Source organism: Yinghuangia sp. YIM S09857 (assembly GCF_051388915.1).
In the GTDB taxonomy this organism is placed as follows: Bacteria; Actinomycetota; Actinomycetes; order Streptomycetales; family Streptomycetaceae; genus Yinghuangia.
In genome coordinates this window covers 363,280-407,087 of sequence record NZ_JBPKBH010000007.1, presented here as the reverse complement: position 1 = coordinate 407,087, position 43,808 = coordinate 363,280, and the positions used below count along the sequence as shown (strand labels likewise).

The window sequence follows — 43,808 nt, the reverse complement described above, 5'->3', positions numbered from 1 at the left end:
TGGGGCCCCCCCCCCGCGTCGTTGTATGCCCCGAATGGGGGTATTAACGATCCATTTTGAGCAATTCAGGTGAGACTTGATCGGAAAGTGCCCCCTGATCCAGGAGGTTCCGGGTGCGTGCCATCACGGTTTCCCGCGGCCCCCAGCGCTTGCTGCGGCCGATAGCCCTGACGACGGCGGCGATGCTGGCCCTCGGGGGCTGTTCGACGTTCGGATCCGACGACGACAAGCCGGCGCCGAAGCCCACGGTCAGCACCGCCCGATTCACCATGACCCCGATGGACGGCAGCGACGCGGTTCCCCCGGAGAGCGTGGTCACCGTCGGCTCCGGCGGCGGCGTGCTGTCCGGCGTCACCCTGACGGCCGCGGACGGTACGGCGGTTCCCGGCGCCATGAGCCCCGGCGGCGCCTCGTGGCACAGCGAGAAGCCCCTCCTGTACGGCACCAAGTACACCGTCCAGGCCACCGCCGTGGACGTCCACGGCCTGACCTCGACCGGCAGCTCCACCTTCACCACCGCCACCCCCACGGCCATCGTGTCGGCCAAGGAGGTGCTGCCGGAGAAGGGCAGCACGGTCGGCATCGGCATGCCGATCAGCATCGAGTTCGACCGGAAGATCGAGGACCCGGCCGCGCGCGCCGCGGTCGAGAAGCGCCTCGTCGTCACCGCCAGCACCCCCGTCGAAGGCGCCTGGGGCTGGGTCGACGAGAAGACGGTCCGCTTCCGCCCCAAGGACTACTGGCCCACCGGCACCAAGGTGACCGTGTCCAGCGACCTGCTCGGCGTGCCCCTGGGCGACGGGGCGTACGGCGGGCCGGGCAGCGTCACCGACTTCACCATCGGCGACGCGGTCGTCGCGACGGTCGACTCGGGCGCCCACCAGATGACGGTGACGCGCAACGGCGAGGTGCTGCGCACCGTCCCGGTGACCACCGGCAAGCCCGGCTTCACCACGCGCGCCGGGACGAAGGTGATCCTCGGCAAGGAGGAGCACGTCCTGATGGACGGCACCACCGTCGGTATCGCGGAGGGGAGTTCGGAGAGTTACCGGCTCGACGTCTACTGGGCCACCCGGGTGACGTGGAGCGGTGAGTACCTGCACGCCGCGCCCTGGTCGGTGGGCTCTCAGGGCAGCGCCAACGTCAGCCACGGCTGCGTCGGCATGAGCACCGACAACGCCCGCTGGTTCTTCGGCGTGGCCTCGGTCGGCGACGTGGTCAACGTGGTGAACACCGGCAGCAGCAAGACGATGGAGTTGTCCGGCAACGGCTACGGCGAATGGAACATGTCGTTCGACCAGTGGCTCGGGCAGAGCGCCGCGGGTACGACGACGGCCGAGCCCGCGGCCGCCTGACGCGGCGCCGCATCCGGCACGCGGTCGACCCCTGCACCCACCGTGGGTGCAGGGGTCGACCGCGTGCCGGCGGACGGCGGGGCGGACCGGCGGGATGCCGGGCCGCCGCGTACGGGGCCGGCCGGCGGCGGTCAGCTCGTGGCGCGGTCGATCGCGGTTTCCAGGATCTGCGGCGTGAACTCGGGGGCGGAGGCCACGCCTTGCAGGTGACCGAGCACGACGATCGTGTTGCCGGAGCGGATGTAACCTTCGTAGCCCCGGTACGAGTCGGGGGCGTGGTCCCACTTCCACATCTTGCCCTCGGTGGCGCCCAGTTGGGTCAGTGAGGACTGCGGGTAACGGGACCGGCAGGACGCGGCGTCCGCGGCGAACTGCGCCTCCGCGGCCTGGGCCTCCGCCTCGGTGGCGAACGTCGCGATGAACTCGTTGAAGTGCCCCGAGGGCGACGCGGCGTCCCCGAACCGGTAGCTGGTGACGACGAGATCGGCGGCGGGCGCGTCGCCGGTAGCCGGCCACCGGCTCAGGCAGAAGACGCCGGGGGAGAGCCTGGTCTCCTCGACGGTGCCCGTCCAGGACCCGGTGCTTCCCCGGGTCTCCTGGATCCAGGCGCTCGGCGCGGCGGGCAGGTCCTCGGCGCGCAGCGCCGCGGGGGACAGCGGCCCGACGGTGCCCGCGGGCGGGTCGCAGTCGAGGGTCGGGAAGCGGGTGTCGAACGGGACGCCGGGACGGCCGCCCGCGGGCGGGGCCACCGCGGCGGGACTGCCCGAGGACGCCGTTGCGCCGGCGTGGGTCGGTGCTTTCGAGGAAGGCGTGGCGGTCTGCGGTAGGGCACCGGGGGCGGCGTTCTCCTGTGCCGTCCAGTGGCACGCGCCCCCGGCCTTGGACCCGGGCGTCGCGGCCGCCTCTCCGGAGGCCCTGCCGTCGGATCCGCCCAGCGCGGCCAATCCGGTGGCGATCACCCCGACGGCGGCCGCGGCCGCGACGCCGGCCGCCGTCCGGTGGCGCAACTTGCGCCGGGTCCCGCGGACGCGGGTGTCGCTCGCCGGTGCGATGAGCACCGCGGGCTCGATGTCGTCGACCAGGCCGCGGAGGCGGCGGTCGAGTTCGTCGGTCATGGTCGTGGTCTCCCTGTCTGCGTGCCGATGCGCGGGCCTGCGGGGCCGTGCGGCCCGGCTGCGTGCGTGCGGTGTGGGCGTGCGTGTGCGGGTGTGACGGGGCGTCAGCGGGCGCCGGAGGCGGTCGGTTCGGCCGCGGCGCCGGTCTCCTCGCCGAGGAGTTCGGCAAGTGCCTGCCTGGCCCGGAACAGCCGGGTCCGCACCGCCCCCGCCGAGCACCCGATCTCGCGGGCGACGGTGTCGGCGGGCAGGTCGTACAGGTGGAACAGGACGATCACGCGCCGCTGGTCCTTCGGCAGCTTCTGGAGCGCCGCGACCAGGGCCACGTGGTCCGGCCCCAACTCCGGTACGGAGGCCGGGGTCCCGACCCGTACGTGGGCGCGCAGCCGGTTCCGCGCCTTGCGCCACGAACTGACCGCGAGGCGTTGCGCGACGACCCGGACCCAGCCGCCGGGGTCGCCCTCGGCGCGGAGCCGGGCCCACTTGGCCCACGCCCGGGCGTACGCCTCCTGGACCGCGTCCTCGGCATCGGCCAGGTTGCCGGTCAGGGCGTACACCGCCGCGACCATGCGGCGGGCCGTCGCGGCGTAGAACGCGTCGAACTCCGCACGGGCGGTGGCCGCGGCGGCGGTCGCCCCGACCGCGACCCCGGCCGTGCCGCGGTGGTCCCGGGTCATCCCGGCGTCCCCGACGGTCCCGGCGTCCCCGGCGGCCGGTCGTGCGCCGGTGCCGGGGGGCGCGCTGTGCCCCGTCCCCTCGTCCCTCAATTCCTGCCGCATCCTGTGACCCGTCCCCTTGGCGCCTGCTGACGTCCTATGCACGCGGGAGGGAGCACGGATGTTACGCGGCGGCCGGAAAGTCGCTCACCGGGCCGCCCGGGGGCGCGTACGGGCACGCAAAAGGCCGAGGGCCCCACCGGGAGTTCCGGTGGGGCCCTCGGCCCGCTGATGTGGCGTCAGCAGATGGATCAGTGGTGGCCGTGGCCGCTGGTGATCTCTTCGTACTCCTCCGCGGTCGGCTTCTCGATCTGCTCGGCGAAGTACCAGCGCGACAGGCGCACCCGCAGCTTCTCGCCGGGCTTGAGCTTGCGTGCGACGCCGTTCTCGTCGACCGCGGGCGGCAGTTCGGCCGGGGCCGGCTGCTCGTGCGCGGTGAGGAAGTGGCGCTTCTCGGCGTCGAGGGGCTCGTGCACCTCGATGAACTCGCCGTGCGGCAGCTTCTTGATGATGCCGGTCTCGCGGCCGTGCAGGACCTTGTCGCGGTCGCGGCGCTGCAACGCCATCGCGATCCGGCGGGCCACCACGAAGGCGACGACCGGGGCGACGAAGAACAGCACGCGCATGGTCCACGTGATCGCGTTGATCGACAGATGGAAGTGCGTGGCGATGATGTCGTTGCCGCCACCGATCCACAGCACCAGGTACATCGCGATCCACGCGGCGCCGAGGCCGGTGCGGACCGGCACGTTGCGCGGGCGGTCGAGCAGGTGGTGCTCGCGCTTGTCACCGGTGACCCAGGCCTCCAGCCACGGGTACGCGGCGATGAAGGTGAACATCACGCCCGGCACGACCAGCGACGGGATCAGCACGTTCCAACTGATCGTGTGTCCCCAGAGGTTGGTCTCCCAGTTGGGCATGATGCGCAGGGAGCCTTCGAGGAAGCCGATGTACCAGTCCGGTTGGGAGCCGGCGGTGATCTGTCCTGGGTTGTACGGGCCGTACGACCAGATCGGGTTGATCTGCACCAGCCCGCCCAGCAGCGCGGTGATGCCGAAGACGATGAAGAAGAACCCGCCCGCCTTCGCGGTGTAGACCGGCAGCAGCGGCAGGCCGACCACGTTCTTCTCGGTCTTCCCGGCACCCGGGAACTGCGTGTGCTTGTGGTAGAAGACCAGGATCAGGTGGACGGTCAGCAGGCCGACCATGATCGCCGGGACCAGCAGCACGTGGATCGTGAAGAGTCTCGGCACGATGTCGTGGCCGGGGAACTCCCCGCCGAACAGGAAGAACTGGAGGTACGTGCCGACCAGCGGGATCGCCAGGACCACGCCTTCCGCGATGCGCAGACCCGTACCGGACAGCAGGTCGTCCGGGAGCGAGTAGCCGGTGAAGCCGTTCACCATCGCGAGCACCAGCAGGATGAACCCGAACAGCCAGTTCATCTCACGCGGCTTGCGGAACGCGCCGGTGAAGAAGATGCGGAACATGTGGACGAACAGCGAGGCCACGAAGATCAGCGCGGCCCAGTGGTGGATCTGCCTTATCGCCAGGCCACCGCGGATGTCGAAGCTGATGTCCAGCGTCGACGCGTAGGCCTCGGACATGTGGATGCCCTGGAGCGGGACGTACGAGCCGTCGTAGACGACCTCGTTCATGCTCGGCTTGAAGAACAGCGTCAGCCACACGCCGGTCAGCAGGATGATGATGAAGCTGTAGAGCGCGATTTCGCCGAGCATGAAGGACCAGTGGTCCGGGAAGACCTTGCGCAGGTTCTTCTTGGCGGCGCCGTAGATGCCCAGGCGCTCGTCGAAGTAGTCCGCGGTCTTGGTCGCGGCGTTGTCCGGGACCGGAGCCTCCGCCGCCTTGGTGCCGTGCGTCGATGCCATCAGCCACGCTCCCAGAAGCTCGGGCCGACCGGTTCGTGGAAGTCGCCGATGGCCTCCAGGAAGCCCTCCGCGTTGACCGTGATCTGCAACTGCGGCAGCGAGCGGGCGGCCGGGCCGAACACCACGGCGCCGTCGTCCGCGAGGTCGAACGTGGACTGGTGGCACGGGCAGAGCAGGTGGTGCGTCTGCTGCTCGTACAGGCCGATCGGGCAGCCCACATGGGTGCAGATCTTGGAGTACGCCACGATGCCCTCGTGGGACCAGTCCAACTGCTTCTGGGACTTGATCTCGTCCGGCTCCAGGCGCACCAGCAGGATGGCGGCCTTGCCCATCTCCGACAGGTAGTCCTCGTTGATGACGGTCCGGCCGTCGATCTCGACCTCCTGGTCGAGGCCCTTCGGCTTACCCATCGTCAGCGAGCCCTTGATGATGTGCTCGGGGCGCAGCGGCTCGTGGGTGTTCTCGTTGATGATGACCGTGTTGCCGTTGTTGACGCCGTGCCGCTTGTTCTCGCCCCAGAAGGTCTCGCGCAGCTTGGTGCCGGGCAGCGGGCCGAGGTCGCGCAGCAGCACGACGCCGGACAGCGGGACGAGAGCCATGGCGCCGATCATCGTGCGGCGGATCAGCGGGCGGCGGCCGATGGCGGAGTCCGCGGCGCCCTGCTGGAACTCGCGGATGGCGGCTTCCCGGACCTCCGGGTCGGAGACCAGCTCGTGGCGCTCCTGGACGATCTCCTCGTCCGTCATCAGCGTGCGCGCCCAGTGGACCGCGCCCGCGCCGATGCAGAACAGCGCGACGCCGAGCGTGCAGCCCAGCGCCATGTTCAGCGCGCCGATCTTCCCGAAGAAGAAGATGTCGACGATCTTGTCTTTGTCGATGGTGACGTACGAGGCGATGAAGCCGACCGTCGCCAGCATCGAGATCAGGAACAGCAGCGACACCTGGCGTTCGGCGCGCTTGGCGGCCTTCTCGTCGATGTCGGTGCGGCGCGGCTCGTGTTCCGGGAGACCCGGGTCGGCGAACGGGTCGAGAGCCCCGGCCGGGGCGTGCGCCGCCGGCAGCTTCTCTTCTGACATGTCCTCGTGGCTACTCACTTGGTCCTGGCCTTGGGGGTACGAGCGGCGATCCAGATGGCGGCGGCGATCAGGAAGCCGAGCCCGAAGATCCACACGAACAGACCCTCGGAGACCGGGCCGAGGCGGCCCAGACCGAGGCCACCCGGGTTGGGCTCGTCCTTCGTCACACCGGTGATGTAGGTGACGATGGCCTTCTTCTGCTCCGGCGGCATGATCGTGTCGGGGAACGAAGGCATGTTCTGCGGGCCGGTCAGCATGGCCTCGTAGATGTGCTTCGGATCGACGTCCTTCAGCGAGGGGGCGAAGCGGCCCTCGGGGAGCGCGCCGCCCTCACCGGAGAAGTTGTGGCACTGCGAGCAGTTCGTGCGGAAGAGCTCGCCGCCCTCCTGGATGTCGCCGTCGAGGGCGTACTCCTCCTCGCGCGGCACCGCCGGACCCGCACCGAGCGACCCGATGAACATGCCGAGCAGGTCGGCCTGCGCCTGGGTGTAGACGACCGGCTTGCGCGGCGCCTGCGGGCCCTGCTGCTGCATGGGCATGCGCCCGGTCATGACCTGGAAGTCGACCGCGGCCGGACCCACACCGACGAGGGAGGGGCCGTCGCTGGTGCCCTGGCCGTTGAGGCCGTGGCAGCTCGAACAGCCGCTCAGGTAGAGCTTCTTGCCCTCTTCGATCTTGGCCAGCGCGGTGGGCGCATCCTCGGCCTGGGCCTTCTTGGCGGGCGCGAACGCGGCGTACAGCCCCCCGGTCGCCGCGAGCGCGAAGAGTAGGACGACAAGCGCCGCCAGGGGATGGCGTCGTCGTGCGGAGAGCTTCTTCACCAAAAACCTCGGTTGGTTTCGTCGTTTTTGTCGAGTGGGACCGGGTGCGGCGTCTCTACTTGATGAGGTAGATCGTGGCGAAAAGCCCGATCCACACCACGTCGACGAAGTGCCAGTAGTACGAGACGACGATCGCGCTGGTGGCCTGCTCGTGGGTGAAACGCTTGGCCGCGTACGTGCGGCCCAGGACAAACAGGAAGGCGATGAGGCCGCCCGTCACGTGCATGCCGTGGAAGCCCGTGGTCAGGTAGAAGACCGAGCCGTAGGCCGACGAGGAGAGCGTCAGGTTCTCCTTGACCAGCTCGGTGTACTCCATCACCTGCCCGCCGATGAAGATCGCGCCCATCACGAATGTGATCACGAACCACATGCGCAGCTTCTTGACGTCACCGCGTTCCGCGGCGAAGACGCCGAGCTGGCAGGTCAGCGAGGAGAGCACCAGGATGGTGGTGTTCACCGACGAGAACGGGATGTTGAGCATCTCCGTGCCCTGTTCCCAGATCTCGGGTCCCTGGACCGACCGGATCGTGAAGTACATCGCGAAGAGGGCCGCGAAGAACATCAGCTCCGACGCCAACCAGACGATCGTGCCGATGCTGACCAAGTTGGGACGGTCGACCGCCCCATGTGCGTGCCCGGTTTCTACTGCTGTTGCTGTCGCCACGGCCGCCATTATTGCGGTCGCCGGATCGGGCCGCGCTTCGGGGGGCATCCTTCGGCGAACGTGTCTGAGTCGCGGTGGTGTTCCCCGAGGTCCGCCATTCGGCCAATCGCGCCTAGTAAGGAGCTGTGCGGGACCTCGGCGGGGGCGATTCTGACGTGCTATCAGAGCGAGGGTGAATCTCCGACTCGGGCGCGGCGAGTAAGCCGAACGAGGGACGCCGGAGGATGCGGGTAGCGTTCGCGGCATGGTCAAGGCAGGTATCGGAAGGCTGTTCCGGCGCAGGCGCGAGGAGCCGGAGCCGCCGCTCGTCGACGACGGCACGCTGGTCGTCGTCGGGGAGAGCTTCGACCCGGCGCGCGCCGACTCCGCGGTGCTCGCCGATCTCGCCGGGGCCGGGGTGGTCGTCGAGGGGCGGCAGCTGATGCTGCGTCATGTCCTGCGCCTGCCGGACGCCGCGGCGGTCGCGGAGGCGGGGCGCATTCTCGCGCCGGACGGGTGGGCGGTGGCCGCCGGGCCGGACGGGTCGACGTACGCCGATCGCCCGCAGCGCGTCACGGCACTCGAACTCGCGCGCGAGCGCACCCGCATGGCCGGGCTCGCGCAGCGGCTCGGCGGTGACGCGGAAGGGTGGATTCTGCTCGGGCGCCCATGACGGCTTCTTTTGATCAAGGATGTTCAGGTCTGTTCAACGGTGATCAAGGGCCATGGAAGCGGGTTCAAGGGCCGTGGATTTGATCAAGAGCTTGGAGCCGGTGAATCAGGAGGAGTAGCATCCGCGGTGTTGTAATGCGGATCACACCAGGGTGATCGGCCGTCTTGAAGACCGGGGCAGGTGGCAATGGCGCACAGCGGCGACACCATGACCGTCCTTGTATACAGCGATGACCGCAACACCCGTCAGAAGGTCATGCTCGCGCTCGGACGCCGGCCCGCTGCGGACGCACCCCGGGTGGAGTACTTCGAGTGCGCCACCGAGCCGGCCGTCATCGCCAAGCTGGACAAGGGCGGTGTGGACCTCGTGATCCTCGACGGCGAGGCGACCCCCGCCGGGGGCATGGGCATCTGTCGCCAGCTCAAGGACGAGATCTACCGGTGCCCGCCGGTGCTGGTGCTGGTCGGCCGTCCACAGGACGCCTGGCTCGCCACCTGGTGCCGGGCCGACGCGGTGGTGTCGCACCCGCTCGACCCGGTGACGCTCGCGGCGTCGGCGGCCGAGCAACTGCGCAACCGTGCGGCGTCGCGCGCCGGGGTGTAGCTCTTCCGGGGGCGTGGCGCGGCGGTGCGCGGCCGGGTGTCGGCATACGGACAGGCCGCAATTCCGTTGCCGGGCGCGGCTACGCTGAGTCCGACCTGATCGGACACGTCAGCGGGAGCGGACCATGGGCGCCTCGGCCTCGGTAGCGGTGAACAGCACCACCTCCGGGCAGGCACGTTCCTGGCCCGACGTCCTGTCCGCCCTGATGCGCCGGGAGGACCTGGACGCGGGGACCACCGCGTGGGCGATGGACCAGATCATGAGCGGCGAGGCGACTCCCGTGCAGATCGCCGCCTTCGTGGTCGCCTTGCGCGCCAAGGGCGAGACGGTCGACGAGGTCACCGGTTTCGTCGAGGCGATGTACGCGCACGCGGTGACCATCGAGGTCCCCGGGCCGATCGTCGACGTCGTCGGGACCGGCGGCGACCGCGCGCGTACCGTCAACATCTCCACGATGTCGGCGATCGTCGTCGCGGGCGCGGGGGCCACCGTGGTCAAGCACGGCAACCGTTCGGCGTCGTCCGCGAGCGGTGCGGCGGACGTCCTCGAAGCGCTCGGGGTATCGCTGGACCTGACGCCCGAGCAGGTCGCGCAGACCGCGGTCGAGGCCGGGGTGACGCTGTGCTTCGCGCAGCGCTTCCACCCGGCGCTGCGGCACGCGGCTCAGGCGCGACGGGAGTTGGGCGTCCAGACGACGTTCAACATCCTGGGCCCGCTGACGAATCCGGCGCGTGCGCCGTACACGGCGATCGGCGTCGCGGACGCGCGCATGGCGCCGCTGATGGCCGGGGTGCTGGCGCGGCGCGGGACGACCGCGCTGGTGTTCCGGGGCGACGACGGCCTCGACGAGCTGACCATCACGACGACCTCCAAGGTGTGGGTCGTCCGCGAGGGCGAGGTGCACGAAGACGCCGTCGACCCGCGGGACTTCGGCATCGAGCTGGTGCCGATCGAGGCACTGCGCGGCGGCGACGCGGAGTTCAACGCGGACGTCGCGCGCCGACTGCTGGCGGGGGAGCGAGGCCCCGTGCGGGACGCGGTGCTGCTCAACTCCGCGGCGGCGCTGGCCGCGCTCGGCCCCGGCGAGGGCCCGCTGAGCGAACAACTCGCGTCGGGCATCGAGCGGGCGGCGGACGCCATCGACTCCGGCAAGGCACAGGCGGTTCTGGACCGGTGGGTGGAGACCACGCGCTCGTTCGGGTGACGGTGTCGGGCGTCCCGTCTCACGGGTGGGACGCCCGCTGTCTCATAACTGACGAAGTGCTGTCTCGTACTTCGAGACGCTGTATATCCGTGTTGAGAGACCGGCTTCTGTGGGGTAATAATTCCCCCAGGTCACGAGCGACAGCATTTTGGCCCCGGCTTGCTGTCCGGCAACCCTCCTCCGCGGTGGGGTGCCCCGGGTGATGACCAGGCCGGACACAAGGGTGCTCCGGCAAGCGCGGACCTCCATGAGCCACGGCATCCGGGGTCCCCAGCCCTGGAGAGTCAGCCATGACTGCCGTCGCATTCGCCCCGGTTTCGCCGCTTTCGCCCGCTGAGACTGACGCGTCCAATTCCACCTGTGCGCCACTCGCGGTCGTCGGCCGCGACGTGCGCGTGCCGCTCGTCACCGGCGGCGAAGCGGAGTACGCCGCACTCGACTACGCCGCCAGCGCCCCCTGCCTCCAGCGCGTGTGGGACGACGTCAGCGCCTACCTGCCCTACTACGGCAGCGTGCACCGCGGCGCCGGATACCTGTCGCAGTTGTCGACCGACCTCTACGAGCGCAGCCGCACGACGGTCGCCGAATACCTCGGCACCCGGGTCGGCGACGTCGTCCTGTTCACCCGGGGCACGACCGACTCGCTCAACCTGCTGGCGTCCGTACTGCCGTCCGCCACCCGGGTGTTCGTGTTCGAGACCGAGCACCACGCGGCGCTGCTGCCGTGGCGGCGCACCGCCGACGTCACCCACCTCGCGGCCCCGTCGAGCCACGCCGAGGCGGTCGCGAGCCTCGACGCAGCCCTCGCCGCCGACGCGGACGAACACGGGGGCGACCGGCCGCGCCTGGTGTGCGTGACGGGCGCGTCCAACGTCACCGGCGAGCTGTTCCCGGTCCGCGAACTGGCCCAGGTCGCGCGTCGGCACGGCGCGCGCATCGTTCTGGACGCCGCGCAGTTGGCCCCGCACCACGCCGTCTCGCTCGCCGAACTCGACGTGGACTGGGTCGCGTTCTCGGGGCACAAGCTGTACGCCCCGTTCGGCGCCGGCGTGCTCGCCGGGCGCGGCGACTGGCTCGCGGACGCCGAACCGTACCTGGCCGGGGGCGGCGCCAGCCGCTCGGTGACCGCGGACGCCGTCGAGTGGAACACCGGCCCGGCCCGCCACGAGGCCGGTTCGCCGAACGTGATCGGCGCGTACGCGATCGCCTCCGCGTGCCGCGCGCTCTCCGAGGCCGGCCTCGACGCGCTCGCCGCCCGCGAGGACGCGCTGCTCGCCCGGCTGCGGGCGGGGCTCGCGGGGATCCCCGAGGTGCGCACGCTGGACCTCTTCGGCCCCGAGTCCGCCCGGGTCTCGGTGCTGTCGTTCGTCGTCGAGGGGTGGAACAGCTCGCGGTTCGCCGCCGCGCTGTCCGCGGAGTACGGGATCGGGGTGCGCGACGGGCTGTTCTGCGCGCACCCGCTGGTACGCCGCCTGCTCGGCGGGCGCGCGGACGCGCCGACCGAGTGCGGGGCGCCCGACGCGCCCTCGGGGGAGCAGAACCTGAACGCGATCCGGGTCAGCTTCGGGGCCGGCACGCCGGACGAGCACGTGGACCGCTTCGTGGGCGCCGTACGGGAGTTGGTGCGGCGCGGGGCGAAGTGGACATACCGCACCGACGGCGGACGCTGCGTGCCGGAGTCGGACCCGCGCGGCCCGGCGCGGCTCTGAGGCGGGCCGGGCGCGGGCGGCGTTCAGCAGGGAATGCCGGCTCCGGTGCCCACCAGGCGCCGAAATCCGAAGGACGCGGCCTAGAAGCCGTCGTCGAGGCCGATCGCGAACGCGGCCTCCAGGTCGTGCTTCGAGTAGGTCCGGAACGCGATGTGCGTGGCGGTGTGCAGGACACCCGGCACCTTGTTGAGGCGCCCGGGGATCACGTCCGCCAACTCGTCGTGCTCGCGGACCCGGACCATGGCGACCAGGTCGAACTCGCCCGTCACCGAGTACACCTCGCTCACCGCGTCGATCGCGGTGATCGCCTCGGCGATCTCGGGGATGCGGTCGACAGCTGCCTTGACGTGCACGATCGCGGTGATCACAGCGGCGGCCTCTCCTCGTTCGGTGCGGGGGTACGAGCCTATCCGGCGCCGGTCATCCGTTCGGCCCCGACGGGGTCCCCGGCGGCGGATAGGTCGGCGGGGGCGGGATCGCGGGTGCGGTCGGCAGAGCGTGGACAAGCGGTTCGGGCACGCCGGGTGCGCGGGTGCCGGGAGGCGTACGCGGGACGCGTCGTCGATGGTAGAGCGCCCAGGCGTACAGGAACCCCGCGGCGAAGCCGACGAGATGGGCCGAATAGGCGACATCGGCGTCGCCGTTGACGCCCAGGCCCTGGAAGTAAAGCCACTGGAGCACGAAGTAGAACCCCAGCACCGCCCACGCGGGGAAGCGCAGCGGTAGGAACAGCAGCAGCGGGACGAGGCTGGTCACGCGGGCCTTCGGATACAGGTAGAGGTACGCGCCGAGCACCGCCGCGATCGCCCCCGACGCGCCTACCAGCGGCTGCGCCGAACCGGGGTTGAGCAGCGCGAAACCGTACGTCGCCAAGTAGCCGGCGGCCAGGTAGAACAGCGTGAAGTGGCCGCGGCCCATGCGGTCCTCGACGTTGTTGCCGAAGACGTACAGGTAGAGCATGTTGCCGATGAGGTGCACCCAGCCGCCGTGCATGAACATCGCGAACAGCACGGACAGCGCCGGGATCTTGTCGGGGTCGGCGGCGGTCGTGCAGCGGATCGGGCCGCGCTCGGTGGCCACGAGGTCGGGCGGGTCGACGATGCCGCCGCCGCCCACGAGTTCGCTCGGGATGGCGCCGTACTCGTAGTAGTAGGCGTTCTCGGCGCACACGCGCGCCTCGGGGTCCATGTCGCCGCTCCCGAACCCGGACAGCGGGCTCACGAGGAAGATCACCGCGTTGAGGACGATCAACGCGTAGGTGACCACCGGGGTGCGGCGCACCGGGTTGGCGTCATGGACGGGGAGCAGCATGTCCCTATCGTCACGTCATGCCCGGTTCCTGGCCTGGCAGGCTACCGCCCTAGACCGCCTGAGGTTCACTCGGATGGCCGGTGCACCGAAGCAGACCGGACAGGTCGTGCACTCCGGCGCGACGCAGGCGCGCGATGAGCGCCCGCAGGATGTGGGCGGTCGCCCGGGCATCCGCGGTGGCCCGGTGCGTAGACGGCGCGGGGGACTCGAACAGGCCTGCGAGCGTGGCCAGTTTGTAGTTGGCGACCTCGCCTCGCGAGACCAGCGAGCGGGCGAGCTCCAGCGTGTCGACCACCACAAGGTGCGGCCACGACTCGCCGCAGGCCGCGCAGGCCGCGCGCAGGAACCCGATGTCGAACGGCGCGTTGTGGGCGACCAGTACGGCGTCCCGGGCGAAGTCGTGGAAGGCGGGCAGCACCTCGCGCAGCGGCGGGGCGTCCGCGAGCATCGCGTCCGATATCCCGGTCAGCCCGGTGATGAACGCCGGGACGGGTACGCCGGGGGCGACCAGCGTGGCGAACTCGCCCAGCACGTCGCCGCCGCGCAGGCGCACCGCGGCGATCTCGGTGATGCGGTCGCGCTCCGCGTCCAGGCCGGTGGTCTCCAGGTCGACGACCACGAACACCTGGCGGTCCAGGGGCGTGCCGCGGTCCCAGCGGCCGGACGCGTTTCGCACCGCGCTCGCCGGTTCGGTACTGTCCCGCGCGGGCACGCCGGACCACGGCGGTGCCGCATCGCATGCCCCGGTTTGTGGCACGGAGAGTGGCGCGGACGGGCCGGGTACCTGGCTGCTCATGCCACGGACGGTACGGATCCGCCCTGACACCGGCACGGGCGCCCCTCCCGAACGGCCGTCCGCAGCACGGCTCCGGGCGCGTGGTGCGGGTCCCTGAACAGCCTTGGAGAGGAACAAACGCATGTCGGTCCCGGCCCCCAGCGAGACGACCCGTTGGCGCTGCTCGCTGTGCGGCAACCTGACGCGGTTCGACGTGACCCGGACGACCCGGGCGGTGGAGTTCGTCCACCTCGACCTCGCCGGCGAACCGCGTGTCGACGAGCGGGAGATCCTTGAGGACACGATCGAATCCGTCCGCTGCCGCTGGTGCAACGCCACCGATTCGGTCCAACTCGTGCCCCGTCCGGGTGCCGAGGACGGCGAGACGCCGGGGGCTTGACCGGGAGTCGCGGGAGGGCGCGGGAAGGGAAGGTGCCGGAGGCCCGAGTCGGCCGAGGCACGGCGAACACCCGTCGGCTCTCCGGTGCGGGGGCTGTCCAAGGAGACCTTCAGGACGCCCGCGACCCAGGGCGGCGCTCCAGGCGTAGTGCGGACGCGGCAGAGGCCTCGGTCATGAGGCGGAATGCAGCAATGCCGCCGACTTGTCCGGGCGTTGCGCTGCTTCGGTTTCCGACGCGGCACATCGTCACGTGCGGATTTGCCGACACTCCCGCCGACACGCCGGGCGCCGGCCGCTGTTCCGGAGCGCGGTGCGAGTTCGGCGCGGAGCGTACCGCCGAACGGGTGTACGAGCCGCGGGCGACTCCGTGCCGCCGGGCTCGGCCGGGCCGCCGCGGGTGATGCCGCAGGCCCGAAGGCTTCCGCGACGGGACGCCGAGCCCGCGTACGCGGGCTTCGAGCCCGAAAACCGGTTCCGACCCGCGACGTGCAACCTCCGGGTTGGTATGTCGGACTGGGCCGCTTGACTGCGCGTCGGCACCGGTGCGCTCGCCGGATGTGGCAGTTTTGGGGTGGCGGGGCTTGTCCGGAACACGGCACGCTGGCGGGCCGGAGCCGGTACCGGCGCACGGCCGCGCACGCGGATTGTGCATCGGTTCGGCATCGGCGCGGGGAGGCGTGTCCGGCTGTCCGGGTGGGCAGGCCATGATCAGGAGCACAATCGAGCAGCCTGGGGCGGGGAGACCGGGCCGATACGGAACCGGAGGACCTGTGGGCGAGTCGGACACACGCGCGGAGCCGGGCCACGCTGCCCGCGGCTCCGGCACGTCCGCCCCCGAGTCCGCCGACTCCTGGGCACGTGCCGCGGAGGCGCGCCCCGCGAAGCCGGGTGCGGCCGCCAAGCAGACGTGGGAACACGCGGACGCCTCCGTCCCGGTGCACGCGGACCGGCCCGAGGCCGCGGTCGAGCTGCCGAGACCGATCAGCGGAGAGCGCGCGGACCAACTGGCCGCTCCGGCGGTCGCCGCCGCAGACGAACTCGTCGTCGCCGCGCACGCGGGTGCCCTGGGATCCAACGGCTCCGAGAGCACGTGGAGTTCCTTCACCCCGCCGGTACGCAACGCGACCGCCGCCTCAGCAACAGGCAACGGCCACGCCCCCCTGGGCGCCGAACCCCCGAACGGCGCCCCCCACGCAAACGGCACAAAGAACGAGCCGACTCCCCCCGTGGCAACCCCACCCAGCGCGAACGCCGCACCCACCGAACCTGCGGACGGATCGCGGGGCGAGGCGAGTCCCGGGCGCTCTGTCGCCGACTCGCGAGGCGACGGCGACGGTGCAACCGCGTCGCGCGCACAGGCGGACGAGCCCGGGCGGTCCTCCGAATCCGCATCCAACGTGCCCGACTCGCCCGCCGGGGCCCTGGAAGGGCGCGGCGAGGGAAGTCCAATGGGTGGCGACGTCGGTGCCGCACACGCCGGTGGCGACGCGGCTGCCTCGCGAGAGGGGGCCGGGGCGGAGTCCGACACGCGGGAGGTTGCGCCTCGGGGGCCTTTGCCGGACGGGGTTCGGCAGCGGGTTATCGCGTTGGCGGCGGATGGGCTCGGGGCCATGACGGTGGACGAGATCCCCGTTCCGTTGCGGCAGTTTGCTCGGTTCACCCCCTCGCGTCGGGCGAAGCTCGCGGCGACCCCGCTGGCCGGGGTGCTGGAGAACGACCCGGTGTTCCGGCAACGGATAGCGGAGCGTCTGCGGAGGGGGTTGCCGGATCTTGCGGCGGCTCTCGATGCGGGGCGTCCGCCGGCCGCCGCCGATCCGCTCGATGTGGCCGCCGCCGCGTATCTGCTGCGGCCGCCCGGGTGGGTGGCGTTGCTGGACACGGCCGGACAGGCCGCGGAGCGCGCCGCTCAGGACCGGGCCGGGGCCGAGGCCGCCGCCGTGGTGGAGCGGTTGGAGTCCGAGTTGGGCACGCTGCGCGCCGCAGCGCGGGCCGAGCAGGAGAAGTTGCGGGCGGATCTGGAGGAAGCCCGCAAGGAGGCCGAGCACTTGCGCAGACAGGTGCGCGGGCTCCAGGGCGGCGCCAAGCATGCCGAGAAGGAGGCGAAGCGCGCCCAGGCGGAGTTGGAGACCGTACGCGCCGAGGCGCAGACGGCGATTGCCGCCGCCGACAAGGAGACGCGTCGCCTGCGCGGCCGGGTCTCCGAGGCGGAGTCGGCGTTGGAGGCGAGCCGCCGGGCCGCGCGTGAAGGCCGCAGCATGGAGGACACGCGCGTACGCCTGCTGCTCGACACCGTGCTGGAGGCCGCCCAGGGGCTGCGCCGCGAACTCGCCCTGCCCCCGGTCGGCATCCGCCCCGCGGACACGGTCGACGCCGTCGCGCCCGAGGGTGCGAGCCCAAAGGACATCGCCAAGCGCGCCCTGGAGGGCGACGACCCGGCGCTTCTCGACCAGTTGCTGAGCCTGCCGCAGGCGCATCTCGTCATCGACGGCTACAACGTCACCAAAACGGGTTACCCGTCCCTCGCCCTTTCGGAGCAGCGCGTACGCCTGCTCGGGGGCCTCGCGGTGATCGCCGCGCAGACCGGGGCCGAGGTCACCTGTGTGTTCGACGGCGCGCAGTTGGACGCTCCCGTGCTGCTCGCTCCGCCGCGCGGCGTCCGCGTGCGGTTCAGCAAGGCGGGGGAGACCGCCGACGAGCTCATCCGCCGTCTGGTGCGCGCCGAACCACCCGGCCGTCCGGTGATCGTCGTCTCCTCGGACCGCGAGGTCGCCGACGGCGTGCGGCGGGCCGGTGCGCGCCCGGTGCCGTCGACCATGCTGCTGCGCCGCCTCGCCCGCGGCTGACCCCCGGGCGGCGCCGCGTCCCGCCCGACGTCCCATGCCGCATCCCGTGCCACGTCCGATGCCGGGGCGTGCGATGCGTCCCATCTCGACCGCCGTGGTTGACATGTGACGTTGTGTCAGTGCCCGTCCCTACCGTGTGTTCCAGGAGCAACCGCTCCGTCACAGCTCCATCGGAACGCAACGGAAGAGGTGGACGACCATGCGGGTCTGCTGCCGTACGTGCCGTGCCCGGGGTCCGGCGTGTGCTGATTGTGTGGTCACCCAAATTCTCGACGATAAATCGGACTTTTCGCCCGATTCATCGAAATCCAACGAGTCGGTTCCGGTGTGCCGACACGCCGTGGTCGATGTGGGATATCCCACAAAGCTCCGTAACGACACCGATACGGGTGATTCGCCCGTAGGGCGGAATTCCGGAATTACCGGCTGCCTGGAGCTCTCCCCGGAAACGGTCGACCGGATAGCCCTGCTCGCCGACGTGGGCCTGAGCAAGCCCCTGCGATACGTCCCTGACCTGCACGAAGACCCGCCGAAACCGGTGCCGCCGGAGCCGCGTCCGGCGGCCGCCGGGCCCCCCGCGCAACGCCGCAAACCGCCGCGAAAGTATGAACAGATGGTCGCTCTCTGATCACGTTCGGTGGAGCCGGAAGCGTTAATCGCGAGTTCTCTCGTAAAACTTCGGCGATTGATTTGAACCGATCAAGCTCGGTTCACTAATCTCTCGGGCTGAGTACCCGCAATGTCGATCGCCCAGCCAGGGCGGCGGGCGGGGACTCCCGCCGAGTCCGGTGAGGCCGAGAGGTCGAGTCGGAGCCGGGGAACCAATCCCCGTGGGGTGAATCGACACGAAGTCGGTGTCGTAGGGCGTGTCTTCCGGCCCGAACCCGTCAGCTCACCCGGTAGGCGGGCGTAGGAAGAAGGAGTTCGCCCACGTGGCGTCCCACCGACGGCCGAAGAAGCCCAGCAAAACGCGCGTCGGCGTGCTCACCGCCGCCGCCGCCACCGCCGTGGCACTTTCCCCGGGCATGTCCCAGGCCGACCCGGCCCCCTCCAAGGACCAGGTCAAGGCCCAGATCAACGAGTTGACCCACCAGGCAGAGGTCGCCACCGAGGAGCTGAACGGCTTCCAGGAGAAGACCGAGCTGTTGCAGGGCCAGGTCTCGCAGATCCAGGAGCGGATCGCCCAGGAGCAGTCAGACCTCGTGACGCTCCAGAGCACCATGGGGGTGATCGCCAGCGCGCAGTACCGCAACGCCGGCATGGACCCCACGCTCCAGCTGATGCTGTCCGAGAAGCCCGACGAGTACCTGAGCAAGGCCGCCGCGCTCGGCCAGATCACCGCGCAGCAGGCCGCGTCGATCGAGCAGATCCAGGCCAAGAAGCGCACCCTCGACCAGGAGCGCGCCGAGGCGTCCACGAAGCTCGGGGAGCTTGAGGACACCCGCAAGAACCTGTCGGCCAAGAAGGCCGAGGTCGAGAAGAAGCTCCAGCAGGCGCAGGCCCTGCTCAACACGCTGACCGAGGCCGAGCGCGCCGCGATCCTCGCCGAGGAGGGCCACGGCGAGGCGAACGAGGCGGACGACCGCGCCTCGCGCGACGACACGCGCACCCCGCCGACCTCGGCCAAGCCGTCCCCGAGCACCACCAAGCCGGCGACCGAGACCCCCAAGGTCACCGTCCCGGTCAGCGGGCGCGCCGGTGCCGCCGTCGCGGCCGCCGCGTCCAAGATCGGCAAGCCGTACGTGTACGGCGCCACAGGGCCCAACTCCTTCGACTGCTCCGGCCTCACGGGCTGGGCCTGGAAGCAGGCCGGGGTCTCGTTGCCGCGCACGTCGCAGGCGCAGGCCGGTGCCGGGCGCAGCGTCCCGGTCGACCAGATCCAGCCCGGCGACCTGGTGATCTACTACAGCGGCATGTCGCACGTCGGCATCTACGCGGGCGGCGGCCAGATCATCCACGCTCCCAAGCCCGGCACCAACGTGCGGTACGCGCCGCTGCACTCGATGACGGTCGTCAAGGTCGTCCGCCCGTCCTGACCCACCCGTGACCGCGCCGCCCGGGCGCCGACCGGAGCAACCGCCCGACGGCGCCCGGACCAGAGCCCGGCCCGGCGCCCGGGCCTGAGCTCGGAACCGGGGACGCCGAACAGCGCCGCCGCGGCCCGTGCCGCCCGCTCCCCGCACCCGGCCGTTCCCCCGTGCGCGGCACTCGGCGGGTGCCGCGGTTCGCCGTCTCGTACGATCGGTCCGTGGACGACCGGAGCCCTAGGGCGCGACGGATCCCGCGGTGGCTCCTGGTTTTCGCGGCAGTGTGCGTCGCGATATCCGCCGGAATCGCCCTGGGAATCGTCGGCCTGGGCTCGGACGGTTCGAGCGGCAGGCCCGCTCCCGGTACGAGCCCGACCCTGCCCCTCCGGGCCGCCGACCTCCCGGCGGGCCAGGAGAAGCACACCGACCCCCGCAACGAGGCGATCGCCCGGCTGCTGGAACGCCGCGCGACCGCGGTGCGCGCGCACGACCGCGCGGCCTACCTCGCGACGATCGACCCGGCCGCGAAACCCTTCCACGACGCACAGGCCGTCGCGTTCGACAACGCGGCGCAGATCCCGTTCGCGTCCTGGGACTACGAGCTCGTCGCCGCCGACGCCTTCACCCTTCCGGACCAGCGCCTCGCGTCCTTCGCGGGCGCCACGGTGTTCACCGCGCAGGTGGACCTGCTGTACCGCATCGACGGCTTCGACAGCGCGCCGGTGCGCAGCCCGCAGTACCTCACCTTCGTGCTCCGCGACGGCGCTTGGCTGATCGCGGCCGACTCCGACGGCGCCGACAGCGGCATGCGCGGCGCGGTGCAGGTCTGGGACCTCGGCCCGGTCACCGTGCTGAGCGGCGACTCCGGAATCGTCCTCGGTGTCGGGGACAAGAACGACCTGCGGTCCTATCAGAAGGACATGGACGACGCGGTGCCCGACGTACACAAGGTCTGGGGCCGAGTGTGGGCCGGGAAGGCCGTCGTGATCGTCCCGGCGAACCAGGAGCAGATGGCCCGCCTGCTGGGCGCCGAGCCGCAGAAGTACGCGCGCATCGCGGCCGTCACGACCGGCGAGCGCGGCGCCGACGCGGATTCGGCGGCGGCGGACCGGGTCATCGTCAACCCGGACGCGTTCCGCGATCTCGGCGCGGTCGAGCGGCGTGTGGTCATGACGCACGAGATCACCCATGTGGCGAGCCGTGCGTTCACCCGCAACTGGACGCCCACGTGGTTGTCCGAAGGCTTCGCGGACTACGTGGGGTACCTCAACTCGGGCCAGACCATCCGCAGCGCCGCTCCGGAGCTGCGGCGCGACGTGCGCGAGGGGCGGGTACCGCAGGCGCTGCCGACGGACGAGCAGTTCGAGACGACGCAGGAGGCGCTGCCGCAGGCGTACGAGATGGGCTGGCTGGCCTGCCGGATGATCGCCGAGCGGTGGGGGCAGGAGAAACTGGTCGAGCTCTACCGGGCGGTCGGCGAGGCGCCGCCGCCCGGGGTCGGGCCGCCGGATCAGAAGAGCCGCCTCACCAGCGCGTTCGTGTCGGTCCTGCGGATCTCGCCGGCGGAGTTCACGGCACAGTGGGTGGGGTACGTGCAGGCGCAGGTCCGCTAGGGGCGGTCCGCCGCGCGCGCGGTGCCGGAAGCGGAGTGGGTACCGGTGCGGGCGGGGGCCGGGGCGGGCCGGAGGAGACGGAACAGGAACAGGGAACGGCACCGGATCCGGCCGAGGCACGTCATCCGGTCGGGCCGAGGACAGGCGCACGGACAAGCCCGGGGGCAGGTCCGGGCACAGAACCGAACAGCGACAGAACGGGGAGGGAAGCCGGCTGATGTCCGGTCAGAAGGTTCTGGTGGTCTGCCTCGTCGTGACCACCGTCGTGCTGCTCGTGGCGGTCGCGCTGACCACGCCGTGGCGTCCGTTGCCCGACGTCCCCGGGGGCTCGACGGCGCCCGACGCGGCCCGCGACTTCACCGCCGCGGAGATCGCCAGGGGCCGGGAACTCGCCGACCACGCCCGGCCGCCCGTGTATCTGTCCATGGCGCTGAGCCTCGCCGTGTCGCTGCTGCTCGGCCTGACCCCGCTCGGTGCCCGGCTGGTCGCGGCGGTCGCGCGTCCGCTCGGTGGCGGCTGGGTCTGGCAGGTGCTGCTCGGCGGGCTGGTCCTGCTGCTGATCGGCCGCGTGGTCGCGCTGCCGTTCGACGCGCGCCTGGAGGTGGTGCGCCGCAGATACGGCCTGTCCGTGCAGACCTGGTCCGGCTGGTGGCTCGACGCCGCCAAGGGGTTCGCGATGTCCGCGGGCCTGGTGCTCGGCGTCGCGCTGGCGCTGTTCGCCCTGGTACGCCACTGGCCGCGCGCCGCCTGGCCGATCGCCGCGGGCGCCGGGGCGCTGCTGGTGGTCGCGATCTCGTTCCTTTACCCGCTGCTGGTGGAGCCGGCCTTCAACAAGTTCCACTCGATGCCGGAGGGCCCGCTGCGCACGTCGCTGCTGGAATTGGCGGAGAAGGACGGCGTCCCCGTCGACGACGTGCTCGTCGCCGACGCCTCGCGGCGCACCACCGCTCTCAACGCCTATGTCTCGGGCTTCGGTTCGACCCGCCGCATCGTCGTCTACGACACGACCCTGAAGAGCGCGTCGCCGCGCGAGATCGAGCTTGTCACCGCCCACGAACTCGGCCACGCCAAGCGCAACGACGTCCTGCACGGCACGCTGATCGGGGCCGCGGGCATGGCGGCCGGGGTCTGCGTGATCGGCCTGCTGATGACCTGGCGGCCGCTGCTGGACCGGGCGGGCGCGGACGGTCCCGGCGACCCCCGGGCCCTCGCGCTGCTGCTCGCGGTCGTCGCCGTCGTCACCACGCTGTCCGGGCCCGCGCAGATGCTGATCAGCCGCAGGCTGGAGGCGCGCGCCGACGTGCACGCGCTCGATCTGACCCGGGACCCCGACGCGTTCGTGGCGATGCAGCGGCGGCTCGCCCTCGCGAACCGCTCCAACCTCACCCCGAACCCGGTGCTCCATGTGCTGTTCGGGTCGCATCCATCGACTGCGGAGCGGATCGCACTGGCTCGGGACTGGGCGAAACTGCACGGGGTTCCGGAGCCGGCCAGTCCTCGGCCGTGAAGGGCGGCCGGGCGGACCGCCACAGGCGTACGGCCGACCAGACCGCGGCCGTCACCAGCAGCGCGTTGCGGGCCAGCAGGACGGCGACCGCCTGCGGTTCACCGGCCATCAGCCAGCCGAACCAGACCGGGAACTCCCAGGTCGTCAGCGGTACGGCGAGCAGGATCAGGGCGGCCACCGGGCGCTGCGTCGTCTCGCGCCGGGTGAGGCAGACGGCCGCGAGCCCGATCAGCCACACCATGTACTGCGGACTGAGCACCCGGCTGGTGACCACGAAGAGCAGGACGGCGGTGAGCGCCGCGTCGAACGGCGTGGCGGGTGTCCAGCGGCGGGCGCACACGCGCCAGACGAGGAGCCACACCATGGCGAGCGCGCTGGCCGCCAGGCTGATGCGTCCCACCAGATCGACGTGCGGTCCCAGGAACTCGATCGAGCCGTAGTTGAACTTGACCTCCCCCGACCAGCCGTGCGGCCGGGCCAGGTGGAACGGCGTCGCGAACACCGACTCGATCTCGATGCCGCGGTCCCGCTGCGCGGTCAGGAAGCCGAACGCACCGGGCAGCGCGGCGGCGAAGCCGAGCACCACCGCCACCGCGCCGATCACCGTCCACAGCAGCGCCTCGACGGCCCGCCGCCCGCGCGGCGCGCCGACCAGCAGCAGCACCGGCCACACCTTGACGGCCGCCGCGACACCGGTGAGCAGTCCGCTCGCCCTGGGACTGCGCGCGGCCGTCGTCAGCGCCGCGACCGCGAGCGCAGTGACGAACAGGTCGTACCGCGACAGGATCATCGGCCCCAGCATCGGCACCGCGGCCACCCACAGCGCGGGGCCGAGCACCGAGCGGCCGCGCAGCAGGCACGCGAACGCGACGGCGTCCGCGAGCAGCATCAGCACGAAGAAGGCGTGCGTGTACGACAGCGGCGCGATCAGCATGGGCAGCAGCAGCACCCCGGCGGCCCCGGGCGGGTACTGCCACATCACGTCGTCGACCGGGAACGTGCCGGAACGCAGCGTCTCGGCCCAGGGCGCGTAGATGCCCGACACGTCGGTGGTGACGATCGGGTACGGGTTGTACAGCACGTCCAGCGTGACGAGCAGCAGCCAGGCGCGCGTCAGGATCCAGGCGGCGGCGACGCTCCAGCGGGCTTCCCGGCTCATGCTCTCCCTCGCGGTCAAGGCGTGCGCGTCACCGTACCGTCTGAAATCATCTCGACCCGATGACAAGCGTGCGCAAGACCCTGATCGTCACCAACGATTTCCCGCCGCGGCCGGGCGGCATCCAGTCGTTCGTCCACGCGATGGCGCTGCGGCTGCCCTCGGACGGCGTGGTCGTCTACACGTCGTCCTGGAAGGACAACACCGAGGTACGCGCCTTCGACCGCGAACAGCCGTTCCCCGTCGTCCGCGACGCCACCAAGATGATGGTCCCCAATCCGTGGGTCTTCCGGCGCGCAAAGGACATCGCGCGCGCCGAGAAGTGCGACGCGGTGTGGTTCGGAGCCGCCGCGCCGCTCGGCCTGATGGGCGTCGGGCTGCGCGAGGCCGGTGTGTCGCGGCTCGTCGCGACGACGCACGGGCACGAGGCGGGCTGGGCGCAACTACCGGTGTCCCGACGGCTGTTGCGCCGAATCGGCGACAGCGTGGACACGGTCACCTATCTGGGTGAATACACGCGCTCGAAGATCGCGCCGGCGCTGAGCCGCGAAGCCGCCGCGCGCATGGTGCAGTTGCCGCCCGGCGTCGACGAGACCGTCTTCCGGCCGGGCGTCGGCGGTGCCGAGGTGCGCGCGCGGTACGGCCTCACGGACCGCCCCGTCGTGGTGTGCGTGTCGCGCCTGGTCAAGCGCAAGGGCCAGGACACGCTGATCCGCGGCATGCCGGAGATCCTGCGCCGGGTGCCGGACGCCGCGCTGCTGGTGGTCGGCGGCGGTCCGTACCGCGACGACCTGGAGAAGCTGGTGGACGAGGTGGGCGTACGTGCGTCCGTGACCTTCACCGGCCCGGTCCCGTGGTCCGAACTACCCGCCCACCACGAGGCGGGCGACGTGTTCGCGATGCCGTGCCGCACCCGGCGCCGCGGGCTCGACGTCGAGGGCCTGGGCATCGTCTACCTGGAGGCGTCCGCGGTGGGACGCCCGGTGGTCGCGGGCGATTCCGGTGGCGCGCCCGATGCGGTCCTGGACGGCGAGACGGGCTACGTGGTCGACGGCCGCTCCACCGCGCAGACGGCCGCGCGCGTGGCCGACCTGCTGCTCGACCCGGTCAAGGCGAAGGCGATGGGGGAGCGCGGGCGGCGCTGGGTCGAGGAGGCGTGGCGCTGGGACCTGCTCGCGGGACGGCTCAGGGGGCTGCTGGGCTACGAGTAGCGGCCCGCCGGCGCCCCCGGCAAGCCTCGGGCGCCGCCCCCGCAGGAGCGGCGCCCGGTGTTCGGCATGTGTTGCTCAGCGCGGCCTCCACGGTGCCTGCCGCGCTCGACGCGCCGCGGATCAGGCGGGAGTCTTCGCGGGCGCGTAGATCGTCTCCACGTCGGCTGCGAAGTCCTTCATCACCATGCCGCGCTTGAGCTTCATCGACGGGGTCAGGTGGCCGCTCTCCTCGGTGAAGTTGATGGTGAGGATGCGGAACTTCTTGACGCCCTCGGCGCGCGACACGGCCTTGTTGCCGTCGTCGATCGCCTCCTGCACGGCGGCGATCAGGTCGGCGTCGTCGACCAGGTCGGCCACCGTCGCGTCGGCCGGTTTGCCGTGTGTCTCCTTCCAGCGCGGGAAGGTCTCCGGGTCGATGGTCACGAGCGCCGCCACGAACGGGCGGGCATCCCCGACGACCATGCACTCGCTGATCAGCGGGTGCGCCCGGATGCGGTCCTCTATGACGGCCGGGGCGACGTTCTTGCCGCCCGCGGTCACCAGGATCTCCTTCTTGCGGCCGGTGACCGACAGGTAGCCCTCGTCGCTCAGCTCGCCCAGGTCGCCGGTGCGGAACCAGCCGTCCTCGAAGGCGTCCTCGGTCGCGGCGTCGTTGTGCCAGTAGCCCTGGAAGATGTTGACGCCCTTGAGCAGGATCTCGCCGTCGTCGGCGATGCGCACCGCCGAGTCGGGGATCGGGCGGCCGACGGTGCCGACGCGCACCGCGTCCGGCGGGTTCAGCGTGGTGGCGGCGGTCGACTCGGTGAGGCCGTAGCCCTCCAGGATCGTCAGGCCGATGCCACGGTAGAAGTGGCCGAGGCGGGTGCCCAGCGGGGCGCCGCCGGAGACGGAGAACTTGCAGCGGCCGCCGAGCGCGGCGCGGAGCTTGGCGTACACCAGCTTGTCGAACGTGGCGTGCTTGACGCGCAGGCCGAAGCCCGGGCCCTTGCCGTCCAACGCCTCGCTGTAGGCGATCGCGGTGTCCACGGCCTTGCGGAAGATCTTGCCCTTGCCGTCGGCCTCGGCCTTGGCGGTCGCGGTGTTGTAGACCTTCTCGAACACGCGCGGCACGGCGAGCACGAACGTCGGCTTGAACTCGGCGAGCTCGGTGGTGAGCTGGCGGATGTCCGGGCAGTGCCCGGTGCGGACGCGCGCCTGCATGCAGATCACGTGCAGCTCGCGCCCGAGCACGTGGGCCAGCGGGAGGAAGAGCAGGCAGGACGGGGCCTCGACCTGGAACAGCTCCTCCAACTGCTCGATCAGGTTGGTCGACGCGCCGTAGAAGTTGCGGTGCGTGAGCACGCAGCCCTTGGGACGCCCGGTCGTGCCGGAGGTGTAGATGAGGGTCGCGGTCGAGTCGCCGGTCAGGCCCGCGCAGCGCTCGTCCACCGCGGAGTCGTCCAGTTCGGCGCCGGCCTCGGCGAGCGCGGCCTCGACGGCGGGCGTGTCGCCCTCGTCCATGCGCCACACGTGGGCCAGGTCCGGCAGCCCGCCGCGGATGTCGGCGAGCGTCTCCTCGTGGGCGGCCGACTCGACGACGCACGCGGTGGCGCCGGAGTCGGACAGGATCCACTCGACCTGCTCGGCGGACGACGTCTCGTAGATGGGCACGGTGATCGCGCCCGCCGACCAGATGGCGAAGTCCATCAGGCACCACTCGTACCGGGTGCGCGACATGAGGCCGACCCGGTCGCCCGGGCTGATCCCGGAGGCGATCAGGCCCTTGGCGGCGGCGTAGACCTCGGCCTTGAACTGGCGCGAGGTCACGTCGGTCCAGCGCCCGCCGGTCTTGCGGGACAGGACGGCGGTGTCCGGTGCCTCGGCGGCGTTCGTCCTGATGATGTCGGTCAGGTTGCCTTCTGCGGGCACTTCGGCCACGGCCGGGACGCTGAACTCGCGCACGGACTGCTCCTTGATGGCGGTTGCCGGTGGTCGGGCAGACGTTACTGGCAAGTAAGGTGCGAGTGACAGGGGTCGTGACAATCCTGTGCCTCTCGTCACCTCCGGGCCCGGGGGCCCGGCTGCCGTTTCGTTTCGCCTGCCCTACCCCCGAGGGTATGCGACCGGTCCCATATGTGGCGGCGCCGGTACGCTGCGGGAATGCGGGTCCACGTGGTGAGCGACGTACACGGCGAGGCGCAGGCGCTCGCCCGGGCGGGTGACGGCGCCGACGCGCTCGTGTGCCTGGGCGACCTGATCCTGTTCATCGACTACCACGACCTCACGCAGGGGATCTTCCCCGAGTTGTTCGGCCTCGACAATGCGGTGCAACTGGTCGCGCTGCGGACGGCGCGGCGTTTCGAGGAGGCGCGCGCGTTCTCGCGGTCCCTGTGGGCCTCGCTCGCCGAGCCGCCTCAGGAGGCGATCGAGAAGGCGGTGCGGCGGCAGTACGCGGCGCTGTTCGCCGCCTTCCCGGACCCCACGTACCTGACGTACGGCAACGTCGACATCCCCGCGCTGTGGAACGACTACGCGCGCGACGGCGTCACCGTGCTGGACGGCGCGACGGTGGAGATAGGCGGACGGACGTTCGGGTTCGTCGGCGGCGGCCTCAAGACGCCGATGCACACCCCCTACGAGATCTCCGACGAGGAGTACGCCGCCAAGGTGGCCGCGCTGGGCAAGGTCGACGTGCTGTGCTGCCACATCCCGCCGGCCGTCCCCGAACTGACGTACGACGTGGTCGCACGCCGCTTCGAGCGCGGAAGCGAGGCCGTGTTGGAGGCCATCCGGGCGACGCAGCCCGCGTACGCGCTGTTCGGCCACGTCCACCAGCCGCTTGCCCGGCGCATGCGCATCGGGCGGACCGAGTGCGTCAACGTCGGGCATTTCCAGGCGACCGGGAGGCCGTACGTGCTCACCTGGTGAGCCGCCCCCCGGTGGCCACCGCCACAGGCCCCGCCGGGCGCGATAGCCTTCGACGGAACCGCAGCGTCCCCGCCCGGGCGGCGCGCAGGGGTGAAGGCTTCCCGGAGGGCTGCTGACGATGGCGGAACGGACCAGATCGAGCATCACGATCGACGCCACGCCGGCCGAGGTCATGGCGGTGATCGCGGGCTTCGCCGAGTACCCGGACTGGACCGGCGAGGTCAAGGAGGCCGAGGTCCTGGAGAAGGACGAGCAGATCGGCCGAGGCACGCGCGTGCGGTTCGTGCTGGACGCGGCGGCCATCAAGGACGAACACGTCCTCGCCTACACGTGGGACGGCGACCGCGAGGTCCGCTGGACCCTCGTGACCAGCCAGATGCTCAAGTCCCTCGACGGCACCTACGCGCTGCGCCCGCTGGAGTCGGGCACCGAGGTCACCTACGAGCTGCGCGTCGACGTCAAGATCCCGATGCTCGGCATGATCAAGCGCAAGGCCGAGAAGGTCATCATCGACCGCGCGCTGTCGGGGCTCAAGAAGCGTGTCGAACAACGGCCGGACACCGTCAAGAAGAGCGGCTGAGGGGTTGGCGGATCGCGGGCCCGTCGGCGGGACGACGGCCGATCGGTACACCCGTCGGCAGGCCGGTCGGCGCGCGGGTTCAGGGGTCGCGCGGTGACCCGGGTCGTGCTGGTGACCGGTCTCGGCGGAGCCGGGCGTACCACCGTCGCGGCGGCCACTGCGGTCGCCGAGGCGCGCGCGGGGCGCCGTACCCTGCTGCTCGCGGCCGACGGGACGGCTGACGCGGACACGGTGCTGGGGCTGCCGCTGGGGCTCGACCCGGCCGAGGTCGAGCCCGGGCTGTACGCGGCGCGCGTCGCGGTGCGCGAGGAGTTCGAGCGCGAGTTCTTGCTGGTCCAGGAGCAACTCGGCGGAATACTCGCGCTGTTCGGGGTCGATCCGCTCGACCCCGAGGAGATCGCCGCGGTGCCGGGCGCCACGGACGCGCTCGCGCTGCGGGTGCTGGCCAGGCATGTGCGCGCCGCCGACGACGCCGCGGCCTTCGACCTCGTCGTGGTCGACATGCCCCCGGCCGAACAGGCCGTGCTCGCGCTCGCGCTGCCGGAGACGCTGGCCCGCTACCTCGACCGGCTGCTGCCCGTCGAGCGCCAGGCCGCCCGCGGGCTCGCGCCGATCCTGGCGGTGGCGGCGGGGGTGCCGATGCCCGACGAGTGGGTGTACGCGACCGCCCGCCGGGTCATCGCGGAACTCGACGCCGTACGGGCGGTGCTGGACGGGCCGGGGACCTCCGTGCGCTTCGTGACAAGGCCGGGGCGTGTCGCGGCCGCGGCGGACCGCCGGGCGGCGTCGGCGTTGGCGCTGTACGGCCGCCCGGTCGGCGACGTCGTGGTCAACGGCCTTGCGGAGGGCGGCACCCTCGCCCACGACCGGGCCGCGGCGCTGCGCGCGCTGTTCCCGGACGCGGAGACGGCCGCGGTGGCGGTGGGCGAGGACGAACCGCTGGGCGCCGACGCACTCGCCGGGTTCGCGGAGACGCTGCCGCGCCTTGTGGACCCGTCGGCGGCGGCGGGGGACGCGGTGGGCGATCGGGGCGGGAGCGTTTCCGCGGGGGCCGAGCGCGAAGGGGCCGCCGAGCCGGAGGCCGGGTTCGAGGTCGAGGCGGACGGGGACCGGCTGGTGCTCCTCGTCCCGCTGCCGGGCGCCGAGCGCGGGGAACTGGACCTGCTGCGACGCGGGGACGAACTCATCGTGACGGTCGGCGCGTACCGCCGCATGTTGCCCCTGCCGTCCGCACTGCGGCGATGCACTATTGAGGGGGCCGGGCTTCGGGGCGGTGTGCTGCGGGTCCGGTTCGTCCCGGATCCCGCGGTGTGGATGCGGCGGTGACGCGACGCGTGGCACGCGGAAGAGCTGCGGAGTTCGCCCCGGCGGCCGGGCACACGGGAGAATGCGGCGGGTGGAGCCTTCGATGAAGAGGACGGACGGATCCGACGACCCGTGGGCCGGTGTCGCGGACCCTGTTCCGGGCGCCCGCGCGGGCCGGTCCGGCGACGGGGCCGACAGCGCGGCTGATGGCGGCGCCGACGGCGGTCGGGCGGACGGGGCCGACGACGCGCGCGGGGATGACCGCGGGGACGCGTACCGCGACGAGCGTGGCGATGGCGACGGGCGCGGCGATGAGGGGGCGCGGCAGGAGTCCGCCGACCGCCTCGCAGAGGAGGCCCGCAGGCTCGCGGAGGCGGTGGCGGCGCAACTGGGCGGCGTACGCGAAGAAGTGCGCGAGAAGGTTGTCGAGCCGCTGATTCGGCGGCACCCCGAGGCCGCCGCGCACCTGGGTGCGGCGGGTGCGGAACTGCTCGCCGCCTACCGGGCGTTGGTGGCCGACAAGGAGCGCCGCTGGGCATCCCGCGCGGCCCCGGCCCAGCGTGTCGACATCGACATCGAACTCGACGCGGACGTCGAGCGCGACGACGCGGGCGCTACCGCCGACTCGGGCGAGGATTCTGAGCGCGGCTCGGGTTCCCGGCCCAAGCGTCCCCGGGACGACAGCGGCGACGAGCCGTCACAGAGCGACTGACCCGGCATCCCGCCTGCCCGCGCGTACCACCGGCGGCATCCGTACCCCCGTACACCCGCGCATCCGCACCATCGGCCCCCGAAACACCGAGGACGACAGACGATATGGGACTGACGATCGGCGTCGACATCGGCGGCACCAAGATCCTGGCGGGCGTGGTCGACGCCGCGGGCGTGGTCCTGGACCGCGTGAAGGTGCCGACTCCGACCGACCCCGAGGCGGTCGCGGAGGCCATCGGCGACGCGGTAGGCCACCTCGTGCAGGACCGTGAGGTCGAGGCCGTGGGTCTGGGCGCGGCCGGGTTCATCGCCGCGGACCGGGCCACCGTCATGTTCTCCGCGAACGTCACGGCGTGGGTGGACGAGCCGCTGCGCGACCGCATCCAGAACCTCGTCGGCCTGCCGGTCGTGGTCGAGAACGACGCCAACGCGGCCGCCTGGGCGGAGGTCCGCTTCGGCGCGGGCGCGGGGCACGAGGACGTCGTCTGCCTGACGATCGGCACCGGCATCGGCGGCGCGATCGTGCTGGACGGGCGGCTCGTCCGGGGCCGCCACGGCATCGCGGGCGAGCCGGGCCACATGCGCGTCGTCCCGGACGGCCTGCTCTGCGGCTGCGGCAACTACGGCTGCTGGGAGCAGTACGCCAGCGGCAACGCGCTCACCCGCTTCGCCCGCGAACGCGCCGCGGGTGAACCGCAGGCCGCCGAGAAGCTGCTCGCCTTCGGTGACGGCACCCCCGACGGCATCCGCGGCCCGCACGTCACCCAGGCCGCGAGGCTGGACGACCCGGTCGCCCTCGCCGCCTTCCGCGACGTCGGCGAGTGGCTGGGCCAGGGCATGGCCGACCTGGCCGCCCTCATCGACCCCGGCGCGTTCGTCCTCGGCGGCGGTGTCTCCGAGGCCGGTGAACTGCTGCTGGCCCCCACCCTGAAGGCGTACCACCGCGTCCTCACCCGAGGCCACCGCCCCGCCGCCGAAGTAGTCCTCGCCACCCTCGGCCCCGAAGCGGGCCTCGTAGGCGCCGCCGACCTCGCCCGCCGATAGCTCCTCGGTGCTGCCCCGGAACGACGGCTTGGGGTGGCTGTTCCCGTTCGGCGCGCGGATCGGGTGCGCGGGGGTGAGCATGGGTTGATGGGGCAGGCCGGGGTTGAGAGTGGCGACGGGTTCGGCGCGGGCGTCGAGTTGCGGGTGTTGTCGTACAACGTGCGGTCGTTGCGGGACGATCGGCGGTTGCTGGTGCGTATCATTCGGCACTTTGCGGCGGATATCGCGCTGATCCAGGAGGCGCCGCGGTTTCTGCTGCCCGGTGTGCAGGCGGAATGGCTCGCGCGGGCGTGCGGCTTTGCGGTCGCGGCCGGAGGGGCGGCGGCGACCGGGCCGATGGTGATGGTGGCGCCCGGTATCGACGTGGTGGCGGCGCGGAGCGTGTTGCTGCCGCGTACGCCCGGGTTCCACCAGCGCGGTGTCGCGCTCGCCCGGTTGGCGGTCGGCGGCGCGCGGTTCGCGGTCGGAAGCACGCACTTGAGCCTGGACGCGGAGGAGCGCCGCTGGCAGGCGGACCTCGTCCTGACCCATCTGGCGGACCTGGGCGAGAAGCACCGCATCCTGGCCGGCGACATGAACGAGTTCCCGGGGCATCCCGGCTGGGACCACCTCGCGGCGGAGCTCCAGGACGGTTACGCGGTCGCGCCCTGGGGGCTGGAGTTCACGTCGCCGCACCGCAACCCCTGGCGGCGCATCGACGGCGTGTTCGCCTCGGAGGGCGTGGAGTTCGTGCGGTGCGGCGTCCCCGAGGACTTCACCGCCGCCGAGTACGAGGCGGCGACCGACCACCGCCCGGTGCTGGCCACGCTGCGCGTGCCGATCGGCTGACGCGACGCGCCCGCGCCGGCCGGGTGTCCGGTGGGCCGAGGACTTGAGTGCAGTGCTTTGGGGCCGTGAGTCCGGGCCGGGAGGCCGTGGGTCCGGACCGGGAGGACGTCAGACGACCGCGCCGTCGTCCGGGTCGTCCTCGTCGTGGTCCTGCCGCAGGCGCGACACCAGCGCGATGAAGCCGCCGCCGCAGACCGCGATCGCCAGGAACGTCGTCCACTCGCCGATCGGGCGGCCGAGCAGCACCACGGCCAGCAGGAACAGCGGCCCGCCGAGCAGCGCGGTCCACGCCGTCTTCGTGGCCAGGTCGGTCTTCGGCAGCGGCGGAGGCGGCGGCGGGACGAAGTGGCCCTCGGGATCCTCGTCCAGTTCGTCCGGCTCGGAGTCCTCCGGGCGCTCATCGGACGGCGTCCAGTCGCGCGGCCCCGGCGACACCACGCCCACGCGGAACGACCCGTCGCCCGGACGCGTGACACCGCTCTTGCGGCCGCTCGGACCGCCGCTGTTGTCGACGTCCTCGGCGACCGGCCAGCGCGGCACGGGGTCCGCCACCTCGGTGTCGAAGCCCGCGACGATCTGGGCCCACAGCTCGTCTTCGTCCGGGGCCGCGGTATCGGCCGAGGCGGCTGCGGCGGCCGTGCCCGACGACGGGTCGGCCGCGGCGGTCCTGGTGCTCTCGGGGGCGTCGGCGGCGCCTTCCGCCGGGGTGTCGGCGGGGGCGTCCCCGGGGCTCTTCGTGTCCTGGATCTTGCCGTCCGGCGCGATGGCGGGGCTGCCCGAGTCGTCCTCGGCCGCCGCTGTCCCGGCCTCGGCCCGCTCCTCGGCGGCCTCGCGCTCGCGGCGCAGCAGCGCCCGCGCCCGCGAGGTGGCCGCCGCGTCCACCCACAGCCGCAGCAGGTCCGGCTCCTCGTCGAGCGGGGTCACGTAGGCGGCGACACCCTCGGTGCGCAGCACGACAAGCATGTCGTCGGCGAACCCGGGGTCGAGGTCGGTGAGGGGCTTGTACGACTCCGCGTCGAGCCCGTTGCCACGTCCTGGCACTCTCAGTCCTTCGCGTCGTCCTTGTTGTCGTCTTGCCCGTCAAACGCGGTCAGACGGCGGACGAATTCCAGGCTTTGCGTGAAGAGATACTCGGCATCGTTGTCCAGTGTGGCCACGTGGTAGCTGTCCGGCAGCAGTTCCGCGGTCACGTCAGTAGACGATATCCGGGCGAGGACCGTCTCGGAGTTCGCCGGATTGACCACGTGGTCCTGCGGCGAGCGGAACAGCAGCACCGGCTGCGTGACCTGCGGGAGGTCGCCCTGCACCAGCGGCCACAGGCGCGCGAGCGAGTGCAGCGGCTTGAGCGGCGTGCGCGAGTACGCCAGCTCGGAGGCGCCTTCCTTGCGGATGTCGGAGCCGATACCGGGCAGCGAGCGCACGAGGTGCTTCAACACCGGGAGCGCCTTCAGCCGCGCGTCGTCGGCGTGCACCGACGGGTTCACCAGCACGAGGCCCGCGACCTGTTCGCCGCGCTGCTCGGCGAGGCGCAGCGCGAGGGTGCCGCCCATGGACAGGCCGCCGACGAAGACGGCGTCGCAGCGGTTGCGCAGCGAGTCGAAGGCGCGCTCGAGTTCGGCGTACCAGTCCTGCCAAGTGGTGAGCTGCATGTCCTGCCAGCGCGTACCGTGACCCGGGAGCAGCGGCAGCGACACGGTCAGACCGCCCGCGGCCAGGTGCTCGGCCCAGGGGCGCATCGACTGCGGGGTGCCCGTGAAGCCGTGACTCAGCAGGAAGCCGACGGGGCCTCCGTCGTGGTGGTACGGCTCGGCACCAGGCAGGATCGACACCGGGCGGCTCCTCTCACTTCCTCGCGAATCACGTGCTCGCGGGCCTGCGCGGGCTCACCGGAGGCTCCTCGGGGCTCGGTCCAGGGGAAGCCCAGGGGAATGCTCCCACGGGCGCGCGCACGCCGTACAGCCGTGTACGCCCGCCCAGGCGACCCGCGCCGGGACATGCCTTAAGGTTCGAGTCGGTTCACGAGGAGGTCAGGGTTGTTCTACCGGCTGATGAAGCTCATCATCGCCCCGCTTCTTCGGCTGTTCTTCCGCCCCGAGGTCGTCGGGCGCGAGAACATCCCGGAGCGCGGGCCGGCGATCCTGGCGAGCAACCACCTGTCCTTCTCGGACTCCTTCTTCCTGCCGGCGATGGTGACCCGGCGCGTGACGTTCCTGGCGAAGATGGACTACTTCACCGGGCGCGGCGTCAAGGGGCGCCTGACCGCGGCGTTCTTCCGAGGGGCGGGGCAGCTTCCGGTGGACCGCACCGGCGGCAGCGCGAGCGAGGCGGCGCTTCAGGCCGGGCTCAAGGTCCTGGGCCACGACCAACTCCTGGGCATCTACCCGGAGGGCACGCGTTCGCCGGACGGACGCCTCTACCGCGGCAAGACCGGCATCGCGCGCATGGCGCTGGAGTCGGGGGCGCCGGTGGTCCCGGTCGTCATGATCGACACCGAGAAGATCCAGCCGCCGGGCAAGGTGATCCCCAAGATCATGCGAGTGGGCATCAAGATCGGGAAGCCGCTCGACTTCTCGCGGTACGAGGGCATGGAGGACGACCGCTTCATCCTGCGCTCGATCACCGACGAGATCATGTACGCGCTGATGGAGCTGTCCGGTCAGGAGTACGTCGACCTCTACGCGGCCGACGCCAAGAAGGCCATCACCGAGGCGCGCAAGCAGGTGGCGGCCGAGGAGAAGGCGGCCAAGGCGGCCAAGGCCGAGGCGGAGAAGGCAGAGAAGTCAGAGAAGGCCGAGAAGGCCGAGAAGACCGGCGGCGGCGCGGCCTGACGTCCGTCACCCGTTCCACGCGGTTTCGCGTCTCCCGCGCCTGACATCCGACCCGTCCCGGCTGTCCGTCCCGCGACGACCATGCCCTCCGCGGCCCGCCCGGCTCTACCATCGTCGCGGGGTGGCGCGTGAGGCCGCGGTGCCCGCGTACCGGGAGGATCGGGATGTCCGTCGAACAACCGCTGTGGCGCGCGCTCGCGGTCTTCCGGCTGCTCGCGCTCGGCTACGCGGTCATGCAGTTCATCAACGCCGCCGACGAGTACCGCCACCCGTACGGCGGCTGGGCGGTCATGGGCGTGCTCACGCTGTGGACGCTCCTCACCATGTACGCCTTCGAGAAGCCCGAGCTGCGCAGTTGGCCGGTGCTCAGCGTGGACCTGGCCCTCGCGGTCCTCAGCGTGCTCGCGACCCGGTGGCTGGACGACCCCGCGCGCGTCGCCGACGGCAGCCTCACGCTCCCCACCGTGTGGTCCTCGGCCCCCGTACTGGCCTGGGCGATCAAGGGCGGCTGGCTGACCGGCGCCATAGCGGCCCTCGTCACCGGCACGGCCAACATCGTGGAGCGCGGCGAGATCGCGCAGAGCAACCTGCACAACATCGTCCTGATGATGCTGGCCGCCACCGCGATCGGGTACGTCGTCGAACTGGCCCGGTCCAGCGAACGCGCCCTGGCCCGCGCCCTCCAACTGGAGGCGGCCACGCGCGAACGTGAGCGCCTGGCGCGCGACATCCACGACAGCGTCCTCCAGGTCCTCGCCCTCGTGCAGCGGCGCGGGGCGGAGATCGGCGGGGAGGCCGCCGAACTCGGGCGGCTCGCGGGGGAACAGGAGGTCGCCCTGCGCCAGCTCGTGTCCGACGCCCCCGTCGACCTGGAGGCCGCCGACCTGCCGGGGTCGGGCGTGGGCGACGATCCGGCGCGGCAGGACGTACGCACACTCCTCGGCCGCCTCGCGGGCGCCCGCGTCAGCGTCGCGTCGCCCGGCACCCCGGTCCTGTTGCCCACGCCGGTGGCCCGCGAACTCGCCGCCGCGGCCTCGGCCGCGCTCGACAACGTCTGGCGGCATGCGGGAGAGGGCGCCCGAGCGTGGATCCTGCTGGAGGACGAGCCCGACGAGATCATCGTGAGCGTCCGCGACGACGGCCCCGGCATCGCCCCCGGACGCCTCGAAGAAGCCCGCGCGGCAGGCCGGTTGGGGGTGTCCCAGTCGATCGAGGGACGGCTGCGCGACGTCGGCGGGACGGCGCTCCTCACTTCGGTCCCGGGCCAGGGCACCGAGGTCGAGCTGCGCCTGCCGCGTCGCGCTGCGGCCCTCAACGGCCAGACCTGAGCCGCGCCCGCCGGACCGTTCGCGGGTCCTCGGCCGACCGCGCGGGGAACCGTACAGAATGCGCTCGCCGCCCACCGCATTGCGTCGGCACACGGCACCGGCGGGCGGCCGCTCCGGACCGCCGGGGCGCGACTCCGGTAGGTTCGTGATCCGGCGTCCCGCGCGATTCCGCGCGCGATCCCCGACGACACGACACACCCGAGTCGCAGACGAGGTGGGCAGCGATGACCGAAAGTGCTCCGGCCGAACCGCCCGTCCGCGTGCTCGTCGTCGACGACCACCCGATGTGGCGCGACTCGGTGGCCCGGGACCTCGCCGCCGCCGGTTACGACGTGGTCGCAACCGCGGGCGACGGCCCCGAGGCGATCCGCCGCGCCCGCGCGACCGCGCCCAACGTCGTCGTCCTGGACCTCAACCTCCCCAAGCTCAGCGGCGACGAAGTAGCGCGCGAACTGGTCAAGAACGACCCGACCGTACGCATCCTCGTACTCTCCGCGAGCGGCGAGCAGGAAGACGTCCTCGAAGCGGTCAAGGCCGGCGCCACCGGCTACCTGGTCAAGTCCGCCAGCGCCGCCGAACTCCTCGAAGCCGTCGAACGCACCGCCAAGGGCGACGCCGTCTTCACCCCCGGCCTCGCCGGCCTGGTCCTCGGCGAGTTCCGCCGCATCGCCACCAACCCGACCGCCCCCAACTCCCGCGAACCGGCGGCCCCCCGCCTCACCGACCGCGAAACCGAGGTCCTCCGCCTCGTCGCCAAGGGCCTCTCGTACAAGCAGATCGCCGAACGCCTGGTCCTGTCCCACCGCACCGTCCAGAACCACGTGCAAAACACCCTCAACAAACTCCAGCTCCACAACCGCGTGGAACTCGTCCGCTACGCCATCGAACGCGGCCTCGACGACTGACGACGAACTACTCCCACTGCTCCAAATGGGCGATCCCCCTGGCGAACGCGCCACCGGTGCGCCGGATCTTCGGAAGCGTTCTCGTCGTCAGAAGCGCATGCGATGCTGGAAGTCCGGATCGGAGGGTGAAGGTCTCATGGCCGTCAATGAGGCACTTGAGGCGCACGAGGGTCCCTGGACCGTCGAAGAACTCCTTGCCAGGGACGAGCATCCGTCGCGCGCTCGGGTCGAGCTGATCAGCGGTTCCCTGGTCGTGTCCCCTGCTCCTTCGTGGCCGCATCAGGCTGCTTCCTCTGAGCTGTGGTATCAGTTCAAATCCGCGATCCGCGCGGCCAAGGCTCCCTACAGGGTGGCCGCAGCGGTCAATGTCCGGTCGGCTGACCAACTCTTCATCCCGGACATTGTGGTCGCTGACGAGGCAGCCGTGACCAAGCAGACCGTCGTTGTCGACGCAGAAGCTGTCTTGTTGATCGTCGAGATCGTTTCTCCAGGGAACACGGCGGCCGACCGCGTCTGGAAGCCGAACGCGTACGCCAGGCTCGGGGTGCCGCACTACTGGCGTCTCGAACCGTTGGACGACAACCCCGAGTTGGTAGTTCACGCGCTCGACGGAGACCACTATCGCGAGGTTGCGAAAATCACGGGGAGCGCGGTGGTGCCCGTGGGCGACGCCTTCTCGGTAGAGGTGGACGTACCCCAGGTGTGCGACGACCTCGGGTAGAGCAAGGGCGGTTCAGTCGGCCCAGCCCTTCGCCCGCTCCACCGCCTTGCGCCAGCGGGCGTAAGCCTCTTCGTCTCGGCGGCCGGGGGTGAAGCGGGCGTCGAGTTGCCAGGTTGCGGCGAGTTCGGCGGGGGTGGACCAGACGCCGGTGCCGAGGCCGGCGAGGAAGGCGGCGCCGAGGGCGGTGGTGTCGCTGATCTTGGGGCGTTCGACGGAGACGCCTAGTTGGTTCGCTTGCAGGGTGCACAGGAGGTTGTTCTCCGAGGCGCCGCCGTCGACCTTGAGGGCGAGGAGGGCGAGTGCGGCGTCGGAGGTCATGACGTCGACGACGTCCCGGACCTCGTAGGCGATCGCCTCCAGCGTGGCGCGTACCAGGTGGGCGCGGGTGGTGCCGCGGGTGATGCCGAGGATGGTGCCGCGGGCGGTGGGGTCCCAGTCGGGGGCGCCGAGGCCGGTGAGCGCGGGGACGAAGACGACGCCGCCCGAGTCGGGGACCGTGCGGGCGATCGGCTCGGTCTCCGCGGCGGAGCCGATGACGCCGAGGCCGTCGCGCAGCCACTGGACCGCGGCGCCGGTGACGAAGATGGAGCCTTCCAGTGCGTAGGTGAGCGTCCCGTCGGGTGCGCCCCAGGCCACCGTGGTGAGCAGGCCCGCGGACGAACGCACAGGCTCCGCACCGGTGTTGATGAGCACGAACGACCCGGTGCCGTACGTGCACTTCACGTCGCCGGGCGCGTGGCACGCCTGGCCGAACAGCGCCGCCTGCTGGTCCCCGGCGATCCCCGCGATCGGCAGGTCGAGGCCGAGGAAGACGTCCGGGTCGGTGCGCGCGACGGTGCCGTACGAGGCGACGACCTGCGGTAGCGCGTCCATCGGCACGCCGAACAGGTCGCACAGCTCCGCCGACCATGCGCCGCGCTCGATGTCGAACAGCAGGGTGCGCGAGGCGTTCGAGGCGTCGGTGACGTGGCTGCGCCCGGAGGTGAGGCGGGCGATGAGGTACGAGTCGACGGTGCCCAGCGCGACCCGCCCCGCCTCGACGTCGCGCCACACGCCCTTGTCGTGCTCGGCGAGCCAGGCCAGCTTGGTCGCGGTGAAGTACGGGTCGAGCCGCAGGCCGGTCAACTCCGCGACGCGGGGCTCGTGTCCGGCGTCGGCGAGGCGCGTGCAGATGTCCGCCGAGCGGCGGTCCTGCCACACGATCGCGCGGCGCGGGGACGAGAGCGTGCGGCGGTTCCACAGCACCGCGGTCTCGCGCTGGTTGGTGATGCCGAGGGCGGTCGGTGCGTCGTCCTTGTGGCGCGCGCGGTCCAGCGCTTCGCGGCACGCCTGGAGCGCGGCCTGCCAGATCTCCTCGGGCTGGTGCTCGACGCGTCCCGGCTCCGGGAAGTGCTGCTGGAACTCCTGGTAGCCGCGCGCCAGGACGCTTCCGTCGCGGGCCACCAGCAGCGCGGTGACCCCGGTCGTTCCGGCATCGATCGCAAGCACACTCATGCGACGAAACGATATGGGCTCGTCGCCCGTGCGGGTCCCCCTCGACGCGCCTGCGTTGCGCGCACGAATGAACGCGGTCGCCCCCGGGAGGAGGCGGCCGCGTTCTGGGGGGTGGGCGGTCAGTTGATCCAGGGGTTGCGCGGCCGGTTGATCCACGGGTTGGCCGCGTGTGCGGGAGCGGGTGCCGACGTCCGGCCGAACGCGCCGAGGGTGCCCCAGCGCGACCAGGCGATCGCCAGCGCCCCGAGCAGCACGGAGAACACCGCGAGGGCGATCAGGTACGGGATGCGGTCGGCGCCGGTGCGTGGGAGGTCACCGTCGACGTACGGCGGCTCGGTCGTGTTCCGCTGGTCGTCCGGGCCGGGGGGCGCCGGGGCATCGTCCACCGGGACCTGCTCGGCGGGCGGTTGCGACGTGTCCGCGGGCGGAGGCGGCGGCGTACTCGACGGGGCCGTTGTGGTCGGCGTGCTGCTCGGGGGTGTCGTGGCCGGCGGCTTGGACGACGTGGCGGGCGTCGTCGGCGGGGTCGTGGTCGGCGGCCGGGACGACGGCGGTGCCGACGTACTCGCGGACGTCGACGGCGACGCGGACGTGCTGGACGGCGGCGTGCTGGACGGCGGCGGGCTCGACGAGGGCGGGCCGGTGCACGCCTTGCCGCCGTTCCACCCGGCGATCATCCGGGTCGGGAACTTCCGGTCCGGGTACCGCGGCAACCGGTCGCCGTCGAACTTCTCGCCGCTGCCGTAGAGGTCGATCTGCCCGTAGCAGGGGGGCATGAACCTGGAGATGTCCAGGACCGCCGTCGGCTTCTTGCCGGTGAGCGTCACGGTGTGCTTGCCGAGGAAGGCCTGCTTGCCGGACGTCTTCCAGGTCGGCCCCTCGGCGCTGTACGAGGCGAGCGACACCTTGTACTGGCACTTCTTGTCGACCTTGTCCGCCAGTCGCACGTTCAGCTTGGAGTGGAACCCGCCCAGAAGGCCGCCGCGGTTCCACGTGCGTCCGCCGTCCTTCGACCATTCGATTCTGGTGGCCGGGCACTTGGACGACTTCGCGGGGGGCGAACTCGACGGCTTCGGGGTCGGTTTCGGTGCGGGATCCGAGGAGAGCCACTCCAGGACGAGGCTGTTGTTCGCGGGGTTCGGGTCGCTCTCGCTGGAACTGCTGGCCTCGACCTTGTGGAAGGTGCCCTTCAGGATCGCGGTGATCTCTATCTTCTCCGTCGCGCCCTTCCTGATCCGCTTGAGCGGACAGATGACACTTGCGTCCTTCAGGGAACAGCCTTTCGGGGCGCGGTAGAAGACGACGCCGTCCGTGACGGACGCGCGGAACTCGCCCTCGACCGTCGGCGTCGGGCCTTTGTTGCTGATCTTGAAGGTCAGCTTCGTGGAGACCACGCCGTCCTTGGTCTTCGTCTTGCCCCGGTCGACGGTGACGCCGCTGTCGGCCTGCGCCTCGCTGATACCGGTGTCGGGATCGGGGAGGGCGGCGTCGGCGACTCCGGTCGACGCGAGCAGGAGCAGGCCCACTATTGCCGTGAGACCGAGCCGGCGCCCCGGCAGGCGCCGTCTGATTCCTGTGGACATCCTCGTCCTTTCGACAACGGGTCACCGGCCAACCTCTCGCGGGCACGGGGCCTCGCGATATCCGTTCCGCGTCGACGGCACGACTTGCGCGCCCGGGAACCGGCCGACGGCGCCGGGCGTTTCCCGGTGACTCTTCCGATCACTCTTTGGAGATCGCCCGAACGGGTTGCGCGGACGCACGGTGGGGCAGGCACCTCGCGGTAGCGTGACGTGTGGGCGTACCGGACAAAGATCCATACGTACTGATCCCGTCCACGGCAGGCGAAGGGGAAGCTCGATGCGCGTCGGAGTCCTGACCGGTGGGGGCGACTGCCCCGGCCTCAACGCGGTGATCCGGGCCGTGGTCCGCAAGGGAGTCACGGAGTACGGGTACGACTTCGTCGGTTTCCGCGACGGGTGGCGCGGCCCGCTCGAAGCGGACACCCAGACCCTCGACATCCCGGCCGTACGCGGGATCCTGCCCCGCGGCGGCACCATCCTCGGGTCGTCCCGCACCAACCCGATGAAGATCGACGGCGGCGTCGAGCGCATCCGCGAGAACCTCGCCAAGCTGGAGGTCGACGCCCTGGTGGCGATCGGCGGCGAGGACACGCTGGGCGTCGCGACCCGGCTGCACGAGCACGGTGTGCAGGTCGTCGGCGTACCCAAGACCATCGACAACGACCTCGGCGCGACGGACTACACGTTCGGCTTCGACACCGCGGTCAACATCGCCACGGAGGCGATCGACCGGCTGCACACGACGGCCGAGTCGCACCGCCGCGTCCTGATCGTCGAGGTCATGGGACGCCACGCGGGCTGGATCGCGATCCACTCCGGTATGGCGGGCGGCGCCAACGTCATCCTCATCCCCGAGCAGCAGTTCGACATCGAGCAGGTGTGCGCCTGGGTCGAGAGCCGCTTCCGCACCAACTACGCCCCCATCGTCGTGGTCGCCGAGGGCGCGATCCCGAAGGAGGGGCAGATGGTGACCAAGGACCAGACCCTCGACGCGTTCGGGCATGTGAAGCTGTCCGGCATCGGCGACTGGCTGGCCTCGGAGATCGAGCGGCGGACCGGTCACGAGGCGCGCACCACCGTGCTCGGCCACGTGCAGCGCGGCGGCACGCCCACGGCGTTCGACCGCTGGCTCGCCACCCGGTTCGGGTTCCACGCGATCGATGCGGTGCACGACGGCGACTGGGGCAAGATGGTCGCTCTGCGCGGGACGGACGTCGTCACGGTGCCGCTCCAGGACGCGACGCGCGAGCTGAAGACCGTGCCCGAGTCGCTGTACGACGAGGCCAAGACCCTGTTCGGCTGAGCCGAAGCAACGCACAGGGGCGGCGCGGCGGCGTTCGGAGACGGACGTACACGCGCCGCCTCGTGCGCGAAGTGGCTCTTCAGTTCCCGGTGTTGTAAGCCGCGACGCTCGGGCTCGGCGGCTGCGGCGGGATCGACGCGGGCGTGAATATCGGCACGGCGGTCGACGGAACGCCCGCGCCTCCCGGAGCCGGAGCAGGCGCCACGGGACGGCCCTCCGCTCCCGGCCCGACGGCGGCCGGGCTCGCGGTCGCGGTCGCAGTCGCGGGAGCGTCGACCGCCCACGGCGTGCTCGACCGGCCCGCAGCCGGTGCCGTGGAAGACGGCGGGCGGTCGCCGTCGTCGGGGAACCACGCCCAAGCGGCCGCCGGCAGGCAGACCAGGGCGAAGGTCGCGAGCGGCAGCGCGAGTCCGCGCCTCGATTCGTCCCCACGACGTCCCACGACGGCCTCCAGTGCCGCTGCCCGACCCGGCGTTCGTGCGGTCCGGCAGGACGGCGGTCCGCCGTGTACCGCACGACGAGCGCGATGCTGCCGCAGCGCTGATCGCGGATCTATCCGAACCGCGCGGTGGGACCATCGCGTTCCGCGCGAAAGCGGGCGGTCGGCGGCATGTCGGAAACCGCCGCGCGCGGGGACCGACCGGACGGCAGGCCGTTCCGGCTAACGTCCCTGGTCATGAGCGACTACTTGGCGGGGACGGGCGGGACGAGCGACCACGATCGCCTCGCCAAGGTGAGCACAAGCGGCAGCGCCGGCCTCGACCCGCAAGACGGACTGCCCCGAACGGGCAGCGGATTCCCCGAGCGCGGCCCCCACGGCAGCCTGCTCGGCGATCCACCCCACCCCCCTGAGCGTCGAGGCTCAGGCGCGGGCGCGGTGGTCAACGCCGTCATCGGCGCGATGGTCCTCGTGCTCGTCGCCGTCGGCGTCGTCGTCTTCCTCAAGGCCCGGGACGACGACAAGGAAGCTGCCGGCGGATTCACGCCCGAGGAGTTCTTCGGCGCGAACGGCTCGCGCAGCATCCAGGACAGCACGTACGAGCAACTGGCCACCGACACGCTCGACTGCACCGCCGGGGCCGAACCGGGGCTGGCCCCGCTGCTGGACGAGAGCGGCTGCACCGGCGTGATCCGCGCGGTGTCCGTGGACGCGGGGCGCCGCTTCGTCGGGACCGCCTCCGTCGTCCGCGTCGCCGACGAGGCGCGGGCCGAACAATTGGAGGCGGACATCAATGCGGGCAGGGCCGGAACCGACCGCGTCCCGTTCCTGCTCCCGCCGCCCGGGACCGGCGCGACGTACCGGCCAGACCCCGCCAACCTCACGATCGCGCTCGCGACCGACCGTTACCTGGTCGTGGTCGAGGTCGCGCGCTTCGACGGCTCGGCAGCCGAAACCGGGGACGAGCAAGCCGGCACCACGGCCCGCGACCTCGCTTTCGTACCGGTGGACCACATCCTCGCCGAGATGCTGCGCGCCTGAGCGGACACGATTCTCGGCACCGCGTACGCGACCTGATGCGCCGACGAAATGACCATGACACAGCGCCTAAATGGTCTGTGTTCGAGGGAGATGGTGTCCCGTTCGTCCGCCGGCGCTGTGGGGGGCAACACCAATGGTGTTGCC

39 protein-coding genes, 1 pseudogene and 2 riboswitches are annotated in these 43,808 nt (G+C 71.7%); of the genes and pseudogenes, 24 read left to right on the top strand and 16 right to left on the bottom strand.

Going from position 1 to position 43,808, the window contains the following annotated elements:
* Positions 1-113: 113 nt before the first annotated feature.
* The gene (locus ACRX5S_RS18080) at positions 114-1,355 is read left to right on the top strand and encodes an Ig-like domain-containing protein (RefSeq protein WP_436773969.1); all 1,242 of its coding nucleotides are present in this window, start codon (positions 114-116) and stop codon (positions 1,353-1,355) included.
* A gap of 131 nt (positions 1,356-1,486) precedes the next feature.
* Here the strand turns inward: ACRX5S_RS18080 and ACRX5S_RS18075 are convergent, their stop codons facing one another.
* The 6 genes from ACRX5S_RS18075 to ctaE all read right to left on the bottom strand — a co-directional run bounded on the left by ACRX5S_RS18075 (position 1,487) and on the right by ctaE (position 7,645).
* Positions 1,487-2,470, bottom strand: a complete 984-nt coding sequence (locus ACRX5S_RS18075) for a hypothetical protein (RefSeq protein ID WP_436773968.1) — start codon at positions 2,468-2,470, stop codon at positions 1,487-1,489.
* Between the two features lie 104 nt (positions 2,471-2,574).
* Positions 2,575-3,147 (bottom strand): SigE family RNA polymerase sigma factor, encoded by a 573-nt coding sequence (locus ACRX5S_RS18070; protein ID WP_436773967.1) that lies wholly within the window; start codon positions 3,145-3,147, stop codon positions 2,575-2,577.
* Positions 3,148-3,437: 290 nt separating this feature from the next.
* Positions 3,438-5,075: a cytochrome bc1 complex cytochrome b subunit gene (qcrB, locus tag ACRX5S_RS18065; protein ID WP_436773966.1), complete on the bottom strand. Its 1,638-nt coding sequence runs from the start codon at positions 5,073-5,075 to the stop codon at positions 3,438-3,440.
* Positions 5,075-6,151 carry a cytochrome bc1 complex Rieske iron-sulfur subunit gene (gene qcrA, locus ACRX5S_RS18060; RefSeq protein ID WP_436773965.1) on the bottom strand — a complete coding sequence of 359 codons (1,077 nt, stop codon included), beginning with the start codon at positions 6,149-6,151 and terminating at the stop codon, positions 5,075-5,077. Before qcrA ends, qcrB begins: the two co-directional genes overlap by 1 nt.
* A gap of 14 nt (positions 6,152-6,165) precedes the next feature.
* Positions 6,166-6,972 carry a cytochrome bc1 complex diheme cytochrome c subunit gene (gene qcrC, locus ACRX5S_RS18055; RefSeq protein WP_436773964.1) on the bottom strand — a complete coding sequence of 269 codons (807 nt, stop codon included), beginning with the start codon at positions 6,970-6,972 and terminating at the stop codon, positions 6,166-6,168.
* A gap of 55 nt (positions 6,973-7,027) precedes the next feature.
* Complete coding sequence (gene ctaE / locus ACRX5S_RS18050) at positions 7,028-7,645, bottom strand: aa3-type cytochrome oxidase subunit III (RefSeq protein WP_358350831.1); 618 nt, start codon at positions 7,643-7,645, stop codon at positions 7,028-7,030.
* A gap of 235 nt (positions 7,646-7,880) precedes the next feature.
* Between ctaE and ACRX5S_RS18045 the strand changes: the two genes are divergently transcribed.
* The 4 genes from ACRX5S_RS18045 to ACRX5S_RS18030 all read left to right on the top strand — a co-directional run bounded on the left by ACRX5S_RS18045 (position 7,881) and on the right by ACRX5S_RS18030 (position 11,804).
* Positions 7,881-8,288, top strand: a complete 408-nt coding sequence (locus ACRX5S_RS18045; protein ID WP_436773963.1) for a hypothetical protein — start codon at positions 7,881-7,883, stop codon at positions 8,286-8,288.
* Positions 8,289-8,495: 207 nt separating this feature from the next.
* On the top strand, positions 8,496-8,891 hold the full coding sequence (locus ACRX5S_RS18040) for a hypothetical protein (RefSeq protein WP_436773962.1): 396 nt from the start codon (positions 8,496-8,498) through the stop codon (positions 8,889-8,891).
* Positions 8,892-9,015: 124 nt separating this feature from the next.
* The gene (gene trpD / locus ACRX5S_RS18035; RefSeq protein WP_436773961.1) at positions 9,016-10,095 is read left to right on the top strand and encodes an anthranilate phosphoribosyltransferase; all 1,080 of its coding nucleotides are present in this window, start codon (positions 9,016-9,018) and stop codon (positions 10,093-10,095) included.
* Positions 10,096-10,224: 129 nt separating this feature from the next.
* Positions 10,225-10,339, top strand: a riboswitch (SAM riboswitch).
* Positions 10,340-10,385: 46 nt separating this feature from the next.
* Positions 10,386-11,804 (top strand): aminotransferase class V-fold PLP-dependent enzyme, encoded by a 1,419-nt coding sequence (locus ACRX5S_RS18030; RefSeq protein WP_436773960.1) that lies wholly within the window; start codon positions 10,386-10,388, stop codon positions 11,802-11,804.
* 80 nt (positions 11,805-11,884) lie between these two features.
* On the opposite strand, the gene ACRX5S_RS18025 is transcribed toward ACRX5S_RS18030, so the two are convergent.
* From ACRX5S_RS18025 to ACRX5S_RS18015, 3 genes are read right to left on the bottom strand one after another with little or no spacing between them, the layout of a single operon-like run.
* Positions 11,885-12,172 (bottom strand): Lrp/AsnC family transcriptional regulator, encoded by a 288-nt coding sequence (locus ACRX5S_RS18025; RefSeq protein WP_358350797.1) that lies wholly within the window; start codon positions 12,170-12,172, stop codon positions 11,885-11,887.
* 52 nt (positions 12,173-12,224) lie between these two features.
* On the bottom strand, positions 12,225-13,115 hold the full coding sequence (locus ACRX5S_RS18020) for a rhomboid family intramembrane serine protease (RefSeq protein ID WP_436773959.1): 891 nt from the start codon (positions 13,113-13,115) through the stop codon (positions 12,225-12,227).
* A 49-nt stretch (positions 13,116-13,164) separates the two neighbouring features.
* A complete protein-coding gene (locus tag ACRX5S_RS18015) occupies positions 13,165-13,911 on the bottom strand; it encodes an exonuclease domain-containing protein (protein WP_436773958.1) in 747 nt (248 codons plus the stop codon).
* A gap of 121 nt (positions 13,912-14,032) precedes the next feature.
* On the opposite strand from ACRX5S_RS18015, the gene ACRX5S_RS18010 reads away from it, so the two are divergent.
* The 6 genes and pseudogenes from ACRX5S_RS18010 to ACRX5S_RS17985 all read left to right on the top strand — a co-directional run.
* Positions 14,033-14,290, top strand: coding sequence for a hypothetical protein (locus ACRX5S_RS18010; RefSeq protein WP_436773957.1), 258 nt, complete (start codon positions 14,033-14,035; stop codon positions 14,288-14,290).
* Between the two features lie 1,448 nt (positions 14,291-15,738).
* Positions 15,739-17,133 carry an NYN domain-containing protein gene (locus ACRX5S_RS18005; protein ID WP_436774063.1) on the top strand — a complete coding sequence of 465 codons (1,395 nt, stop codon included), beginning with the start codon at positions 15,739-15,741 and terminating at the stop codon, positions 17,131-17,133.
* Between the two features lie 253 nt (positions 17,134-17,386).
* Positions 17,387-17,761: a hypothetical protein gene (locus tag ACRX5S_RS18000; protein ID WP_436773956.1), complete on the top strand. Its 375-nt coding sequence runs from the start codon at positions 17,387-17,389 to the stop codon at positions 17,759-17,761.
* 144 nt (positions 17,762-17,905) lie between these two features.
* Positions 17,906-18,055, top strand: a riboswitch (cyclic di-AMP (ydaO/yuaA leader).
* A 10-nt stretch (positions 18,056-18,065) separates the two neighbouring features.
* Positions 18,066-19,169, top strand: a complete 1,104-nt coding sequence (locus ACRX5S_RS17995; RefSeq protein ID WP_436773955.1) for an NlpC/P60 family protein — start codon at positions 18,066-18,068, stop codon at positions 19,167-19,169.
* 212 nt (positions 19,170-19,381) lie between these two features.
* Positions 19,382-20,773 carry a hypothetical protein gene (locus tag ACRX5S_RS17990; protein WP_436773954.1) on the top strand — a complete coding sequence of 464 codons (1,392 nt, stop codon included), beginning with the start codon at positions 19,382-19,384 and terminating at the stop codon, positions 20,771-20,773.
* Positions 20,774-20,990: 217 nt separating this feature from the next.
* A pseudogene (locus tag ACRX5S_RS17985) lies at positions 20,991-22,175 on the top strand (M48 family metallopeptidase); the annotation flags it as partial.
* Here ACRX5S_RS17985 and ACRX5S_RS17980 read toward each other — a convergent pair.
* Positions 22,156-23,439, bottom strand: a complete 1,284-nt coding sequence (locus tag ACRX5S_RS17980; protein ID WP_436773953.1) for a glycosyltransferase 87 family protein — start codon at positions 23,437-23,439, stop codon at positions 22,156-22,158. The pseudogene ACRX5S_RS17985 and the gene ACRX5S_RS17980 sit on opposite strands and share 20 nt — an antisense overlap.
* Positions 23,440-23,498: 59 nt before the next feature.
* Between ACRX5S_RS17980 and ACRX5S_RS17975 the strand changes: the two genes are divergently transcribed.
* Positions 23,499-24,647, top strand: coding sequence for a glycosyltransferase family 4 protein (locus ACRX5S_RS17975; RefSeq protein WP_436773952.1), 1,149 nt, complete (start codon positions 23,499-23,501; stop codon positions 24,645-24,647).
* A 120-nt stretch (positions 24,648-24,767) separates the two neighbouring features.
* Here the strand turns inward: ACRX5S_RS17975 and ACRX5S_RS17970 are convergent, their stop codons facing one another.
* Entirely contained in the window at positions 24,768-26,588 is a 1,821-nt protein-coding gene (locus ACRX5S_RS17970; RefSeq protein ID WP_436773951.1) for an AMP-dependent synthetase/ligase, read from the bottom strand.
* Positions 26,589-26,786: 198 nt separating this feature from the next.
* Between ACRX5S_RS17970 and ACRX5S_RS17965 the strand changes: the two genes are divergently transcribed.
* The 6 genes from ACRX5S_RS17965 to ACRX5S_RS17940 all read left to right on the top strand — a co-directional run bounded on the left by ACRX5S_RS17965 (position 26,787) and on the right by ACRX5S_RS17940 (position 32,022).
* Positions 26,787-27,554, top strand: coding sequence for a metallophosphoesterase family protein (locus ACRX5S_RS17965; RefSeq protein WP_436773950.1), 768 nt, complete (start codon positions 26,787-26,789; stop codon positions 27,552-27,554).
* A gap of 118 nt (positions 27,555-27,672) precedes the next feature.
* Positions 27,673-28,134 carry an SRPBCC family protein gene (locus ACRX5S_RS17960; protein WP_436773949.1) on the top strand — a complete coding sequence of 154 codons (462 nt, stop codon included), beginning with the start codon at positions 27,673-27,675 and terminating at the stop codon, positions 28,132-28,134.
* A 93-nt stretch (positions 28,135-28,227) separates the two neighbouring features.
* Positions 28,228-29,460, top strand: a complete 1,233-nt coding sequence (locus tag ACRX5S_RS17955; protein ID WP_436773948.1) for an ArsA family ATPase — start codon at positions 28,228-28,230, stop codon at positions 29,458-29,460.
* An 82-nt stretch (positions 29,461-29,542) separates the two neighbouring features.
* Entirely contained in the window at positions 29,543-30,151 is a 609-nt protein-coding gene (locus ACRX5S_RS17950; protein ID WP_436773947.1) for a DUF5304 family protein, read from the top strand.
* Positions 30,152-30,255: 104 nt separating this feature from the next.
* On the top strand, positions 30,256-31,194 hold the full coding sequence (locus ACRX5S_RS17945; protein ID WP_436773946.1) for an ROK family glucokinase: 939 nt from the start codon (positions 30,256-30,258) through the stop codon (positions 31,192-31,194).
* Positions 31,195-31,281: 87 nt separating this feature from the next.
* Positions 31,282-32,022: an endonuclease/exonuclease/phosphatase family protein gene (locus ACRX5S_RS17940; RefSeq protein ID WP_436773945.1), complete on the top strand. Its 741-nt coding sequence runs from the start codon at positions 31,282-31,284 to the stop codon at positions 32,020-32,022.
* A gap of 108 nt (positions 32,023-32,130) precedes the next feature.
* Here the strand turns inward: ACRX5S_RS17940 and ACRX5S_RS17935 are convergent, their stop codons facing one another.
* Complete coding sequence (locus ACRX5S_RS17935; RefSeq protein WP_436773944.1) at positions 32,131-33,063, bottom strand: hypothetical protein; 933 nt, start codon at positions 33,061-33,063, stop codon at positions 32,131-32,133.
* A 2-nt stretch (positions 33,064-33,065) separates the two neighbouring features.
* Positions 33,066-33,851, bottom strand: coding sequence for an alpha/beta hydrolase (locus ACRX5S_RS17930; protein WP_436773943.1), 786 nt, complete (start codon positions 33,849-33,851; stop codon positions 33,066-33,068).
* A gap of 204 nt (positions 33,852-34,055) precedes the next feature.
* Between ACRX5S_RS17930 and ACRX5S_RS17925 the strand changes: the two genes are divergently transcribed.
* From ACRX5S_RS17925 to ACRX5S_RS17910, 4 genes are all read left to right on the top strand, one after another.
* On the top strand, positions 34,056-34,850 hold the full coding sequence (locus ACRX5S_RS17925) for a lysophospholipid acyltransferase family protein (protein WP_436773942.1): 795 nt from the start codon (positions 34,056-34,058) through the stop codon (positions 34,848-34,850).
* A gap of 164 nt (positions 34,851-35,014) precedes the next feature.
* Positions 35,015-36,178, top strand: a complete 1,164-nt coding sequence (gene macS, locus ACRX5S_RS17920; protein WP_436773941.1) for a MacS family sensor histidine kinase — start codon at positions 35,015-35,017, stop codon at positions 36,176-36,178.
* Between the two features lie 224 nt (positions 36,179-36,402).
* Entirely contained in the window at positions 36,403-37,083 is a 681-nt protein-coding gene (locus tag ACRX5S_RS17915) for a response regulator (RefSeq protein ID WP_436773940.1), read from the top strand.
* A 136-nt stretch (positions 37,084-37,219) separates the two neighbouring features.
* A complete protein-coding gene (locus tag ACRX5S_RS17910; RefSeq protein ID WP_436773939.1) occupies positions 37,220-37,804 on the top strand; it encodes a Uma2 family endonuclease in 585 nt (194 codons plus the stop codon).
* A 12-nt stretch (positions 37,805-37,816) separates the two neighbouring features.
* Here ACRX5S_RS17910 and glpK read toward each other — a convergent pair whose 3' ends face one another.
* Positions 37,817-39,298: a glycerol kinase GlpK gene (gene glpK, locus ACRX5S_RS17905; protein ID WP_436773938.1), complete on the bottom strand. Its 1,482-nt coding sequence runs from the start codon at positions 39,296-39,298 to the stop codon at positions 37,817-37,819.
* A 119-nt stretch (positions 39,299-39,417) separates the two neighbouring features.
* Positions 39,418-40,881, bottom strand: coding sequence for a hypothetical protein (locus ACRX5S_RS17900; RefSeq protein ID WP_436773937.1), 1,464 nt, complete (start codon positions 40,879-40,881; stop codon positions 39,418-39,420).
* A 277-nt stretch (positions 40,882-41,158) separates the two neighbouring features.
* Here ACRX5S_RS17900 and ACRX5S_RS17895 point away from each other — a divergent pair, with 277 nt between their 5' ends.
* Positions 41,159-42,184, top strand: a complete 1,026-nt coding sequence (locus ACRX5S_RS17895) for a 6-phosphofructokinase (RefSeq protein ID WP_436773936.1) — start codon at positions 41,159-41,161, stop codon at positions 42,182-42,184.
* A 79-nt stretch (positions 42,185-42,263) separates the two neighbouring features.
* Here ACRX5S_RS17895 and ACRX5S_RS17890 read toward each other — a convergent pair whose 3' ends face one another.
* Positions 42,264-42,626: a hypothetical protein gene (locus tag ACRX5S_RS17890; RefSeq protein WP_436773935.1), complete on the bottom strand. Its 363-nt coding sequence runs from the start codon at positions 42,624-42,626 to the stop codon at positions 42,264-42,266.
* Between the two features lie 234 nt (positions 42,627-42,860).
* On the opposite strand from ACRX5S_RS17890, the gene ACRX5S_RS17885 reads away from it, so the two are divergent.
* Positions 42,861-43,664, top strand: a complete 804-nt coding sequence (locus ACRX5S_RS17885; RefSeq protein WP_436773934.1) for a hypothetical protein — start codon at positions 42,861-42,863, stop codon at positions 43,662-43,664.
* Positions 43,665-43,808 lie beyond the last annotated feature (144 nt).

Coding starts and splice junctions, on each gene's coding strand:
- ACRX5S_RS17965 (WP_436773950.1), top strand. CDS start 26,787: ATGCGGGTCCACGTGGTGAGCGACGTACACGGCGAGGCGCAGGCGCTC.
- ACRX5S_RS17950 (WP_436773947.1), top strand. CDS start 29,543: ATGAAGAGGACGGACGGATCCGACGACCCGTGGGCCGGTGTCGCGGAC.
- ACRX5S_RS17980 (WP_436773953.1), bottom strand. CDS start 23,439: ATGAGCCGGGAAGCCCGCTGGAGCGTCGCCGCCGCCTGGATCCTGACG.
- ACRX5S_RS17945 (WP_436773946.1), top strand. CDS start 30,256: ATGGGACTGACGATCGGCGTCGACATCGGCGGCACCAAGATCCTGGCG.
- trpD (WP_436773961.1), top strand. CDS start 9,016: ATGGGCGCCTCGGCCTCGGTAGCGGTGAACAGCACCACCTCCGGGCAG.
- ACRX5S_RS18040 (WP_436773962.1), top strand. CDS start 8,496: ATGACCGTCCTTGTATACAGCGATGACCGCAACACCCGTCAGAAGGTC.
- ACRX5S_RS17900 (WP_436773937.1), bottom strand. CDS start 40,881: ATGTCCACAGGAATCAGACGGCGCCTGCCGGGGCGCCGGCTCGGTCTC.
- ACRX5S_RS18030 (WP_436773960.1), top strand. CDS start 10,386: ATGACTGCCGTCGCATTCGCCCCGGTTTCGCCGCTTTCGCCCGCTGAG.
- macS (WP_436773941.1), top strand. CDS start 35,015: ATGTCCGTCGAACAACCGCTGTGGCGCGCGCTCGCGGTCTTCCGGCTG.
- ACRX5S_RS18075 (WP_436773968.1), bottom strand. CDS start 2,470: ATGACCGACGAACTCGACCGCCGCCTCCGCGGCCTGGTCGACGACATC.
- ctaE (WP_358350831.1), bottom strand. CDS start 7,645: ATGGCGGCCGTGGCGACAGCAACAGCAGTAGAAACCGGGCACGCACAT.
- ACRX5S_RS18015 (WP_436773958.1), bottom strand. CDS start 13,911: ATGAGCAGCCAGGTACCCGGCCCGTCCGCGCCACTCTCCGTGCCACAA.
- ACRX5S_RS17975 (WP_436773952.1), top strand. CDS start 23,499: ATGACAAGCGTGCGCAAGACCCTGATCGTCACCAACGATTTCCCGCCG.
- ACRX5S_RS18005 (WP_436774063.1), top strand. CDS start 15,739: ATGGGTGGCGACGTCGGTGCCGCACACGCCGGTGGCGACGCGGCTGCC.
- ACRX5S_RS18010 (WP_436773957.1), top strand. CDS start 14,033: ATGTCGGTCCCGGCCCCCAGCGAGACGACCCGTTGGCGCTGCTCGCTG.
- qcrA (WP_436773965.1), bottom strand. CDS start 6,151: ATGTCAGAAGAGAAGCTGCCGGCGGCGCACGCCCCGGCCGGGGCTCTC.
- ACRX5S_RS18070 (WP_436773967.1), bottom strand. CDS start 3,147: ATGACCCGGGACCACCGCGGCACGGCCGGGGTCGCGGTCGGGGCGACC.
- glpK (WP_436773938.1), bottom strand. CDS start 39,298: ATGAGTGTGCTTGCGATCGATGCCGGAACGACCGGGGTCACCGCGCTG.
- ACRX5S_RS17910 (WP_436773939.1), top strand. CDS start 37,220: ATGGCCGTCAATGAGGCACTTGAGGCGCACGAGGGTCCCTGGACCGTC.
- ACRX5S_RS17885 (WP_436773934.1), top strand. CDS start 42,861: ATGAGCGACTACTTGGCGGGGACGGGCGGGACGAGCGACCACGATCGC.
- ACRX5S_RS18045 (WP_436773963.1), top strand. CDS start 7,881: ATGGTCAAGGCAGGTATCGGAAGGCTGTTCCGGCGCAGGCGCGAGGAG.
- ACRX5S_RS17940 (WP_436773945.1), top strand. CDS start 31,282: ATGGGGCAGGCCGGGGTTGAGAGTGGCGACGGGTTCGGCGCGGGCGTC.
- qcrB (WP_436773966.1), bottom strand. CDS start 5,075: ATGGCATCGACGCACGGCACCAAGGCGGCGGAGGCTCCGGTCCCGGAC.
- ACRX5S_RS17960 (WP_436773949.1), top strand. CDS start 27,673: ATGGCGGAACGGACCAGATCGAGCATCACGATCGACGCCACGCCGGCC.
- ACRX5S_RS17915 (WP_436773940.1), top strand. CDS start 36,403: ATGACCGAAAGTGCTCCGGCCGAACCGCCCGTCCGCGTGCTCGTCGTC.
- ACRX5S_RS17895 (WP_436773936.1), top strand. CDS start 41,159: ATGCGCGTCGGAGTCCTGACCGGTGGGGGCGACTGCCCCGGCCTCAAC.
- ACRX5S_RS18020 (WP_436773959.1), bottom strand. CDS start 13,115: ATGCTGCTCCCCGTCCATGACGCCAACCCGGTGCGCCGCACCCCGGTG.